54 protein-coding genes are annotated in these 51,204 nt (G+C 69.9%); 31 read left to right on the top strand and 23 right to left on the bottom strand.

The window, feature by feature from the left end; translation table 11 throughout:
- Positions 1-48: 48 nt before the first annotated feature.
- Together QNJ12_RS05020 and QNJ12_RS05015 are read left to right on the top strand one after the other, a co-directional pair.
- Positions 49-891, top strand: a complete 843-nt coding sequence (locus tag QNJ12_RS05020; RefSeq protein ID WP_300619679.1) for a TauD/TfdA family dioxygenase — start codon at positions 49-51, stop codon at positions 889-891.
- Between the two features lie 130 nt (positions 892-1,021).
- Complete coding sequence (locus tag QNJ12_RS05015) at positions 1,022-1,312, top strand: hypothetical protein (RefSeq protein ID WP_300619677.1); 291 nt, start codon at positions 1,022-1,024, stop codon at positions 1,310-1,312.
- 164 nt (positions 1,313-1,476) lie between these two features.
- Here the strand turns inward: QNJ12_RS05015 and QNJ12_RS05010 are convergent, their stop codons facing one another.
- From QNJ12_RS05010 to QNJ12_RS04980, 7 genes are all read right to left on the bottom strand, one after another.
- Entirely contained in the window at positions 1,477-2,166 is a 690-nt protein-coding gene (locus QNJ12_RS05010; RefSeq protein ID WP_300619675.1) for a response regulator transcription factor, read from the bottom strand.
- Positions 2,163-3,335, bottom strand: a complete 1,173-nt coding sequence (locus QNJ12_RS05005) for a histidine kinase (protein ID WP_300619672.1) — start codon at positions 3,333-3,335, stop codon at positions 2,163-2,165. The genes QNJ12_RS05010 and QNJ12_RS05005 overlap by 4 nt, the downstream gene beginning before the upstream one ends.
- Before the next feature lie 94 nt (positions 3,336-3,429).
- A complete protein-coding gene (locus QNJ12_RS05000; RefSeq protein WP_300619670.1) occupies positions 3,430-4,311 on the bottom strand; it encodes a hypothetical protein in 882 nt (293 codons plus the stop codon).
- Positions 4,312-4,397: 86 nt separating this feature from the next.
- Positions 4,398-5,321: an ABC transporter ATP-binding protein gene (locus QNJ12_RS04995; protein ID WP_300619668.1), complete on the bottom strand. Its 924-nt coding sequence runs from the start codon at positions 5,319-5,321 to the stop codon at positions 4,398-4,400.
- 156 nt (positions 5,322-5,477) lie between these two features.
- Positions 5,478-6,473 (bottom strand): hypothetical protein, encoded by a 996-nt coding sequence (locus QNJ12_RS04990; RefSeq protein WP_300619665.1) that lies wholly within the window; start codon positions 6,471-6,473, stop codon positions 5,478-5,480.
- Between the two features lie 67 nt (positions 6,474-6,540).
- On the bottom strand, positions 6,541-6,960 hold the full coding sequence (locus tag QNJ12_RS04985; RefSeq protein ID WP_300619662.1) for a cupredoxin domain-containing protein: 420 nt from the start codon (positions 6,958-6,960) through the stop codon (positions 6,541-6,543).
- 14 nt (positions 6,961-6,974) lie between these two features.
- Positions 6,975-7,574, bottom strand: a complete 600-nt coding sequence (locus tag QNJ12_RS04980; protein ID WP_300619659.1) for a DUF6529 family protein — start codon at positions 7,572-7,574, stop codon at positions 6,975-6,977.
- A gap of 609 nt (positions 7,575-8,183) precedes the next feature.
- Between QNJ12_RS04980 and QNJ12_RS04975 the strand changes: the two genes are divergently transcribed.
- The gene (locus QNJ12_RS04975) at positions 8,184-9,125 is read left to right on the top strand and encodes an alpha/beta fold hydrolase (protein WP_300619657.1); all 942 of its coding nucleotides are present in this window, start codon (positions 8,184-8,186) and stop codon (positions 9,123-9,125) included.
- A 151-nt stretch (positions 9,126-9,276) separates the two neighbouring features.
- Positions 9,277-10,008: a dienelactone hydrolase family protein gene (locus tag QNJ12_RS04970; protein WP_300619654.1), complete on the top strand. Its 732-nt coding sequence runs from the start codon at positions 9,277-9,279 to the stop codon at positions 10,006-10,008.
- An 84-nt stretch (positions 10,009-10,092) separates the two neighbouring features.
- Here the strand turns inward: QNJ12_RS04970 and QNJ12_RS04965 are convergent, their stop codons facing one another.
- Positions 10,093-10,995, bottom strand: a complete 903-nt coding sequence (locus QNJ12_RS04965) for an EamA family transporter (protein WP_300619651.1) — start codon at positions 10,993-10,995, stop codon at positions 10,093-10,095.
- A gap of 436 nt (positions 10,996-11,431) precedes the next feature.
- On the opposite strand from QNJ12_RS04965, the gene QNJ12_RS04960 reads away from it, so the two are divergent.
- A complete protein-coding gene (locus QNJ12_RS04960; RefSeq protein WP_300619648.1) occupies positions 11,432-12,517 on the top strand; it encodes a transposase in 1,086 nt (361 codons plus the stop codon).
- A 5-nt stretch (positions 12,518-12,522) separates the two neighbouring features.
- On the opposite strand, the gene QNJ12_RS04955 is transcribed toward QNJ12_RS04960, so the two are convergent.
- On the bottom strand, positions 12,523-13,350 hold the full coding sequence (locus QNJ12_RS04955; RefSeq protein WP_300619645.1) for a class II aldolase/adducin family protein: 828 nt from the start codon (positions 13,348-13,350) through the stop codon (positions 12,523-12,525).
- Positions 13,351-13,452: 102 nt separating this feature from the next.
- Here QNJ12_RS04955 and QNJ12_RS04950 point away from each other — a divergent pair, with 102 nt between their 5' ends.
- Positions 13,453-13,800 (top strand): hypothetical protein, encoded by a 348-nt coding sequence (locus QNJ12_RS04950; protein ID WP_300619642.1) that lies wholly within the window; start codon positions 13,453-13,455, stop codon positions 13,798-13,800.
- 61 nt (positions 13,801-13,861) lie between these two features.
- Here the strand turns inward: QNJ12_RS04950 and QNJ12_RS04945 are convergent, their stop codons facing one another.
- The gene (locus QNJ12_RS04945; RefSeq protein ID WP_300619640.1) at positions 13,862-14,503 is read right to left on the bottom strand and encodes a nucleoside monophosphate kinase; all 642 of its coding nucleotides are present in this window, start codon (positions 14,501-14,503) and stop codon (positions 13,862-13,864) included.
- A gap of 91 nt (positions 14,504-14,594) precedes the next feature.
- Here QNJ12_RS04945 and QNJ12_RS04940 point away from each other — a divergent pair, with 91 nt between their 5' ends.
- Genes QNJ12_RS04940 through QNJ12_RS04930 form a run of 3 tightly spaced genes read left to right on the top strand, consistent with a single transcriptional unit; the run spans position 14,595 to position 16,954 of the window.
- Entirely contained in the window at positions 14,595-14,981 is a 387-nt protein-coding gene (locus QNJ12_RS04940; protein WP_300619637.1) for a RidA family protein, read from the top strand.
- A gap of 27 nt (positions 14,982-15,008) precedes the next feature.
- Entirely contained in the window at positions 15,009-16,586 is a 1,578-nt protein-coding gene (locus tag QNJ12_RS04935) for a methylmalonyl-CoA mutase (RefSeq protein WP_300619634.1), read from the top strand.
- Positions 16,587-16,591: 5 nt separating this feature from the next.
- Positions 16,592-16,954 (top strand): nitroreductase family deazaflavin-dependent oxidoreductase, encoded by a 363-nt coding sequence (locus QNJ12_RS04930; RefSeq protein ID WP_300619631.1) that lies wholly within the window; start codon positions 16,592-16,594, stop codon positions 16,952-16,954.
- Between the two features lie 196 nt (positions 16,955-17,150).
- On the opposite strand, the gene QNJ12_RS04925 is transcribed toward QNJ12_RS04930, so the two are convergent.
- Positions 17,151-17,801 carry a methyltransferase domain-containing protein gene (locus QNJ12_RS04925; RefSeq protein WP_300619629.1) on the bottom strand — a complete coding sequence of 217 codons (651 nt, stop codon included), beginning with the start codon at positions 17,799-17,801 and terminating at the stop codon, positions 17,151-17,153.
- An 89-nt stretch (positions 17,802-17,890) separates the two neighbouring features.
- On the opposite strand from QNJ12_RS04925, the gene QNJ12_RS04920 reads away from it, so the two are divergent.
- Positions 17,891-18,859 (top strand): diadenylate cyclase, encoded by a 969-nt coding sequence (locus tag QNJ12_RS04920; RefSeq protein WP_300619626.1) that lies wholly within the window; start codon positions 17,891-17,893, stop codon positions 18,857-18,859.
- A gap of 91 nt (positions 18,860-18,950) precedes the next feature.
- Positions 18,951-20,000, top strand: a complete 1,050-nt coding sequence (locus tag QNJ12_RS04915; protein ID WP_300619623.1) for a Vms1/Ankzf1 family peptidyl-tRNA hydrolase — start codon at positions 18,951-18,953, stop codon at positions 19,998-20,000.
- Between the two features lie 48 nt (positions 20,001-20,048).
- Here QNJ12_RS04915 and QNJ12_RS04910 read toward each other — a convergent pair whose 3' ends face one another.
- Both QNJ12_RS04910 and QNJ12_RS04905 read right to left on the bottom strand, forming a co-directional pair.
- A complete protein-coding gene (locus QNJ12_RS04910) occupies positions 20,049-20,609 on the bottom strand; it encodes a nitroreductase (protein WP_300619621.1) in 561 nt (186 codons plus the stop codon).
- A gap of 12 nt (positions 20,610-20,621) precedes the next feature.
- A complete protein-coding gene (locus QNJ12_RS04905; protein WP_300619618.1) occupies positions 20,622-21,332 on the bottom strand; it encodes a pirin family protein in 711 nt (236 codons plus the stop codon).
- Positions 21,333-21,386: 54 nt separating this feature from the next.
- On the opposite strand from QNJ12_RS04905, the gene QNJ12_RS04900 reads away from it, so the two are divergent.
- A complete protein-coding gene (locus tag QNJ12_RS04900; RefSeq protein ID WP_300619615.1) occupies positions 21,387-21,656 on the top strand; it encodes a MoaD/ThiS family protein in 270 nt (89 codons plus the stop codon).
- A 3-nt stretch (positions 21,657-21,659) separates the two neighbouring features.
- The gene (locus QNJ12_RS04895; protein WP_300619613.1) at positions 21,660-22,769 is read left to right on the top strand and encodes a sialidase family protein; all 1,110 of its coding nucleotides are present in this window, start codon (positions 21,660-21,662) and stop codon (positions 22,767-22,769) included.
- 89 nt (positions 22,770-22,858) lie between these two features.
- On the opposite strand, the gene QNJ12_RS04890 is transcribed toward QNJ12_RS04895, so the two are convergent.
- From QNJ12_RS04890 to ligD, 5 genes are all read right to left on the bottom strand, one after another.
- Positions 22,859-24,454 carry a M1 family aminopeptidase gene (locus QNJ12_RS04890; RefSeq protein ID WP_300619611.1) on the bottom strand — a complete coding sequence of 532 codons (1,596 nt, stop codon included), beginning with the start codon at positions 24,452-24,454 and terminating at the stop codon, positions 22,859-22,861.
- Positions 24,451-24,951 (bottom strand): sigma-70 family RNA polymerase sigma factor, encoded by a 501-nt coding sequence (locus tag QNJ12_RS04885; RefSeq protein WP_300619608.1) that lies wholly within the window; start codon positions 24,949-24,951, stop codon positions 24,451-24,453. Before QNJ12_RS04885 ends, QNJ12_RS04890 begins: the two co-directional genes overlap by 4 nt.
- Before the next feature lie 190 nt (positions 24,952-25,141).
- The gene (locus QNJ12_RS04880) at positions 25,142-26,845 is read right to left on the bottom strand and encodes an alkaline phosphatase D family protein (protein ID WP_300619605.1); all 1,704 of its coding nucleotides are present in this window, start codon (positions 26,843-26,845) and stop codon (positions 25,142-25,144) included.
- Positions 26,846-27,073: 228 nt separating this feature from the next.
- Entirely contained in the window at positions 27,074-27,931 is an 858-nt protein-coding gene (locus QNJ12_RS04875) for a hypothetical protein (protein ID WP_300619603.1), read from the bottom strand.
- Positions 27,932-27,937: 6 nt separating this feature from the next.
- Positions 27,938-28,966 carry a non-homologous end-joining DNA ligase gene (ligD, locus tag QNJ12_RS04870; RefSeq protein WP_300619599.1) on the bottom strand — a complete coding sequence of 343 codons (1,029 nt, stop codon included), beginning with the start codon at positions 28,964-28,966 and terminating at the stop codon, positions 27,938-27,940.
- Positions 28,967-29,050: 84 nt separating this feature from the next.
- Here ligD and QNJ12_RS04865 point away from each other — a divergent pair, with 84 nt between their 5' ends.
- The 6 genes from QNJ12_RS04865 to QNJ12_RS04840 all read left to right on the top strand — a co-directional run bounded on the left by QNJ12_RS04865 (position 29,051) and on the right by QNJ12_RS04840 (position 34,246).
- Entirely contained in the window at positions 29,051-31,576 is a 2,526-nt protein-coding gene (locus QNJ12_RS04865; protein ID WP_300619596.1) for an EAL domain-containing protein, read from the top strand.
- A gap of 65 nt (positions 31,577-31,641) precedes the next feature.
- Positions 31,642-31,965, top strand: a complete 324-nt coding sequence (locus tag QNJ12_RS04860) for a helix-turn-helix transcriptional regulator (protein ID WP_300619593.1) — start codon at positions 31,642-31,644, stop codon at positions 31,963-31,965.
- Entirely contained in the window at positions 31,962-32,372 is a 411-nt protein-coding gene (locus tag QNJ12_RS04855; protein WP_300619590.1) for an SRPBCC domain-containing protein, read from the top strand. The genes QNJ12_RS04860 and QNJ12_RS04855 overlap by 4 nt, the downstream gene beginning before the upstream one ends.
- Positions 32,369-33,034, top strand: coding sequence for a DUF2461 family protein (locus QNJ12_RS04850; RefSeq protein ID WP_300619587.1), 666 nt, complete (start codon positions 32,369-32,371; stop codon positions 33,032-33,034). Before QNJ12_RS04855 ends, QNJ12_RS04850 begins: the two co-directional genes overlap by 4 nt.
- A 2-nt stretch (positions 33,035-33,036) precedes the next feature.
- A complete protein-coding gene (locus QNJ12_RS04845) occupies positions 33,037-33,360 on the top strand; it encodes a hypothetical protein (RefSeq protein WP_300619584.1) in 324 nt (107 codons plus the stop codon).
- An 88-nt stretch (positions 33,361-33,448) separates the two neighbouring features.
- A complete protein-coding gene (locus tag QNJ12_RS04840) occupies positions 33,449-34,246 on the top strand; it encodes a VOC family protein (protein ID WP_300619581.1) in 798 nt (265 codons plus the stop codon).
- A 24-nt stretch (positions 34,247-34,270) separates the two neighbouring features.
- Here the strand turns inward: QNJ12_RS04840 and QNJ12_RS04835 are convergent, their stop codons facing one another.
- The 3 genes from QNJ12_RS04835 to lysS form a co-directional block, all read right to left on the bottom strand.
- Positions 34,271-35,158: a DMT family transporter gene (locus tag QNJ12_RS04835; protein ID WP_300619578.1), complete on the bottom strand. Its 888-nt coding sequence runs from the start codon at positions 35,156-35,158 to the stop codon at positions 34,271-34,273.
- A 369-nt stretch (positions 35,159-35,527) separates the two neighbouring features.
- Positions 35,528-36,472, bottom strand: coding sequence for a 2,3,4,5-tetrahydropyridine-2,6-dicarboxylate N-succinyltransferase (gene dapD / locus QNJ12_RS04830; protein WP_300619575.1), 945 nt, complete (start codon positions 36,470-36,472; stop codon positions 35,528-35,530).
- Entirely contained in the window at positions 36,472-37,947 is a 1,476-nt protein-coding gene (gene lysS / locus QNJ12_RS04825) for a lysine--tRNA ligase (protein WP_367281751.1), read from the bottom strand. Before lysS ends, dapD begins: the two co-directional genes overlap by 1 nt.
- A 120-nt stretch (positions 37,948-38,067) precedes the next feature.
- Here lysS and QNJ12_RS04820 point away from each other — a divergent pair, with 120 nt between their 5' ends.
- From QNJ12_RS04820 to QNJ12_RS04805, 4 genes are all read left to right on the top strand, one after another.
- Positions 38,068-39,411 (top strand): M15 family metallopeptidase, encoded by a 1,344-nt coding sequence (locus QNJ12_RS04820; RefSeq protein ID WP_300619571.1) that lies wholly within the window; start codon positions 38,068-38,070, stop codon positions 39,409-39,411.
- A gap of 9 nt (positions 39,412-39,420) precedes the next feature.
- On the top strand, positions 39,421-40,779 hold the full coding sequence (locus tag QNJ12_RS04815) for an FAD-dependent oxidoreductase (RefSeq protein WP_300619568.1): 1,359 nt from the start codon (positions 39,421-39,423) through the stop codon (positions 40,777-40,779).
- 84 nt (positions 40,780-40,863) lie between these two features.
- A complete protein-coding gene (locus QNJ12_RS04810) occupies positions 40,864-41,496 on the top strand; it encodes a redoxin domain-containing protein (protein ID WP_300619565.1) in 633 nt (210 codons plus the stop codon).
- Positions 41,497-41,499: 3 nt separating this feature from the next.
- Positions 41,500-42,117, top strand: coding sequence for a hypothetical protein (locus QNJ12_RS04805; RefSeq protein WP_300619562.1), 618 nt, complete (start codon positions 41,500-41,502; stop codon positions 42,115-42,117).
- Positions 42,118-42,135: 18 nt separating this feature from the next.
- Here the strand turns inward: QNJ12_RS04805 and QNJ12_RS04800 are convergent, their stop codons facing one another.
- Complete coding sequence (locus QNJ12_RS04800) at positions 42,136-43,896, bottom strand: acetyl-CoA carboxylase biotin carboxylase subunit (protein ID WP_300619559.1); 1,761 nt, start codon at positions 43,894-43,896, stop codon at positions 42,136-42,138.
- A 19-nt stretch (positions 43,897-43,915) separates the two neighbouring features.
- Here QNJ12_RS04800 and QNJ12_RS04795 point away from each other — a divergent pair, with 19 nt between their 5' ends.
- From QNJ12_RS04795 to rfbD, 6 genes are all read left to right on the top strand, one after another.
- Positions 43,916-44,656: a biotin--[acetyl-CoA-carboxylase] ligase gene (locus QNJ12_RS04795; RefSeq protein ID WP_300619556.1), complete on the top strand. Its 741-nt coding sequence runs from the start codon at positions 43,916-43,918 to the stop codon at positions 44,654-44,656.
- A gap of 72 nt (positions 44,657-44,728) precedes the next feature.
- Positions 44,729-45,826 (top strand): LCP family protein, encoded by a 1,098-nt coding sequence (locus tag QNJ12_RS04790; RefSeq protein ID WP_300619553.1) that lies wholly within the window; start codon positions 44,729-44,731, stop codon positions 45,824-45,826.
- 62 nt (positions 45,827-45,888) lie between these two features.
- Positions 45,889-46,968 (top strand): glucose-1-phosphate thymidylyltransferase, encoded by a 1,080-nt coding sequence (locus tag QNJ12_RS04785; RefSeq protein WP_300619550.1) that lies wholly within the window; start codon positions 45,889-45,891, stop codon positions 46,966-46,968.
- 5 nt (positions 46,969-46,973) lie between these two features.
- Complete coding sequence (locus QNJ12_RS04780; RefSeq protein ID WP_300619681.1) at positions 46,974-47,543, top strand: dTDP-4-dehydrorhamnose 3,5-epimerase family protein; 570 nt, start codon at positions 46,974-46,976, stop codon at positions 47,541-47,543.
- A complete protein-coding gene (rfbB, locus tag QNJ12_RS04775) occupies positions 47,540-48,505 on the top strand; it encodes a dTDP-glucose 4,6-dehydratase (protein ID WP_300619547.1) in 966 nt (321 codons plus the stop codon). The genes QNJ12_RS04780 and rfbB overlap by 4 nt, the downstream gene beginning before the upstream one ends.
- On the top strand, positions 48,505-49,350 hold the full coding sequence (rfbD, locus tag QNJ12_RS04770; RefSeq protein ID WP_300619545.1) for a dTDP-4-dehydrorhamnose reductase: 846 nt from the start codon (positions 48,505-48,507) through the stop codon (positions 49,348-49,350). The genes rfbB and rfbD overlap by 1 nt, the downstream gene beginning before the upstream one ends.
- 20 nt (positions 49,351-49,370) lie before the next feature.
- Here rfbD and QNJ12_RS04765 read toward each other — a convergent pair whose 3' ends face one another.
- Entirely contained in the window at positions 49,371-50,021 is a 651-nt protein-coding gene (locus QNJ12_RS04765; RefSeq protein ID WP_300619542.1) for a GNAT family protein, read from the bottom strand.
- A 36-nt stretch (positions 50,022-50,057) separates the two neighbouring features.
- Here QNJ12_RS04765 and QNJ12_RS04760 point away from each other — a divergent pair, with 36 nt between their 5' ends.
- Together QNJ12_RS04760 and QNJ12_RS04755 are read left to right on the top strand one after the other, a co-directional pair.
- On the top strand, positions 50,058-50,627 hold the full coding sequence (locus QNJ12_RS04760; protein ID WP_300619539.1) for a mismatch-specific DNA-glycosylase: 570 nt from the start codon (positions 50,058-50,060) through the stop codon (positions 50,625-50,627).
- A 27-nt stretch (positions 50,628-50,654) separates the two neighbouring features.
- Positions 50,655-51,204 (top strand): glycosyltransferase (locus QNJ12_RS04755; protein WP_300619536.1); only part of this gene is annotated, 550 nt, incomplete at its 3' end.

The raw sequence follows: 51,204 nt of genomic DNA, 5'->3' as shown, positions 1-51,204 counted from the left end.
CGCCGTCACCGTGGTCGGTGACGCCGTCACCGATGTGGGAGTCACGCCGTGACCGTCATCGTCACCCCGTCGGGCCAGGTGTGCGGGGCCACGATCACGGGCGTCGACCTGACCGCACCGCTCGACGCCGCCGACGTCGCCGCGATCCGCGCCGCGTGGCTCGAGCACCACGTGCTCGCGTTCCCGCGGCAGGCGATGAGCGACGACGACCTCGAACGCTTCACGCTGGCGTTCGGTCCGTTCGGCGACGATCCGTTCATCGCGCCGATCGCCGGACGCGAGCACGTGATCGAGATCCGCCGCAACGCCGGCGAGACGGCGCCGCTGTTCGCCGAGAACTGGCACTCCGACTGGAGCTTCCAGGCCCGGCCGCCGCAGGGCACGTGCCTCTTCGGCGTCGCGATCCCTCCGCACGGCGGCGACACGCTGTTCGCCGATCAGCACGCCGCGCTCGATGCCATGCCAGCCGACCTGTGTGGGCGCCTCGAGGGGCAGCTCGCGGTGCACTCGGCTCGTGGTGGCTACGCGCCGAGCGGCATGTACGGCGACGTCGATCAGCAGACCGACCGCAGCATGGACATCCGCCCGAGCGAGTCGGCGATGGCGACGCAGCTCCACCCGATCATTCGCGACCATCCCGAGACCGGGCGGGCCGGCGTGTTCGGGTGCATCGGCTACATCATCGGCATCGACGGCATGCCCGACGAGCAGGCGCGTGAGTTGCTGTTCGAGCTGTATCAGTGGCAGACCCGCGACGAGTTCGTCCACCGGCACGAGTGGGAGCCCGACATGCTCGTCATGTGGGACAACCGGTCGGTGCTCCACAAGGCGACCGGCGGCTACGACGGCCACGAGCGCGTGCTGCACCGCACCACGATCGGCGCCGGCTGAACGATCGGGCTGCTCGGCCGGGTGCCCCGGCCCGCTGGGTCGGAGGGTGTCGTCGATCGCACGGCGCCTGGAGGGACCGGAGCGATCGCGGTAGCGTCGCATCTGTCCGTGGAGTTGTGGAGGTGCACTCATGACGAAGAAGCGTTTGATCCTCGTGCTGATCCTGCTCGGAGCAGTCGCGGCGTGCGCGAAGCAGGCCAAATCGAAGCGAGAGTCCGAGTGGCACGGGCTGAGCGAGAGCGAGGCGCGCGCCAAGCTCGACGCCAAGCTGCCGGGCAAGATCCCCGCCGAGAAGCGGAGCGAGATCTCCGACAAGGTGGTTGCCAAGATGCGCCAGCGGGGCGTCCTGAGCGAGGAGCTCGACGTTCCCGACGACGCGAGCAGCATCGCCGACGACGCCGACGAGCTCGCTCAGCACTGACCGATAGCTACGAGTTGTGCCTGGGAGCCCCAGCCGCGAGGCGGGGCGACCCAATCGTTGCGGTGCACGGAGTTGCCTGCGAAGCAAGGCGACGAGCAAGCCGCTCGCCGCGCACGGCGTACCTCTCCGCTGAAACCCCCTGGCACATCTCGTAGCTGTTGCGCTCAGGCGGTGTCGCCCGGGCGGACGAGGCCGGTCTGATACGCAAGCACCACGAGCTGGGCGCGGTCCCGGACGCCGGCCTTCATCATCGCCCGGTTGAGGTGCGTCTTGACGGTGAGCGGCGACAGGAACGCCCGCTCGGCGATCTCGTCGTTGGTGAGGCCGAGCGCTGCCAGGGCCGTCATCTCCCGCTCGCGCTCGGTGAGCGCGTCGAGTGCCGTCGTGTCGAGGTTGCCGGGTCCGGAGGTCGCAAACCGTGCGAGGAGGGCCTTGGTGGCGGCCGGCGAGAGGAGCGCGTCGCCGGCGGCGACGGTGCGGATCGCGTCGAGCAGCTCGGTCGGCCCGACGCCCTTGCCGAGGAAGCCGCTGGCGCCTGCCTGCACCGCCTGGATGACGTACTCGTCGAGCTCGAACGTCGTCAGCACGATGACCTTCACGCCGGCGAGGTCGTCGTCGGCGCAGATCGCACGGGTCGCGGCGAGACCGTCCATGCCCGGCATCCGGATGTCCATGAGCACGATGTCGGCGCGTTCGGAACGCAACACCTCGATTGCTGCCTCGCCGTCGCCCGCTTCGCCCACGACCGTCAGGTCGGGTTCGCCGTCGATCAGCACGCGGAAGCCGGCACGGATCAACGCCTGGTCGTCGGCCAGGACGACGCGGATCGGTTCGGGCCCGTCCGGCGCGGTCACGTCGACCCCTGCGCCGGGATCACGGCCGTCACCGAGAACCTCCGGTGCGTGCGGTCGTCGTCGATGTCGAGCGAGCCGCCGACCGCCTCCAGCCGCTCGCGCATCCCGAGCAGACCCAGGCCACTGCCGTCGCCGGCCCGGGACCCGACGGGGTTGGTCACGACGATCTCGAGTGCGTCGTCGCCGAATCGCTGAGCGACCGTGGCCGAACCGTCGCCGTACTTGTGCGCATTCGTGAGCGCCTCCTGGACGACGCGGTACCCGGCGAGCTGGGCCGTCGGGCTGAGCGGACGCGGTGAACCCGTCGTCTCGAAGCCGACCTCGAGACCGCTGGCCGCGAACGAGGAGACGAGGTCGCCGATCGCGGACAGGTCGGGCGTCGGTTCGGTCGGATCGTCCGCTTCGTCGGACGCTCGCAGGACGCTCAGCAGCTCGCCGAGCTCGGTGACCACGGTCGCGGCGGCGTTCCGCACGATGCCGAGCGCATCGGCCGCGGCGTCGGGGTCGGATCGAACGACGTGGCTCGCCACACCGGCTTGCACGTTGACGACGGCGATGTGGTGGGCGACCAGGTCGTGCACGTCGCGGGCGATCCGCAGCCGCTCCTCGACCACCCGCCTGCGGGCTTCGAGCTCGCGGGTCTCCTCGGCGCGGCGGGCCCGTTCGTGGGCGGCGGCGATGTTCTCGCGAGTCGTCCGCACCGCAGTGCCGGCTGCGACCGCGAACGCGGGCCAGGCGATCGCAGCGAGGCCGGCACCGGCGATCTCGCCGCGATCGATGAGCGCAATGACGAGCACTGCGAACACCAGCGTGGTCGCGGCACCGGCCGCGATCGCCACCTTCCAGTGGAAGCGGGTCGCCACGGTGTAGAGCGCAACCAGCACGACCGGCATGATCAGCGACGGCCGGTCCGACGCGGCGATCGCCACCACGGTGGCGGCAACGGCGACGGTCAGTGTGGCGAGGGGGAACCGCCGGCGCGACAACAGCGCCAGAACGGCGGCGGCGCCTCCGAACCAGTCGACCCAGCCGTAGCTGTCGATGTCGTCGGTGAACGGGCGGACGATGAACGCCACGACGATGACCGCGACGAAGACGGTGTCGATCGCCCACGGGGGCACCCGCCACGGCGACAGCCGCACCCCCTCGGGATGCGGCTGCTCGCTCATGTGGGCGACGGTAGTGGCGCCGCCGCTTCGCTCCGGCGTCACGACGGCGCCACCGGTGTGCTCGGGCATCATGACGGCGCCGGCGCCGGGTCGCTCACGCATCCCTGCGGCGGAGCGAGATCGCAGCTGCTCCGACGATGGCGGCGACCCAGGCGAGCAGGACGGCCAGGCCCCAGCCAGCGGACAACAGCTCGCTATTGGTCGACACTCCTCGCAGCGCTGAACCGGCGTTGCTCGGCAGGATCTTGCCGACCGGGTCGGCGATCGAGTCCGGGAGCAGGTTCACGAGGATCGGGGCGATCATCAGCGTCGTCACGACGGCGCCGGCGCCGGCAGCGGTGCTCCGCAGGAGGAAGCCGAGGCCGATGCCCATCACGCCGATGCAGGCGGCGTAGAATGCGGTGCCGACGAGCGCCTGGAGCACGCCGTCGTCGACGAGCGTGAGAGCTTCGCCGCTGAACACCGCTTGGCCGGCGAGGAACGCCAGCGTCGCGGCCACCAGCGTCACGACGAATGCCGAGGCGCCGTACACGCCGATCTTCGCTGCGAGGACCCGAAGACGACTGGGAGCGGCGGCGAACCACGTCCGGACGAGGCCGGTCTGGTACTCGCCGGCGACCAGTGCGACACCCAGGATGGCGACGACGAGCTGGCTCATCTCGAACCCGCCGAGGCTGAGCGACAGGGCGTCGTTGCCGAGGCGTTGGGGTCCGTCGTCACTGCCCGCGAGCGATGCGAACAGGGCTCCGAGCCCGATCGCGGCGGCGGCCGATCCGAGGAGGGCGACGAGGTTCGAGCGGACCGATCTGAACTTGAGCCACTCGGACGACGTCACCCGCCGCAACGTCACCCGGTGGGACACATCGGTGTCGCTGCGGACGGCGGTGGCGAGCGCGCTTCCCGCCTCCTCGTCGGGCGTCGTGGGGATCGTGGTGCTGGTGCTGGTGCTGGTGCTGGTGGTGGTGATGGTGCTCATGTCGTCTCGCTTGTCGTTCCGGCCCTCGTGGGCTGCAGTCGGGTGGTGGATGGTTCGATGGGGCGTGCTCGTGTCGATGGTGGTCATCACGCCGCCTCCCGGTGGACGGAGTGGGCGCTGTACTCGACGGCGTCGGCGGTCAGATCCATGAACGTCTGCTCCAGCGTGCTGCGACGATTGGTGAGCTCGGAGAGTGCGATCGCGTGGTCGGCGGCGATGCGGCCGATCTCGCCGCTCGACAGGCCGACCACGGTCAACCCGGGCTCGGCGGTGGTCGTGATCGAGACACCGTCCCGGGACATCAGATCTCGGAGCTTGGCGTCGTCGTCGCTGCGCACCGACACGCTCGCCTCCGGCGCCATCGCCTCGAGCTCGGCGGCGGTGACATCGGCGATCATGCGCCCGCGCCCGATGATCACGAAGTGGTCGGCGGTCAGCGCCATCTCGCTCATCAGGTGCGACGACACGAACACGGTCCGTCCCTCGGCGGCGAGGTCCTTCAGGAGGTGGCGGATCCACAGGACGCCCTCGGGGTCGAGGCCGTTCACGGGCTCGTCGAGCATCACCGTCGCCGGATCGCCGAGCAGCGCTGAGGCGATGCCGAGCCGCTGGGCCATCCCGAGCGAGAACCCGCCGGCGAGCCGGTCGGCGACATCGGTGAGGCCCACGATGTCGAGCACCTCGTCGACCCGCCGGTTCGAGATGCCCGTGGTCGCCGCCAGGGCCCGGAGGTGGTTGCGGGCAGTGCGCTTCGGGTGGACGGCTTTCGCCTCGAGCAGCGCACCGAGCTCGGTGAGCGGGGCGGTGTGCTGGTCGAGGCGGCGACCGTTCAGGGTGGCGGTGCCGTGCGTCGGCTGGTCGAGGCCGAGGACCATCCGCATCGTCGTTGACTTGCCGGCGCCGTTCGGGCCGAGGAAGCCGGTGACGATGCCCGGGCGGACGGTGAAGGAGAGGTCGTCGACGGCGGTCGTGGTGCCGTAGCGCTTGGTGAGGTTGGTGACTTCGATCATGCTCCCATGATCCGAAGTCGCGCCGTCGTCGCACATCGTCCCGGCGCAGGTTCCGCGCCTACTGCGCCCGCAGTAGACGTGCCGCTCGTCGTGCCGAGGCGTAGGTCGCGGTTCCCGCTCCTTCACGTTGTGTCTGACACAACGTGAAACTGGGGGTCAGCGGATCGCCTTGCCGTCGGCGGCGACGACGAACCACTTGTCGCCGGAGCCCTGGCCGGTGACGTCGCCGGGCTCACTGTCGCCGGCGAAGTAGTAGAGCGGCCAGATGCCGATCTTGAGCTGCATGCCGCCGTCGGGGTGCTCGACGGTGCTCAGCAGGGCCGGGTCGATGCCCTCGCCGGCGGCGAGCTCGCTGCCAGCCTCGATGAGCAGCGGCGGCCACGTGCCGGCGCAGTCGCCAGTGCAGGTCGGGTTGCCGGCCTCGTCCGGGGTGAACAGGTACAGCGAGATCCCGTTGGCGTCGGTGACGATCGGGCCGAGCTCGCTGTCGCCGAGCTGGATCATCGGCGCAACGACCTCGCCGGCCTGCTCGTCGGAGATCTGCTCGTCGGCGGTCTCGCCCTGCTCGGCGTCGGCCGGCGGTGCGCCGTCCTCGATGATGCGGCCACCCAGGTCGACGGCGAACCAGACGTCGCCCGAGCCGTGGCCGGTGATGTCGCCGGGCTTGGCGTCGGCGGCGAAGAGATAGAGGGGGAACTTGCCGGCCACGAGCTGGTGGTTGCCGTCCTCGCGCACGGTCGTCGCGAAGATGCCGCTGTCGAGGCCGGGGCTGACGATGAAGTCGGGGTCGACGATGATCGGTGGCCACGCCTCGGCGCAGGTGCCGTAGCAGGTGCTCACGGCGTCGACGTCGTTGGTGAACGCGTAGAGGGTCTGGCCGTCTGCGTCGGCGAGGACGTCGCCGAGCTCGGTCTGGCTGATCTTGACGACGGCATCGCGCGGCGCCTCGGCGGCCGGGGCTGCGGGCTCGACCGGAGCGGCGGTCGCCGCAGGCGCCGGCGCAGCGACGGTGGTCGTCGTCTCGGCCGCCTCGACCGGTGCCGAGATCGGTGCCGGATCGTCGCCGCAGGCGCTGAGGGCGACCGCAGCGGCGGTGAGCCCGGCGAGTGTCACGACCCGCTTGGGGGCGCGCGGGGTGAAGGTGGTGTTCATGTGGGTCCTCCTCAGGATGGGTTGTGCGGAACGGCGGCGAGTCGCCTCACCGCCGGATGGGGTGTGGTCAGGTGACGACGAGCGAGCTCGTCATCGAGGGGTGGATCGTGCAGAAGAAGTCGAACGTGCCCGCGGTCGTGGGCACGACGAACGTGGTCTCGGTGCCACCGTCGAGGAACACGTCGAACGAGCCGTCGCGGGCGGTCACCGTGTGCGGTGCCGAGTCGGTGTTGACGATGCGGACCGTCGACCCGGCCGGCACCGACGGCGTGTCGAAGGCGAAGCCGCTGATCGTGATCGTCGGGACCTCTGCGGCATCGGTCGGCGCCGCTTCCGCCGGGCCGCCGGCCGTGCCGGGCCCGGCCGCCGGCGCAGCATGTGCTGCGTGGCCGGCGGGGGCCGGTCGGTCGGGCGCGGCGGTCAGGGCGCCGGCGGTGAACGCAGCTGCGAGCGCGCAGATCGAGAGGGTCGGGGTGAGGATGCGCATGAGAGCTCCGTGGGTCAGACGCCGGGGAACCCGACGTTGGTGAAGAACCAGAGGGATGACGTGAGCCAGAGGCCCGTGAGGATCGCGACGAGGCAACCGCCGACGACGGGCAGCGTCCAGCTCGGGAGGCGATCGACCCGCAGCACGAGCATCTTCGTCGTGAAGGCGCCGTAGAACGCGCAGCCGAGGATGCTGTGCACGAGCACCCGCGGCGTCGTGTCCTGGAACCCGAGGGCCCAGAGGCAGTGGTACGCGACGGGCAGCGTCAGCAAGAAGGCGGCGGTGCCCGACCAGCGATGCAGGCGCCTCGCATCCAACGAGGCGGCCGGGAACCAGGTGGGCATCGTGCCGGGGAACGGCAGCCGCCCCCACATCCGCAGCGCGGTCGCGAGCTGGACGAGCACGAGCGCGAAGGCACCCGTCGTGAACCACGCCTTCATCGGCAGTACGGCCGGGAATCCGAAGGTCGCCATGCCCTGTCCCGTGGGCGTGTGCACCCGGCCGTACGTGCCGATGGCGAGTGCAACGAAGCCGCCGGCGCCCGCCGCGAGGACGAGGGGAGTCACTCGAGTGCGCCCGACCTGCTGGTCGTTCGGGGTGATCGTTGCAGTCACGCCCACCAGTACGGCGCGCCGCGCGGTCCGGTTCGCGATTTCTCGCGATCGGGTACTCAGGTACCCGGTGACGCGATGTCGAGCCACGAGCAGATGCCGGGCCGGCACGCACTGTCCGAGGGCGGATTCGGGTCCATCGGGAGGGCGGTCGACGTGCGGATCCCGGCAGTGTCGGGGGAGCCGGCTGGGCGCGCGGTGGGGGCCTTGGTGTGGATTGGGCTTCTCGGGCCCTATGCAGTCGTGCGAGTGGGCGCGAGAATGGTGACTGGATCGCTGAAGGAGGATCGGCCATGCCCGGCGAGACCGGCCGCCGCGCAGCTCGACCAGTGCGGCACGGGGCTGGATCGCTGGTGGTGCCGTGGTGCTCCGGTCGCAGTACGGGCGCCGCGACGGTGTTCGAGGATGTGTCCCGATCATCGGCTCGACGACCTACGTGCGACGCCGGACCGGGACGGACCATGCCGGCGCCGTCGCATCCATCCGCAGCGAGTGGGGATCGGGCGCAGTCCGTGGCGTCACCGAGACGTCGGGCGCGCCCCTCAGGAGAGGAGGGAGACAGTGAAGACGATCTCATCTGAGCCCCGAGCAAGTTCGGGGTCGGAACGAGACATGGGCGAGGAGTACTGGCGGATCTACTACGACGATGCAACGCTCGCGCGCGGCGATCAGCTGCGCGAGGTGCACTCGGTTCGGTCCGGCGGAGCGTCCATCCACGTGGATGTGTATCCGCAGTCCGATCCTGGCGCTCCGGTGGTCATCTTCAATCACGGCGCAGCCGGCTACTGCCGGATCTTCGTGAGACTGGGGTTGACGTACTTCGACCGGGGCTACACGGTGGTCCTGCCCGACCAGATCGGACAGGGGCTGTCCGGTGGCCGCCCAGGGGACTACACGGTCGTCGAGGCCACACAGAGCATCGTCGACGTGGCGCGCTGGGCCGAGTCCCGTTGGGACGGACCGGTGTTCATGGGCGGCGGAAGCATCGGCGGCGGCCTCACGTACTACGCAGCGGCAGCCGGCGCGCCGGTCAGGGCGATCGCCTGCCTGAACCTGGTCGATTTCTCGACCGTCGACTCGTGGGACTTCTCGAAGCTGGCGCCGCTGGCCAAGGTGCGGGGCACGGCACACATCTCGCGTGCCTTCATGTGGTTGCTGACCCCCCTGCACCGCGTGCGGTTCCCCTTCTCCTGGGTCGGTCGGTTCGACAAGCTCATGGACCGCCGCGATCCCGACTTCCAGGCGCTCTGGGACGCCGATCCAGTGCCTCCCCGGAAGATCGCCATCAGGTACTTCGCGAGCTGCTCGACCACACCGCCGGCGGTTCCCCTCGAGCAGAACCGGATTCCCACGCTGGTCATCAACCAGGCGCGGGACGAGATGGTGGATCCGAGACTGACTCGGCGCAACTACGACCGGCTCGGGGGACCCAAGGAGTATCTCGAGGTCCCCTTCGGGCACTGGTCCAGCGACCCCAAGTTCTGGAACGAGATCGTCGAGGCCTCCGACCGGTGGTTCCGCGAACACCAGGACGAGGAGCGCGCCGTCGCCTGAGTGACCGACGGGTCGGGGTCGAGGGATGGAGGACCTCGAGGGTCCACTGCGTGGCCCGGTCTCGGTCAGGCAGGGCATCGAGCCGCGGCTCGTGGCCGCCGGCGGCTCCCGGGCGGCCCCGGCGATCCGCTGGGGCACGTAGCCTCACCTCGTGGCTCTGGACGAGACCGTTCGAGTACCGCTGGGTGACACGACGATGCGGGCCTCGCTCGCGCTCCCCGAGCACGCCGGAGTCGGCGAAGCTGGTGCGTGGCCCGCAGTGATCGTGGTCCACGAGCTGCTGGGTCTCAACGACGACGTCCGTCGCATCACGCGGCGCTTCGCCGACGCAGGGTATGCGGCCCTGGCCCCCGACCTGTTCGATGGCCTCGGCCCCAAGCCGATCTGCATCATGCGCACCATCCGGGCCTACTCCCACGGTGGAGGACGCGCCCTCGCAGCCCTGGAAGCCGCCCGCTCGTCACTGAGCGAACGCTCCGACGTCGACGGCTCGCGGATCGGCGTCGCCGGCTTCTGCATGGGTGGCGGGTTCGCGCTCCTCCTCGGGAGACACCCAGAGGTCGGCGCTGCCGCGGCCTTCTACGGAGACGTGCCCGACGACGTCGAGGGCATCTGCCCGGTGGTGAGCGGCTACGGCGGTCGGGACCGTGTCTTCGGTGGCAACGGCAGCCGACTGGCGGGTCGCCTCGATGAGCTCGGTGTCGACCACGACATCGTCACCTACCCCGACGCGGGTCACAGCTTCATGAGCCACCACCGAGGCGTGACGGCGGCGCTGGCGTCGCTGAGCCCGCTTCGTGGGGGCCACGACGAGGCTGCCGCCGAAGACAGCTGGACGCGGATGCTCGCCTTCTTCGCCGAGCATCTCGCCGCGAGCAAGTGAGTCGCGATCCGCGATCGGGCGCGGCGTCCTGGACCCAGCGCACCGGGGTGCCACACGGCGCTCGACCACCCGTGGATCGCGTCGTCAGCTGGGTTCGGGGACTGCCTGGATCTCGTCGCGCTCTTGGACTGCGACGCCGACGAGCACGAGGGCGATGCCGGCGAGATCCAAGCCGCTGGGACGCTGGTCGAGCGCGATCCACCCGATGATCACGGCGGTCACGGGGAGCGCGGCGAGGAGCACGCTGAAGCGGCGAATCGGGACTCGTCGGAGCACGTACTGGTCGATGCCGTAGCCGATCGCGTTCGAGAAGACGCCGGTGGCGCAGCACAGCAACAGCAGCGTGGGGGAGAGCCACACCGGCCCGCTCCAGGGTGCGCCGACGGGCGTGAGGAACAGCGTGCCGATCGCCAACCCGACGCCGAGGCCGGCCACCCCGTCGCGGACCTGCGCCACGCGAGAGCCGACGACGATGTACGCCGCCCAGAGCGCGGACGAGATCAGGATGAACACCACACCGAGCGCGTTGTCGCCGAGCTCGACGCCGCCGAGCGTCACGACGCCCGTCACGGCCAGCATCAAGGCGACGGCGTTGCGTGCGTTTCGCGTCGTTGCAGCCGCGACCGCGATCGGTCCGAGGAACTCGATGGCCACGCTCTTGCCGAGGTCGACGCGATCGATCGCGAGGTAGAAGAACAGGTTCATCGACGCGGTGGCGACGCCGAAGATCGCGGCGCCGATCAGGTCGCGGCGCGTCCAGTTCCGATGGAAGCCCGGCGAGATCGCCAGCAGTGCGACCGATGCTCCGATCACGCGGAACCACGCGACGGTCTGCGGTTCGACGTCGTCGAAGACGGTGACCGCGATCGCCGCGCCGATGTACTGCGAGATCGCAGAGAGGACGAACAGCGCCTCTGGCGGCGCCGTCGCCAGGGTGCGTTCGACGCGGCTGCGCGGCATCGCACCAAGTCGGCGTTCGCGGGTCACGGCCCGATTCTTGCCCGCCTGCGTTCGGCGGTCGGTGCTCGCCGGCTCGCGGAGGCAATCGCAGATGCTCATGTGGCCGGTTGATCGCGTCGCGCCGCGGAGGTGGGCGAGCGTCGAAGCGGAGCGGAGATGGCGAGCTCGGGAGGTGGAGCCGATCCGGCTGTGCCGGTCGGCGAACACCCGAAAGAGATCCCAGTGCTGGACTGGTTGATGCCGCGAGCGCCGCGACGGCGGTGCTTACGGTCGGTGACCGTGCCGAGGTCTGACTCGAAAGAGATCCCGACGCCACCAGCACGCTGGCGGCTGTCTTCCGTTTGAAGTGTCGACCCCGGCGCGGTCACCGAGAACCGTGCTGACTTGATGAGAGCGTCGATCACTCGACTGGGATGTGTCGCACGGTTCCTCCCACCAACGTAGAACCTGGAGGCAACCACCCATGACGGCAACGAACATCGTCGGCATCGACCCACACCGCAAGACATTCACCGCCACCCTGCTCGACGCAAGCGGCGGCGAGATCGACCACGCCCACTTCACCAACAACCGCGCCGGCCACGCGGAGGTGTTGGTGTGGGCAACCGAGCACGGCACCGTCGAGCGGTGGGGCATCGAAGGCGCCAGCGGGCTCGGCCGGCCACTCGCGGAGTTCCTCGTCGCCGCCGGCGGTGATGTGCGCGAGGTGCCACCGCACAAGACGTCGCTACGCCGACGCGGCCGCCACGAGGGCAAGACCGACCGGCTCGACTCACATCGCATCGCTGCGGAGACCCAGACCAACCCGCGTCTCGCCCGAGCGTTCAAGCACGCCCAGCCCGCTCAGCCGGACCCGGTTCGTGATCGAATCGCCTTGTGGCACAACGCCCGCACGTCGTTGCGCAAGATCCGCGTTCAACTCCTCGGCGAAGTCGACGCGCTCGTTCACGAGCTCCCCGAAGAGCTCCGGTCACAGCTCCCCGCCAAGAAGACAATCCGCGCTCGCGTCACCTCGCTCGACCGACTCGATGCATCCGAGGTCACCGACAAGACCGTGCTGTTGCGGCTCCGGCTGATCGAGCATCGGGTCGCCATGTTGCGCGATGTCCTCGAGCAAGACCGCATCGCCGCCCGCGAGCTCGCCGAGCTCGTCGCCCAGACCAAGTCGACCCTCACGGACCTGGTCGGCATCGCGCCTCGTGCCGCGGCGGAGATCATCGTTGAAGTCGGTGACATCCGCCGCTTCACCGCGGCCGGCTTCGCCCGCTTCAACGGCACCGCACCGATCCCGGCCAGCTCCGCCGAAGGCGACGGCGAACCCGTCCGGCACCGACTCTGCCGAGGCGGCAACCGGCGCCTCAACGCCGCGATCCATCGCGTCGCCGTCACCCAACTCCGCTACGAACCACGCGCCCGGGAGATCTACGACAACGCCCGCGCCAACGGCCACACCCGCCGAGAAGCGATGCGCGTCCTCAAGCGGAACCTGTCCAACGCGATCTACCGAACCATGGCCAGAGACACCCGACAGCCGTCGCTCTTGACATGAGAGCTTCAGTCGAACAGCTCGGGGTCGGTACGGCAGATCTCCTGCCAGATCGGCTGGTAGGAGAACCAGCCGGCCGCATGGAAGCCGGTCTGCTCGGCGGTGTACTTCGCGTACTCGTGGCGGATCTCGATCGGGTCGCCGGCGGCCATCGCCATCAGCTGCGCCTGGCAGGACCGCTCCATGCTGATGAACCAGAACGCCGCCTCGTCGACCGTCTCGCCGACGGTGAACAGACCGTGGTTCTGGTGGATCGCCGCCTTGCCGGTCGTGAACTTCGAGGCGAACTCCTTGCCGGCGTCGACCTCGAACACCACGGCGCCGCCCTGCTCGGCGATGACCGTGTGGTCCTCGTAGAAGATGCACGAGTCCTGGGTCAGCGGGGCGAGCGGGATGCCGAGCGAGCTGAACGCCTTGCCGTGCACCGAGTGCGAGTGCGCGGCCGCAACGACGTCGGGTCGCGCCTCGTGGATGGCGGAGTGGAGCACGAAGGCGGCCCGGTTCACATGGCTGCTGCCGTACACGACGTTGCCGTCGTGGTCGACGAGGATCAGGTCGGACGACGTGATGTGGCGGAAGCTCATCCCGAACGGGTTCACCCAGAAGTACTCGGGGTACTCGGGGTCGCGGACCGTGATGTGGCCGGCGACGCCTTCGCCGAACCCGAACTTGCCGAAGACGCGCAGCGCGCCGGCCAGCTTGGCCTTGCGATGGGTGCGCTCCTCCTCGACGGTGTCGAACGTCTCGGGCAGCGGCATCGACAGCTCGGTCTTCGGCGTGAGCGGCACGCCGTCGATGCTGCGGGTCGCGGTCGTCTGGTCGTCGGTCATCGCCATGCAACGATCGTATCGACCGGTCCATCAGCGGTGCTCCACGGACCGGCTGCCGACCGGCGGCGTAGTCTCGGACCGACCGACGAGCATCGCGGAGGGGATCCGATGACCGGCAAGCTGTTCGAGTTCCGCGACTACCACTACGACGGAGACCTCGGCGAGTACCGCGCGTGGTGGGAGGAGGCGCTGCCGGTCCTGAGCGAGTGGTTCGACATCGTGGGTGTCTGGACCGACCGCGGTGAACCACCTCGGATCACCGGTGCCTCGCCGATGGAGTTGCCACTCGGTTCGGCCAATGTCACGTGGGTGATCCGTTGGGACGATCTGGAGCAGCGCGAGGAGACGTGGGATCGGTTGCGCGAGGCGGCGGAGTGGACGGCACTGGCCGAACGCCACCCTGGCTGGGACCGCTACCTCCACATGTCGGTCCGGTTCCTCGATGAGGTCGGCTGATGCGGTCGGCCGAGGGGGACGAGTCGTCGCGCCCGTCGGGGCGCAGACCGGGCGCTCGGGGTCAGTCCTTCCGCAGCCCAAGTTGGGCGACGATGTCTTCGTAGATCGCTTCCTTCGAGCGCGTGGCGTCGACGTTGAGGATGAACTCCTTGCGTTCGAAGAGCGCGAGCACCGGCGACGTCTTCTCGTGGTACTCGGCGAGCCGCTGCGCCAGGGCTTCGGGGTTGTCGTCCGCTCGGGCCACCAGCTTGCCGCCGCACACGTCACACGTGTCCTCGATCTCGGGTCGGTGGGCCATCAGGTTGTAGTCGAGGCCGCACTGCGAGCAGAGGCGGCGGGCGAGCACCCGGCGTTCGACCTCCGAGTCGGGCATGTCGAGGTTGATGACGCCGTCGATGTCGTATCGCTCGAGGAAGAACTCCGCCTGCGACGCGTTGCGCGGGAAGCCGTCGATGATGAACCCGTAGTTCCAGTCGTGCTGCTCGAGCCGGTCGCGCACCACTGCATCGACCATGTCGTCCTCGACGAGCTTCCCGGCGTCCATCACGCGCTTCACCTGCGCGCCCATCTTCGTGTGGTGCTGCACGTTCCAGCGGAAGATGTCCCCGACGCTGATGTGCTCGAGCTCGTACTCGGCGGCGAGCCGGGTGGCCTGCGTGCCCTTCCCGCTGCCCTGGACTCCCATGATCACGTACTTGCGCATCGACGCCATCGTCTCACAAGGCGAGGTCGCGCTGATCGGGCCGAAGTGCCCATCTTGGGCGAGTCGTTCGCGCCCGCGCGAGACTCGGATCGTGAACCGCGAGATCAAGCCCGGGGGCATCGCGCCGCCCGCCGCCAACTACGCCCACGCCGTCCTCTCGGAAGGACGGTCACGATGGCTCCACACGTCCGGTGTGGTGCCGATCCGGACGAACGGCGAGGTGCCCGACGCGATCGGCGAGCAGGCCGAGGTGGTCTGGGGCAACATCGAGGCGATGCTCGTGCAGGCCGCCATGGAGCCGACCGACATCGTCAGCGTCACCACCTACGTCGTGGCCGGCGAGGACCTGGCCCCGGTGATGGCGACCCGCGACGCGTTCCTGGGCAACCACCGGGCGGCCTCAACGCTCGTCACGGTGCCAGCGCTCGTCCGCCCGGAGTGGAAGGTCGAGATCGCCGTCGTCGCGTCAGCGGCGTAGACCATCCCACAGGCGTACGCTGGCCGCATGGCTGACGACGTGCGCCGGACCGACTCCGGCATCGAGATCGATCCGCTGTACACCGCCGATTCGCTGGCGGGTTGGGACGCGGCCGAGCGGTTGGGCCTGCCGGGCGAGCCGCCCTTCACGCGCGGCGTGTACCCGTCGATGTACCGCGGCCGCCTCTGGACGATGCGCCAGTACTCGGGCTTCGGCGACGCCGCATCGACCAACGAGCGGTTCCACTTCCTGTTGAACGCGGGCCAGACCGGCCTGTCGTGTGCGTTCGACCTGCCGACCCAGATGGGCTACGACTCCGATCACCCGCGGGCCGAGGGCGAGGTCGGCAAGGTCGGCGTCGCGATCGACTCGCTCGACGACATGCGGACGCTGCTGAAGGGCGTGCCGCTCGAGCAGGTCACGACGTCGATGACGATCAACTCGACGGCGGCGATCCTGCTCCTCATGTACGAACTGGTCGCCGAGGAGCAGGGCGTCGACCCGGCGACGATCTCCGGCACGATCCAGAACGACCTGCTCAAGGAGTACATCGCCCGCGGCACGTACATCTACCCACCGCGGCAATCGATGCGCATCATCACCGACATCTTCGAGTACTGCTCGAAGCAGATCCCGCGGTGGAACACGATCTCGATCTCGGGCTACCACATCCGCGAGGCCGGGTCGACCGCAGCGCAGGAGATCGCGTTCACGCTCGCCAACGCCATCGCGTACGTGCAGGCCGCCGTCGACGCCGGGCTCGACGTCGACGACTTCGGCCCGCGCCTGTCGTTCTTCTTCAACGGCTACAACCACTTCTTCGAGGAGGTCGCCAAGTTCCGGGCCAGCCGCCGCATGTGGCATCGGATCATGACCGAGCGGTTCGGGGCGACGAACCCGAAGTCGGCGATGCTGCGCTTCCACACCCAGACCGGCGGCTCGACGCTGACGGCGCAGCAGCCGGTCAACAACGTGGTCCGCGTCGCCGTGCAGGCGCTGGCGGCGGTGATGGGCGGCACCCAGTCGCTGCACACCAACGGCTACGACGAGGCGTTGTCGCTGCCGACCGAGGAGGCGGCACGGCTCGCGCTGCGCACGCAGCAGGTGATCGGCTACGAGTCGGGCGTCACCGACACGCCGGACCCGCTGGCCGGCTCGTACCTGGTCGAGTCGCTGACCGACGACGTCGAGCGGATGGCGTGGGAGTACATCGAGCGCATCGACGAGCTCGGCGGCGCGGTCGCTGCGATCGAGCAGGGCTACCAGATGGACGAGATCGAGCAGGCGGCCTACGAGTACACCAAGTCGATCGACGACCACGAGCGGGTCATCGTCGGCCTCAACGAGTTCACCGTCGACGACGAGCCCGAACCCGACGTCTTCCCGATCGACCCGACGATCGAGGGCGCGCAACAGGCCCGGCTCGCGGCGTTCAAGGCGAACCGCGACGGGGCCGACGTGGCAGCGAGGCTCGACGACGTGCGTGCCGCGGCTCGCGGCGACGGGAACCTGCTGTACCCGATGAAGGAAGCCCTCCGAGCCAATGCGACGCTCGGCGAGGTGAGCGACGCCCTCCGAGACGTCTTCGGCCTGTACCAACCGTGACCGGGATGAGCTGGCTCGAGCCGTATGCCGATGTCGAGTGCTGCGACATCATCACGACCGGGCGGCGCAGCGGGCAGCCGCACGAGATCGAGATCTGGTTCGGGGTGCTCGACGGCACGATGTACCTGATCTCGGGCAACGGGCCGACCGCCGACTGGTACCGCAACCTGCTCGCCCACCCCGACGTGACGGTCAAGCTGGCCGGGGACGAGCTGGTCGGTCGCGCCCGCGACATCACCGACCCGGCCGAACGCCGGCTGTGCGGCGACCTGATGGGCGCCAAGTACCGCTGGGGCGGCGACCCGGACATCGGGCTCACCTATGACGCGTGGTGCTACGAGGTGCCGGCGATCGCGATCGAGTTCTGACGGGGTCGTCGCTGCGCGGGCGTCAGCCGAGCGGCTTGCGTGCCGTGAAGCAGTAGCCGCTCACCGCGAACGTCCTGGCGTTCGCCTCACCGCTGGCACCGCCGAACGTGTCGACGGGCTCGCCGATCTGCACGTCGACGAAGCCGATGCTCTCGATCAGTTCCTGCCAGCCTGCACACGGCAGGCCACCGGCGATTCAACCGGTCCAGAGGTCGATCTCACGACGGGCCGCCTCGGGCACGTCGTTGCCGTTGGCGATGTCGGCGAACTGGAGCACGCCGCCGGGCTCGAGTACGCGCCAGGCCTCGCGGAACGCCGCGTGCTTGTCGGGGCAGAGGTTGATCACGCCGTTCGAGATCACCACATCGGCCCACTCGTCCTCGACCGGCAAGTCCTCGAGGAAGCCCTTGCGGAACTCGACGTTGTCGACGCCGACCACGGTGGTCGCGGCGCGTGACTTCTCGAGCATCTCGTCGGTCATGTCGACCCCGACGACCCGACCCTCGGGGCCGACGGCGTGGGCAGCGAGGAAGGAGTCGAAGCCGGCCCCCGAGCCGAGGTCGACGACGTGCTCACCGGGCTCCAGCGAACGCAGCTCGAACGGGTTCGCCACACCGGCGAACGACTCGACGGCGACGCCGGGCAGCACGTCGACGGCGTCCATGTCGTAGCGGCAGCGCTCGGCCACGACCCGGCCCGTGTGGAAGTGGAACGTCGCGGTCGGGTCGAGTGCCACCGCCGCGTACTTGGCCTGCACTTCGAGCCGCAGTTCGCCACGGTCGACCGGGCTCTCGTCGCCGGCCGACCCCCCGAAGTGGCGTGGTTCGTTGGTCGTCGTGTCGCTCATTCGACCAGCATGAACGAGCCCCGGCACGAAGTCTTGGAGAAATCGTGGAGATCGGCGGCCTGCCATCAGGCCGCCGTAGGATCCCATCGATGGATGCACCACGCCGGGTGACACCCGGGCGTCTCCGGCGGTTGACCGAGGAGCTGCTCGAAGAGCAGATCGGCGTGATCGAGCGGTCCTCGATGCCCGACGTGCTCGTCGACGAGATCGACTACGCCCTGCGCCCGCCCCGCCACGAGCGCAGGGTGCCGAGCTACGGGTCGTTCGTGTTGCCCGAGCAGCCTGTCGAGTCGTGGAGCGAGCGAACCGGGCTCGACGTCGTCACCAGCGCCACCACCGACGCGGTGGACGACGAGGTCCGCCGCTACGCCGATGGCCTGGTCAGCTGGACGATCCGGACCGCGTCCGGCGTCGATTCGCTCGTCGTGTTCGACCGCCCCGCAGGGTCGGAACGCGACCTCGTCGTGCTGGCCGACGTCAGCCACGCGATGGTCGTGCAGCGCCATCCGAGTGGCGAGATCCGGCTGGCGGGCTCGTTCGGCGTGGCGCGTTGGGACGGGCTCGGCTGGCACGTCGAGCCGCCGGTCGACACGTGGCTGCCGTGGGCGACGTGCGGGCTCGGCGATGTCGGCACGGAGGCGCTCGATCAGCTGATGCGGTTCGCGGTGCACGACCTCGGCTCGCGAGGCGTCGGGGCGCTGCTGGTGTTCGCGCCCTCCGACGATCGCGCCAGCGCTCGCGAGCGGCGCCTTCCACATCCACCGCCCCTGCGGATCGGGCGGCCGACCGACCTCGGGCCGCTTCGTCACGTGCTCACCCAGGTCGACGGGGCGGCGCTGTTCGACTCGGCGGGCGAGCTGTCCGAGCTCGGCGTTCGGCTGGTGCCGTCGGCATCGGCCGAGTCCGCGATCGGAGCCCTCGGCGGCACCCGCCACACGTCCGGTCGCCGCTACAGCTACGACGACCCCGACGCGGTCGTGATCGTGGTGAGCGAGAGCGGCCCGGTGACCGTCTTCCGGCGCGGCGACGTCGTCGGCCACTCTCCCGACGCCGACTGACCCCGGTCGAACCCGGGCCGGCGGCCCGCCGGCCGGCGGTCGTGACCGTCGGCTCTTTGCCTCGGGCGGTCAGTTGAGGCAGAGTCAATGTATGACGACCCTCAGTGATCTCTACCGGCAGCGCGGGCCCTTCGGATCGGTCGTGGTCCGAATGCCCAGCGCAGCGTCCGACGCGGCGCACCGGATGGAGATCCGATGGAAGAACGCACGCCGCGATCTCGAGGCGGGCGGCGCCTCGGAATCGATGCTCGGCCGCTTCGACGGCCTGACCGCGGAGCTCGAGCACGGCCAGGGCGAGGGGCTCGCCGCCATCATCAGCGATGACGCAGAGCCACTCGTCGAGTTCCTGCTCGACGACCCGGCCCGCAACACCAGCTGGTTGGCCGAGATCCCGACGGTGACGCCGATCATCGAGTCACGTCAGCGTGCGATCCCGCACGTGGTCGTCTTCATCGATCGTTCAGGCGCCGACATCGTCGCCGTCGCGGCCGGCTCGATCGAGGACTACGTCGTGATCGAGGGCGAGGTGACCCACATCCATCGCGGTCACCAGGGCGGCTGGTCGCAACGCCGGTTCCAGCAGCGCGCCGAGAACCTCTGGGACGCGAACGCCCACGAGGTCGCGGACGCCGTGACCGAGCTCGCCCGACGGGTCGGGGCGCGGCTCATCAGCGTGTCCGGGGACGTGCGCGCCGTCGGCTTCCTCACCGATCGCCTGCCCGGTGACGTCAAGGACGACGTCGTCGTCGTCGCCGAGGGCGCACCCAGCGCCGTCTGGGAGGCGACCGACCGGGCGGTCGAGGATCTGGTCCAGCGCGAGTCCGACGCGCTCGTCGACGCGGTGGCCGATCGGCGGTCGCACCGATCGGCCACGACGAACGTGCGCGATGTGATGCGGGCGCTCGGCGAGGGTCGCGTCGAGACGCTGCTCGTGCACGACGACCGCTCCGACGGCCTCGACGCGTGGTTCGGGCCCGGCCTCGACCCGATGTGCTCGCTGCACCACAGCCGCGAGGATCTCCGCAAGGGTCGCCTGGTCGACGTCTGCGTCCGGAGCGCGCTCCTCACCGATGCTCGCGTCCGCGTCGTGCCGTCCGAGCCGTCGGGCGAAGGCCCGATCGCTGCCCTCCTCCGCTGGTAGCCGAGCGCGCCCGAAGCGAGTCCTCCGACGGCCGCGACGACCGGCGGATCAGCTGTCGATGTGGCGGACGCTCACGGGCGGGCGTTCGGGCGCCTCGACCGTTGAGCTGGGGTAGCCGAGGTAGATCACGCCGACGATCCGATCGCCGGCGTCGAAGCCGCACAGCTCGATCGCCCGCCGCGAGTCCATCAGCGGGGCCGTCGACCAGAACGACGCAAGCCCGAGCGCGGTCGCGCCGAGCAGCAGGTTCTGGATGCCGGCCGCCACCGCGTCGCGGTTCTCCTCGTGGAACGTGGGGTGCTCGTTCGCTGCGCACCCGACCACCACGACGGCCGGTGTGCGGGCGTACTTGCCGAGCGTCTTCAGGTGCTTGCCCTGATCGCCGACGCCGCGCTCGCACATGTCGTCGACGAACGCCTCGCCGAGCCGGATGCGTCCGTCACCGGTGAACGAGGCGAAGCGCCACGGCCACGTCCTCTTGTGGTTCGGCGCCCACGTCGCCAGTTCGCACAGACGCTCGATCGTCTCGGGCCCGACCTCACGGTCGCGGTCGACGAGCATGTGCGTGCGCCGCGAACGGGCGAGCGTGGAGAAGTCGTCGAACGTCACGACGTCAGCATGTCAGGCGGTCGCCCAGACCAGCACCTCGGCCCCGTCATCGCCCGCGGTGAACGACAGGCCGTTCGTGTCGGTCAGGCGGACGGCATCGCCCGTCGACAGCGGCCCACCGCCGTCGATCGAGCCCGACCCGCGGGCGATGAAGACGTGCGTGTGCCGGTCGTCGGGCACGTCGACCGTCTCGCCGGCCGTCAGGCGCCCGCCCCACAGGACGGCGTCACGCTGGTGGATCGAGATCGCGGCGTCGTGGCCCTTGCCCGAGGCGATCGGGACGAGGCCTCCGGCCCTGAGCTCGGCGCCGATGTCGAGCTGCTCGTAGCCGGGGTCGATGCCGGTGGTATCGGGGTGGACCCACATCTGCATGAAGTGGACGTCGGTCGTGGAGCTCGGGTTGCGCTCGCTGTGGAAGATGCCGGTGCCTGCCGACATGCGCTGCGCGAGGCCCGGGTAGATCACCCCGTGGTTGCCCTCGGAGTCGCGATGCTCGAGCTCGCCCGAGAGCACCCAGGTGACGATCTCCATGTCGCGGTGGGGGTGGGTCCCGAAGCCTGTGCCGGCCCGCACGACGTCGTCGTTGTTGACGATCAGCAGGCCGTGGCCGGTGTTCTCGGGGTCGAAGTGCGGTCCGAAGCTGAAGGAGTGCTTGGAGTCGAGCCAGTCGATCTTGGTGGTGAACCGCTCGTCGGCTCGGCGAACGTCGATCGTGTCGTACATGACTCACTCAACGCTTGTGCGCGCAAGGATATTCCTGCGACCTAGGGTTGTGTCGTGGTCGATGTGGTCTTCGCCAAGGCGTTCCGGCGCCATGTCGAGTGCCCTGACGCCGTGGTCGACGCCGGTACCGTCGGCGATGCGCTCGCCGCATACTTCGAGGCTCATCCGACGGTGCGCTCGTACGTGCTCGACGACGTCGGATCCGTTCGCCGTCACGTCGCCGTCTTCCGCAACGACGATCAGATCGCCGATCGATCTGCATTGACCGACCCGATCGCCGACGGCGATCGCATCCATGTGTTCCAGGCACTCTCGGGAGGCTGATCGATGTCGAACACAGCGCTCATCGGCACGCGCAAGGGGCTCTTCACGCTGACCGCCGGCGGCGGCCGCTTCGAGTTGTCCGAGCCGGCGTTCCTCGGTGCCCGCGTGACCCATGCGGTCGCCGACCCTCGCGACGGCGCGCTCTACGCGTCGCTCGACCACGGCCACTTCGGCACCCACCTCCACCGCAGTGACGACGGTGGTGCGACGTGGCCCGAGATCGCCGCCCCGGAGTATCCGCCCAAGCCGGCAGGTGTCGTGCACCTCAACCCGATGTCACAGCAGGAGATCGAGTGGACGACCCAGCTCGCCTGGGTGATCGAGCCGGGTCACCCCGACGAGCCGGGCGTGCTCTGGTGCGGCACGATTCCCGGTGGTCTGTTCCGATCCGACGACCGGGGCGACTCGTGGCAGCTCGTCGAACCGTTGTGGAACCTGCCGGCCCGCGACAAGTGGTTCGGCGGCGGCTACGACGACCCGGGCATCCATTCGATCGTGATCGACCCGCGTGGACCCGGCCGGCTGATCGTCGGCGTGTCCTGTGGCGGTGCGTGGCGGACCGACGACGGCGGAGCGACGTGGGCCGTCGCCGCGCAGGGCATGCGGGCCAACTTCGTGCCGCCCGAGCTGGCCGACGATCCCGACACGCAGGACCCGCACTGCATCGTCCGCTGCGCCGCGTCGCCGGACGTGCTGTGGACGCAGCACCACTGCGGCATCTGGCGGACGGTCGACGACGGCGACTCGTGGACGGAGATCCCCGAGGCGGATCCCTCGACCTTCGGGTTCGCGGTCGCCGTCCACCCGCAGGACCCCGACACCGCGTGGTTCGTGCCGGCGATCGGCGACGAGGTGCGGGTCCCGGTCGACGGCCGGTTCGTGGTCACCCGGACCCGCGACGGCGGCGAGACGTTCGACGTGCTCTCCGACGGGCTGCCGCAGCAGCACGCGTTCGACCTCGTCTACCGGCACGGGCTCGACATCGACGCGACCGGCGAGCGGCTGCTGATGGGTTCGACCACCGGCTCGCTCTGGTGGACCGGCGACGGCGGCGATCGGTGGGAGTTGGTCACCGCCAACCTCCCGCCGATCCACTCCGTCCGCTTCGTCTGAAGCCCGCCCCTGCACAACGTCGCGAGTTGTGTCTGACACAACTCGCGACGTCGGTCAGGGGGCGGAGACCGACCTCGTGTCGTTCGAGATCATTCCTCGGCTGTGTCGGGGAGTTCGGGGACCTCGGTCGCGCTGATCCAGGCGGTGAAGAACTGGTCGAGGTCCTGTCCGGAGATCTCCTCGGCGACGGCCTGGAGGTCGTCGACCGTCACCGCGCTGTGCAGGTTCCGTTGGATGAACTCGCGCACGGTGGTGAAGAACGCGTCGTCGCCGACCTCCAACCTGAGGGCGTGGTAGAACAGCGCCGCCCGGTCGTAGGCGACCTCGTCGAACAGCTCGTCGATCGACTCGATGCCGTCGAGGGGGCGGGTCGCCGCGGGCACGCGGCCGTCCAGCTTTCGAGTCGTGACGTCGGCATCGACGTCGTCGCTCTGCGACTCGGCCCAGAGATCTGGGGCGTACCGTGCGAGCCCCAGGAACAACCAATCGGATCCCTCGGCGTCGGTGCTGACCGCGTTGCCGGCCCACTGGAACGCCACCAGCTGGAGCATCTGCTGGGCCGAGTTGGAGTCGGGCGTCACGATCCGCATCGGGGCCGAGTACGCAGTCGCCCGGAAATCGCCGTCGAGGCCGGAGACGCCGAGCCGCTCGTACGGGAACGGCCCGAACAGCGACTCCAGGTAGGCGAGTGCGTCGAGGACCTGCCGTTCGAGTCGTTCGGCGTTCGGCGAGCCGGGAATCACCGAGACCTCGACCGGGACCTTCCAGTCGACCAGGTTCGTCTCGAACTCCGCCACCGCGAAGGTCGCGTCGGAGACTTCGATGCCCGTGTCCCATGTCACGGTGCCGGATTCGTTCTCCTCGATCGGAATGCCGCTGGCCGTTGCGGTGAAGCCATCGGGCACGTCGAAGCGCATGATGTAGCGCGCCGGCGGGGCGTCCACGTCCTCGTCGATCGGCGTCCAGGTTGCAGCGGATCCCGGAAGACCGAACTCGTGGACCTGCTTGCCCGGAACGACGTCCCATCCCCTGGAGGAGGTGCCGCCCGGTTGGTACGCGGCCGGCTCGGCGGCATAGGCCACTTCGATCACGAACTCGCTCCCGGCCGGGAGCGGCTCGCTCATGGTGATGACGAGCTCCGGTTCGGTCACGGAGAACTCGGCGGACGCACCGTCGACGGTGACCGACTCGATCTGCAGCTCCCGCGCGTCGAGCGAGAACCGTTGCAGATCCTGCGTCGCGGTGGCCGTGATCGTCGCCACACCTGACAGCGACGTCAGGTCATCGGACAACGCCAGGTCCCAGTCGTAGACCGACACCTCGTAGCCGCCGTTCCCGCTCTCGGGGAAGAATCGGGAAGCGCCGCCCGTGGCACCGACCAACGACGCGTCGATGTCGGGAGTGGTCACTGGTTCGGGGACGTCGGCGGGCTGTTCGACGTCGTCGCGGTTGACGAGGGCGATGGCGCCGACGAGCAGCGCGACGACTGCGGCTGCGGCCGCGACCAGGGGCCAGCGGCGGATGGGTGGGCGGGTGTTCTCGACGAGCATGATGATCTCCGTTTCCGTGTCGGGTTCCCGGGTGGCGATCCGCTGTTGGATCGATGCCCAGGCATCGGGGGATGGAGTTGCTCGATCGGCGATCACGGGGAAGTCGCGGTCGAGGTCTTCGTCGAACCGACTCATGGCGTGAGCTCCTTCCGCATCGCTGCCAGTGCCCGCCGCAGGTGCGAACGCACCGTGGCGGACGGCTGCTCGGTGATCCGTGCGATCTCAGAGGCCCGGTAGCCGCCGTAGTACTTGAGCACCACGGCGATGCGTTGATGTTCGGGAAGCGTGTGGAGTACGTCCCACAGCGACTCGGCCGACGGTGTGAGGTCGTCCGGTGGCGCTGGTGGGCGTTCCCGCATCAGCCGTCGTCGTCGAATCAGTGATCGGCACCGACCCACCACGATGGTGCGGAGGTAGGCGCCGGGCTGACGAACCGGGGTGTCCGGATCGTCGAGTCGGAACGAGATGTCCACGAAGGACTCCTGGACGACCTCTTCGGCTTCGGCGTTGTTCCCGATGAGCGTGAATGCGAGTCGCACCATGCCGGTGTACTCGGCGCGGTACAACGCCTCGAGCGTGGCGGCGGGCCCCTGTCGGACCGCCACGTCCTTGGCGTTGCGCAATCTCTCCATCACCCACTACGTCGCACGAGCACCCGAAAGTGATGCAAGGAATCTCAGGAACCGACGACAACCATGCCGATCCGGTCACGGCAGTGTCGCATGTCCGGTCGTCAGCGGATGCACGAGACGGCGGCGGTCGCCGGGACCTGATCAACGCGAGCCGCCCGCCGATCCACACGCCGCGCCCTCACGCTGAATCTCAGGTCAGCTGTGTCACGCCGGGACTCCCGGCGAGGATCTCCCAGGTGGTGACCGTCTCGACGGGCGAGCCTTCGTCGAACTGGTCGGCGACGGCCCGGAAGGTCGCCAGCCACCGCTCGGGCGTGACCTCGCACACCGTGTAGCCGCGGCGTGTGTCGAACCACTTGATCTGCGGGTTGGCGGTCAACGCCGCGGACACCAGATCCTCGACGACCTGGCTGTCGTCGAAGAACGACGACGAGATGCTGCTCGCCATGATCTCGGCACCGACCACCGGCAGCGAGAGATCGAACGGGTCGGCGCGGAGGTCGGCCACCGCCGCCGAATGGAAGTCGCCCGTCACGACGACCAGGTTGTCGGCCGCGGCACCGACCGTCTCGAGTACGGCCTGCCGTTCGCCGGCGTAGCCGTCCCATGTGTCGACCACGACGACCGGTGGGTCGGAGCCGACGACGGCGTTGCCGCCGAACATGAACACCTGCTGGGCGAGCACGTCCCAGATCGCCTCCGATGAGGCCACTCCCTCGAACAGCCACTCGCGCTGGGCCGCGCCGAGCATCGTCTGGTCGGGCGACGCAGCCAGCTCCTCGTCGCGGAACTGCACGGCGTCGCCGAGCTGGGGAACCAACTCCTGACCCCGCTGCTGGTCGGCGCGGTACTGACGCGTGTCGAGCACGTGGAACCGCAGCAGGTCGCCGTGTGCGAACGAGCGGTAGATGTCGTAGTCGGACGAGGTCGGCGGGTCGAGGCGGACCGGCATGTGCTCGTACCACGCCTGGTAGCCGGCGGCGCGGCGGGCGAGGAACGCGTCGCGGTCGGCGTCCTCCTCGCTGCTGTCGTCGGCGTAGTCGTTGTCGACCTCGTGGTCGTCCCACGTGATGATCCACGGCACCAGCGCATGGGCAGCCTGCAGCAACGGATCGCTCTGGTACAGCGCGTACCGCTGCCGGTACTGGTCGAGCGTCTCGCACTCGAAGTCCTGGCCGGTCGTTCGTCCCCGCTCGTCGGCGTAACCGCCGCTGGCGTACTCGTAGATGTAGTCGCCGAGGAAGACGAAGGCGTCGAGGTCGCCCTGCTCGACGACGTCGCGGTAGGCGGCGTAGTACCCCTGCTCCCAGTTCTGGCAGGAGGAGAAGGCGAACCGGAACCGGTCGGGCGTCGTGCCGGGCGCGGCGAACGTCCGCGTGCGTGCCGGCGCGGTCTCGAACTCACCGACCCGGAACCGGTAGAAGTACTCGGTGTCGGCCTCGAGGCCGGTGACGTCGACGTGCACCGAGTGACCGAGCGCAGCCATGGCGGTCGCCGTTCCGCCCGCGACGATGTCGGTGAGATCGGCATCGGCGCCGACCGCCCACTCGACGTCGACGTCCTTGTCTCCGAGCGGCTCGACCGGCAGCAGCCGGGTCCAGAGGATGACCGAGTCGGCGAGCGGGTCGCCGGAGGCCACACCCAGCGTGAACGGGTCGGACGTGACGGCGGGGGCCTCGATCGTCGTGGTCGTCTCGGCCGCCGTGGTCGGTGGCACCGTCGTCGCCGGTGTGGTGGTCGCCGTCGTCTGCGTCGTCGAGGTCGGGGGACTCGTCGAGCTGGACGTGGTCGACGCCGCATCGTCGCCATCGTTCGTGCACGCAGCGAGCGCCGCTGCGACCGTGCCGGCCAGGAAGCCGCGGCGAGTGAGTCGGACCTGCCTGCCGTCGTCCACCGTCAACCTCCCGCGTGGTGCGTCATCGGCCCGATCGCCCGACCGGGCGTCGACGCCTCACCACGAGCGTACGGTCGACCCTGTGACCGGCCCAAGCCACGGACCGGACGCTGTGCCGCCGGACCCGATCGGCCCGGCGGTCGAGGACCTGGCGTCGATCACCGGAGTGCTCGGCCGGATCGGGAAGCACCCGCTCGAAGGTGTTGGTGGCGTCGACCGTGGCCCGCGTCAGCGCGCGGCTGCGGGCGCGTCGACGTGCTGGGCGCCGACGTCGCGCGGGAGCCCCGCCGGGTAGGCGAGCAGGAACATGGGCTTGGTCCTCTTGGCCGCCCCCGGTGCGTCGACGACGATCTTGACGGCCCACGTGACGGCCCACGAGAGCGGACCGTCGCGGTTCGTGCACGACAGCGGGAGCTCAGCGATCACGTCGCTGAGGTCGATCACGCCGTGCCATCGCAGGTCGTCGCCCCGACCGAGCGTCGTCGGCCGCTGGATCACGATCTCCTCGCGCACCTCGTCGTAGAGGCTGGCGCGCCGTCGCTTGGCGGACTCGACGACCACCAGCTCCGCCGTCACCTCGAGCCCCTCCGGCGGGTGACCGCCCGGCGGGTCGATCGCGACCGTGCAGCGCAGGCGGTGCTGATCGGCGTCGACCCGGTAGCGAACGCGGCCGAGCAGCGTGCGGCGGCGGGTCGGCCCGAACCGGGCGATCACCGCCAGGAGCGTCTGCTGCAGACGGCGCGGAGTTGCGTCGAGGTCGTCGTTGCCGAGGCACTCGATCTCGACCCCGTCCGGCACGAGGTCGAAGTCGGCTCGGGTGTAGTCGTCGCCGTCGGGGCTCACCGCCTCGACCCACCACCGCGAGCGGAGGAATGGGCCGGCCGCCGTCAGCGGCCACTGCGGCGCGGCGAGCTCGAACCGGCCAGCGTGCACATGGGTGGTGCCGATCTCGTGCACCCGCTCGTGGAACGAGTTCGTCGTCAGTACCGCAATCGTGACCTCGGCGCCGCCGCGCGGCGCGTCGTGCAGCGTGCCGGTGACTGTCGTCGCCGGGAGGATCCGGTCGCTGTCGAGCTCGATCCACATTGCTGGTCACTCGGTCTTCTTGGCCCGGCTGGGCTGCACCCTGGGCGCCTCGTTGGGCATCTTCGGGTAGACCGGCGGCCACGGCGCGTCGGGGATGCCGGCGGCGAGGTCCTCGGCGAACTGCTCGACGAGCGGGGCGATGTCCTGCGGCTCGTCGTTCATGTGCTCCCACGGGTCGCCGCGGTCGGCGAGCCGGTCGGGCACGGTGAGCATCGTCAGCTCGTCGGGCTGCACGTCCATCAGCTCGTCCCACTCGATCGGCGTGGACACCTGGGCGCCGACGCGAGCCCGCACGCCCCAGGCCCCGAACACGTTCTTGTGCGGCGCGTTCTGGTTGAAGTCGACGAAGACCTTGCCGTCGCGCAGCTCCTTCCACCACTGGTCGGTGAACAGGTGCGGGTGCTCGCGGGCGAGCTCCCGTGCGACGGTCACCGAGGCGGCGCGCACGGCGAAGCTGTCGTACCCGTCGGCCACCCGCGCGTAGACGTGCATGCCCTTGCTGCCGGTGGTCTTCACGTACGAGGTGATGCCGCGTTCGGCGAAGTAGAGGCGCGTCAGCATCGCTGCCTCGCGGATGGCGTCGAACGTCTGGCCGGGCGAGGGGTCGAGGTCGATACGCAGCTCGTCCGACCACTGCGGCTTGTCGGCGGTGTACTGCCACACGTGCAGGCCGAGCACCCCCATGTTGGCGGCCCACAGCACGTGCGCGAGGTCGTTGATGACCAGCGCTCGCGAGGGCGTGCCGTTGATCGTCATCACCGTCGTCGTGCTCAGCCAGCTGGGCGCCGACTCGGGGATCCGCTTCTGGTAGAAGGACTTCTCGCCGACGCCGTTGGGGTAGCGCTCGAGCAGCACCGGCCGATTGCGGATCCACCGCATGAGCGCCGGGCCGACGGCGAGGTAGTAGTTGGCGAGGTCGAGCTTGGTGAGGCCGAGCTTGGGGAAGAACACCTTGTTCGGGTTGGTGATGCTGACCGGCTGCCCCTCGGCGACCAGCTCCACCGGCTCCCCGTGCTCGGCACCGCGCGCGGCCATGCTGCGACGTTAGCCAGCCCGCCGTTCGTGCGATTCGTCAAGAATCCCTCAAGTACGTCGCCCCAGGTGCCGAAGCAGGACGTGATGAAGTTCGACGTTCGCGCTCGGATGGTGGCATGGCTCGTGCTGGTGCTCGTCCCGATCGCGATCGCGGGTTGGGTGGCGGTCGACCTCGCCGGCGATCGGATCGACGAGCGCGTCGCCGTCGACCTGGCCAACATCCGCCGGCTCGAAGCCGCTCGCGTCGGCGACGTACTCGACGGCTACGGCCGCGAGGCCGAGTCGTTGGCGTCCGGCCCCCACGTGATGGCGTTCACCGCCGGGGTGGTCGCCGCCCGCGCGGAGCCCGGCGAGCCTGCGGACGTGATCGGCGGCGTCGACGGGTTCGCGGTGATCGACGCGTTCGCCGAACGGCCGCTCGACGAGTTGGTCGTCGCGATGCAGCGCAAGGCCGGCTCGAGCGGCTCGGACGCGTTGGCGGTTCGGATCGTCGGTCCCGACGAGGAGATCCTGGGGACCACGTCCAACTTCGGCTGGCAGCCGTACGACGAGACCCTGATCGGGCGGGTGATCGAGTCGGGCCGGACGCAGTTCGGCAACGCCTTCCGGGCTGCGGACGGCGACGAGCGCGTCGGTGTGGCCACGCCGATCTTCGATGCCGCCGGCGACGTCGTCGGCGCCACGGTCATCGAGCTCCGGCTCGCGCCGATCACCGACCTGCTGCTCGAGCACGAGGAAGCAGGCGAGACGACCGAGGCGCACATCGCGCAGCCGGACCGCGACGGCAATGCCGAGTTCATCTCGCTCCTGCGGTTCGAGCGCGACTCGGCGTTCGAGAAGGTCGTCCCGAGGGAGAAGGGCCTGCCGATCAACCAGGCGCTCGAGTCGCCGGGCGGCCGGGTCGTCCGGGCCGGCGACTACCGCCAGGTCGAATCGATCCTCGCGATCGAGACGATCGAGCAGACCGGTTGGGGTCTGGTCGTGAAGATCGATGCCGACGAGGCCGACCAGCCGATCGAGCAGCTGCGCGAGCTGCTCCTCTTCACCGGCGTCGGGCTGGCCGCAGTCGTGATCCTCGGCTGGGCCTTGCTGCTGCGGCCGCTCGGCCACCGCCTGCAACGCACCGCTCGGGCAGCGCGCCGCGTCGCCGACGGCGAGTACGAGTCGCGGATCGACGATCACCGCTCCGACGAGATCGGCGAGATGGCGCGTGGCATCGATCGCCTCGCCGCCGATCTCGCCGAGGACATCGCGATCCGCAGCGCAGCCGAGCAGCAGCTCTGGCGGCAGGCCAGCCACGACGACCTCACCGGGCTGCTGAACCGCAAGCGTCTGGCCGAGATGCTCGACGAGTTCGACGCCGACGGTGGGACCGATCTCAGCATCCTCTTCGTCGACCTCGACGGCTTCAAGACCGTCAACGACACGTTCGGCCACCAGGTGGGTGACGACGTGCTGGTCGCCGTCGCGGGCCTGCTCCGCGACGCGGCCGGCGACGGGCTCGTGGCGCGATGGGGCGGCGACGAGTTCGTGGTCGCCCTGCGGGGCTCCCCCGCCGCCGACGCCGACGCAGTCGCGGTCCGCATCGAACAGCTCCTCGAAGACCCGATCGAGACCAGCGTCGGGCGGCACATCGTGCGAGCGAGCATCGGTCGATCGGACGCCCGCCCCGGCAGCCGGTCGCTCGACGTGCTCTACGAGGCCGATGCTGCGATGTTCCGTGAGAAGCAGGCCGGTCGTGGTATGCGGGTGGTCTCGTCGCGCACGCTCAGGGCGGTCGAGGTCGCGCTGGCCGAGGACCGGATCGAGGTCTGGTACCAGCCGATCGTGACGACGGCCGGCGGGGCCGACCCGATCGTGTGCGGAGCCGAGGCGCTGGTGCGGATGCGATCGCTCGACGGTTCGCTCGCGTCGCCGGCCGAGTACCTGCCGGCGATCCAGGACATGTACCTCGGCTCGATGCTCGACCGGCGGGTGATCGCGCTCTCGTTCGCGCATCTCGCCACATGGATCGCTGAGCGCTCGGTACCCGACGAGTTCAGGCTGTCCGTCAACCTGTCGGGCGCGTCTACGCGCGACGCCGGGCTGGTCGACTTCATGGTCGCCGAGGCCACCGACGTCGGCATCGATCTGCGCCGCATCGTCGTCGAGATCTCGGAGGAGACGCGATCGATCGACCCGGGCCTGATCCAGGAGTTGGGTGCCGTGGGCGTGTCGATCGCCGTCGACGACGTCGGCCTCACGCATTCGAACGTCGACCGGTTGGTCGACGTGAACGCCCAGATCGCCAAGATCGACCGCCGGTGGCTCCGCGACGCAGGTGCCTCGAACGGTGATCGGACCGTCACGGCGATGACCGCCATCGTCGGGCTCTGTCGCGACCTGGGGATGTTGGTCGTCGGCGAGGGCGTCGAGCTCGCCGCCCAGGTCGAGTTGCTCGGCGATGCGGGCGTCGAGCACTTCCAGGGCTTCTACTTCGCCGAGCCGGCGCCGCCGGGATCGTTCGCAGCCGACTGGCTGGGTCGAGGCACGTCGGCCGACGACGACCCGGCGCATGGCGCCTCGGTCCCCGTCGACACGGCCCAGGTCGCTGTCGTGCTCGACAAGTAGGCAGCTGACGCGCCGGCCCGATCCGACGTTGCGGTCAAGTATGCGCGTCTGCTTATATGTCGTGCGTGTCCGAGGACGAGCGATTCCGAGCCCTGGCGAACCCCACCCGGCGGCGGCTGCTGCGGATCGTCCGTGACGACGCTCGCACGGTCGGCGACCTCGCCTCGAGCGTCGGCGCGTCGCAGCCCGCCACGAGCCAGCATCTCGGCGTGCTGCGGGAGGCCGGGCTGGTGTCGGTCGAGCAGCGCGGTCGCTGCCGGCTGTACCGGGCCGATCATGCTGCCTTGCGAGAGGCGCAACGGTTCTTCGAGGACTACTGGTCGAAGAACCTCGACGTGCTGGCCGACGTCGCCGAGCGTCGTGCCGCGCGGCGGAGCGCAGCGTCGTGAACCTCGCCACCTGCGACCGAGTGATCGAGGCTCCCGTCGACGTCGTGTGGCCGCTGCTGAGCTCGGCCGAGGGCCTCAACCAGTGGATGTCGATCGAGGCCGAGGTCGATCTCCGGCCCGGTGGCGCCATCCGCTGGACGCACGACAGCGGCTGGGTGGTCGCCGGTGAGATCCGTGAGGTCACACCGATGCGGCGCCTGGTGTTCACCTTCGGATGGGAGCGGGGTGGCTTCCCGGTGCCGCGCGGCAGCAGCGTCGTCACGATCGAGCTCGACGCCCTCGACGCAGCGACGAGGGTACGAGTCCGCCACGAGGGTCTGACCGCCGAGATGGCCGCGCAGCACACCGAGGGCTGGACGATGTTCATCGAGCGTCTCGCCGCGCGGGCGTCGGCGGTGTCGACGTGACCTTCACCGGCTTCGACCCCGACGCGGTCGCGCTGCTCGACCAGCTCTCGACCTGGGACGCAGAGACCTACGGCGCACACAAGGCCCAGCTCGGTGCCGGCCTGACCAAGCCGGCGGCGGCCTTGATCGCCCAGGTCGCCGACCGTCTCGACGCCGAGCTGACCGTCGCTGCCCGCGGGTCGGTCTCGCCGCTCCACAACGACTTGCGGTTCGCGGGCCCGGGCGCGCCCCGCTACAAGGACTACGCGATGATGACCACCTGGGAGGGCGACGACAAGAAGACGTCGCCGATCCTGTGGATCCGCATCGACGCCCACCGGGCCGGGTTCGCCAGCGGCATCGGATTCACGCCCGAGGTGCGCGACCGGTGGCGCGAAGCGGTCGGCGGTGACGCCGGCGAAGCGCTCGCCGAGGCGATCGGTGCGCTCGTCGACCGACGCGGCGCCGAGGTCGCCGGCGACCAGGTCAAGAAGGTCCCGTCGCCCTGGAACGCCGACCACCCGCGGGCCGACCTGCTCCGCCGCACCGGTTTCCAGATCCGGTTCGTCGACGACCTGCCCGACTCGGTCGGAGCGCCCGAGTTCGCCGACTGGTGCGTCGACCACCTCGACGCCCTGCTCCCCGTCCACCGTTGGCTGGTCGCCAACGTCACGAGAGGTTGATCATGCCGCAGACCGACGAGAGCGTGTTCTGGGAGCTCATCGACGAGCTCCAGTTGGAGGACAGCCGCATCGAGGAGGGCACGATCATGGGTGGCCGGTGCGCACGAGTGTCGGGCGAGTTCCTCGGGCTGGTCGACTTCAAGGGTTCGGGCATGGTCGTGAAGCTGCCGAGAGCGCGCGTCGACGAGCTCATCGAGCAGGGCGTCGGCCAGCCGTTCGCACCTGCCGGCAAGGTCTTCAAGGAGTGGCTGTCGGTTCCCGAGCGGGATCGCCGCCGGTGGCGCTCGCTGCTCCGCGAAGGTGTCGAGTTCGTGGCGCCGAGGTGAACGGCCGGTGTCGTGCGACCGGCCCCTTGCCCCGATTCCTGGCCCTCAGTAGCGTCGAACTCCCACCCCATCTCTGAGAGGAACCGTCATGCCTCAGGTCACCAGCTATGTCCACGGGACGCCGTCGTGGGTCGACCTCGCCACGCCCGACCCGGCCGCGTCGCGGGAGTTCTACGGCGCGCTGTTCGGTTGGTCCTACGACGAGCAGTCCGCAGGCGAACGGGGCACGTACATCATGTGCTCCAAGGGTGATGACGCCGCGGCCGGGATGATGCAGCTGAGCGAGGAGATGTCCGAGGCGGGGATGCCGCCGTGCTGGTCGAGCTACGTCACCGTCGAGGACCTCGACGCGGCCCTTGTGAAGGTCGAGCCGGCCGGCGGCCAGGTGGCGCAGCCGGCGATGGACGCAATGGACGCCGGCCGGATGGCGGTGATCGTCGATCCCGCCGGCGCCGGGATCTGCATGTGGGAGGCGAGGGACCACATCGGCGCAGGGGTCGTCAACGAGCACGGCGCCCTGATCTGGAACGAGCTCATCACACCGGATCCGGCTGCCGTGGCGCCGTTCTACGAGGCGGTGTTCGGATGGACGGCGACCACGATGCCGATGCCGAATGGCGAGTACGTCGTCTACTCGACCGAGGGCAAGGGCCCCGAGGAGTCGATCGCCGGTGCGATGAAGCCGCCGATGGACGGCATGCCCGCCTTCTGGGGCGTCTACTTCGCCGTCGACGACTGCGATGCGACGGTGGCGCTCGCCAAGGAGCACGGTGCGGCGCTGCTCGCCGAGCCGATCTCGGTCCCCGGCGTCGGACGCTTCGCCGCGATGATGGACCCGCAGGGCGCTGCGGTCTCGGTGATGCAGCCCGAGTCCGGCGAGGGCTGACCCGCACGCCGACCGGCGACCCGGTCAGGTCGTGGCCGGGTCACTCGTCGCAGCGGCCTCCCTCGTCGCGCCGCGGCCGACGGTGCCGTAGAGCACGGCGCCGATCACGATGACGCCACCGATCACGGTCCGAGCCGACGGACGCTCCGAGAAGAAGATCCACGCCCAGGTGGTCGCGGCGACCGTCTCGACCGGCCCGAAGAGCGCCACCTCGGCAGCCGGTGCGAACCTCGTGGCGGTCGTGTAGGCGACCCGGCCGATCGGGTTGAACACGAGTCCCATCAGTCCGGCCGCGACGAAGACGCGCGCCGGGGCATCACCGATCGACGCGAGCGGTGCGGTGATCAGCGCCATGGTTGCGGAGCTCGCCGCCAATGCGAGCGGCCGGCTCAGCTCGGGGTGCCGGCGCCACACGACGACGCTCGTCGCGAACGAGATGATCGCCAGCAGTGCGAGGAGGTCGCCGTCGAGCGTCGGGGCACCGAACGATCCGCTGACGACGACCAGGATGCCGACGACCGTCACGCCGATCGCCACCGCGACGCGCCGGTCGGTCCGTTCGCGCAGCAGGAGCCACGCGAGGACGGCTGCGAAGATCGGCGTCGAGGCCACGATCACCACGACGTTCGCGACGCTCGTGTTGTTGACCGCCGCGGTGAAGCAGATCTGGCTGACGCTGGCCAGCGCGGCCACGGTGAGCAACGGGCGCGGCGCCCTCCGGAACGCCGAGACGGCTGACTCGGGCGCCGTGAACGCGTAGACGAGCGAGAGAACGACCGTCGACGCCACGCCGAACACGAACGCGATGGTCCACGAGTCGAAGTCGGCCTGGCGGATGAAGAACGAGTCGGTCGAGACCATCAACATCCCGAACGCAGCCAGCGCCCACCCGCGCCGTCGCCCCTCGACCATCGCCCCAGTATCGCCGCCGGCACCGCGCCCAGCCTGGTACGCCCGCCACCTGTGACGAGATGTGCCCGGCGCTCTCGTCACGGCTCGATGCGCCCAGTATCGCCATCGAGCCCGCAGCCGTCCCGATGCTGGTGCCGACAGGGAACTCTGTGCTCGAGCGGTCATCTCGCGGACCGACCGCGTCGCGCCAACGAGGTGGGTGAGCGTCGGAGCAGAGCGGAGATGCGAGCTCGGTCAGGCGGAGCTGGACATGTCGCGCCGGTCGACCGCGCTTCCCCCAGGCGGGGAGGCGAGGAGCGCAGCGCAGCGAGCCCGTCAGCTCCGGCCAGGCGAGGGCTACCAGCCCGAGCGCGTGCGAAGCCCGAACACTCAGTGCCCGGTGTGGAGCGCCTCGTTCAGCTCGCCCCAGCTCTTGGTGCGGGGGCGGGCGATGACCTTGCCGGTCTGGCCGTCGCGGATGAACAGCGTGCCGCTGATGCCGGAGATCTCGCGGGCCTTCACGACGCCGTCGGGGGTCGTGACGGGCGTCGACGCGGTGATGTACAGGCCGGCTTCGACCGCGCAGTCGTCGCCGAGGCTGATGCCGATGCCGGCGTTGGCGCCGAGCAGGCAGCGCTCACCGATCGAGATCACCTCCTTGCCGCCGCCCGACAACGTCCCCTGGATCGACGCTCCGCCACCGACGTCGCTGCCGTCGCCGACGACCACTCCGGCCGAGATGCGGCCCTCGACCATCGAGGTGCCCAGCGTGCCGGCGTTGAAGTTGCAGAACCCCTCGTGCATGACGACGGTGCCGTCGGCGAGGTGGGCCCCGAGCCGGACGCGGGAGGCGTCGGCGATGCGCACGCCGCTCGGCACGACGTAGTCGAGCATGCGCGGGAACTTGTCGACGCCGTGGACGTGCAGCACGTCCCCGGCCTGCTTGACGCGCAGTCGAACGTCGTCGAGCTCGTTCACTGCGATCGGCCCGAGGTTCGTCCACACCGCGTTGTTGAGCGCTCCGAACATGCCGTCGACGTTGATCGTCCGCGGCGCTGCCAGGCGGCCGGAGAGCAAGTGCAGGCGCAGGTAGCCGTCGGCTGGCGAGGCGGGTGGCTCGTCGACGTCGATCGTGATGCGGACCGGGCGCACCGTCACGTTGCGGACCTCGTCGCGCTGTTCACGCAACCCGAGCTGCTCGTCGAGGTCCGGGTACTTGGCGACCATGTCGTCGTCTCCGAACTCGCCCCAGTCGAACCAGCGGTACCAGCAGTCGAGCGTGGTGCCGTCGGCGGCTTCGGTGGCGAGCCCGGCTCCCCATGCCATCCGTGTCATCAGTGCGGCTCCTGTTCTGGGCGGAGGGTGGGGAAGAGGATCACTTCCTTGATGCTGTCGACGCCGGCGAGCAGCATCGCCACACGGTCCATGCCGATGCCGAGCCCACCGGTCGGCGGCATGCCGTACTCGAGCGCCCGCAGGTAGTCCTCGTCGACGGTGCCACGCTCGGAATCGCCGGCCTCCTTGGCCGCCTGCTCGTCCTCGAACCGTTGGCGCTGCTCGACCGGGTCGTTGAGCTCGCTGTAGCCGTTGCCGATCTCACGGGAGTCGATGAACAGCTCGAAGCGCTCGGTGAGCCAGGGATCGTCGCGGTCGGCGCGTGCGAGCGGCGAGATCTCGGTCGGGTGACCGGTCACGAACGTCGGCCGGACGATGTCGTGCTCGCAGCGCTTCTCGAACAGCGCCTCGACGAGCTTGCCGCCGCCCCAGTGCTCCTCCCAGGGCACCTCCTGCTCGTCGGCCAGCCTGCGGAGGTCCTCGACCGGCTGCGACGGGTGCACCTCGCGGCCCAGTGTCTCGCACACGTGGTCGACCATGGCCATGCGGGGCCAGGGGTCGGCCAGGTCGACCGTCTCGCCGCGGATCTCGACGACGGTCGTGCCGATCGCATCGCGTGCGCCCTGCACGATCAGACGCTCGGTGATGTCCATCATCTCGTTCCAGTCGGCGAACGCCTGGTAGAGCTCCATCATCGTGAACTCGGGGTTGTGGCGGGTCGAGATCCCCTCGTTCCGGAAGATCCGGCCGATCTCGTAGACGCGTTCGAGTCCGCCGACGATCAGCCGCTTGAGGTGCAGCTCGAGTGCGATCCGCAGGTGGAGCTCGAGGTCGAGGGTGTGGTGGTGCGTGACGAACGGGCGCGCATGGGCACCGCCCGGCTCGTGGTGCAGCACTGGCGTCTCGACCTCGATGAAGCCCTCGGCGTGCAGGGTGCGCCGGAAGCTCGAGATCACCTCGTGGCGGACCTCGAACACGCGCCGCGCCTCGTCGTTCATCATGAGGTCGGCGTAGCGCTGCCGGAACCGGGTGTCGACATCGGTGAGGCCGTGCCACTTGTCGGGCAACGGTCGGATCGCCTTGGCGAGCAGCTCGACCGTCGATGCCTTGACCGACAGCTCGCCCTTGCGTGTGGTCATGACCGTGCCCTGCACACCGACCCAGTCGCCGAGGTCGAGCGCCTTGACGTCCTCGAACGCGTCGTCGCCGATGACCGCCTTCGAGATGAACAGCTGCAGATCGCCCGAACGATCGCGAACGGTCGCGAAGACGAGCTTGCCCGAGTCTCGCTTCAACATCACCCGGCCGGCGATGGCGACCTCGTGCTCGGTCTCGGTCCCGGCCTCGAGCTCGCCCCACTTGCCGCGGACCTCCCCGAGCGTGTGCGACCGGTCGAACCGGTACGGGTACGGCTCGTCACCGCGCTCGCGCAGTTCGGCGATGCGGTGGAGCCGCCTGGCCTTCTCCGCGACCAGGCCACTGCCGGTGTGCTGGTCGTCAGGGGTGTCGGTCGGCTCGTCCACGAGCACCAGACGGTAGTCCTTGACCCTCCGGCCGCCACCCTGACTTGCCGATCTGTCCGTACGATGTCCCGGATGTCCGCCCGACTGTCGACCACTCGCGCCGCCGCGCTCGCTGCCGTCGCGGCGTTCGCCGGCGCTGCATCGGTCTACGCCCTCGCGAACGGCGTCGACCGGGCGGCCGAGGTCGATGTGCCGGCAGTACGTGCCGTGCAGCCGATCGGCGACCTTGCCGTCGTGTTCGACGTCGGTGACGTCGATCGGGAGGTCATCGACCTCACCGACGCCGCGGCGCGACGTGTCGGCGCCACCGCCTCGACCAGCCGCAGCGGTTCGCTCGGGATGCAGCGCATGACCCGCAACGGTGCCACCGTCCATGCGCCGCCGGCCGGCTACCTGATCCCGATGGTGTACATCTCGCTGCCCGACGGCGCGGTGGGCGGCGTGATGGGTGCCGACGTGTCCCAGGTGCTGACGCCCGACTCGGTCGTCATGAACGAGGTCACGGCGTCGATCACCGGGGCCCAGGTCGGCGACGTGGTCGTCATGCAGTCGAGGACCGGCTCGGTCGTCCCCTTGACCGTCGCCGGCATCCGTTCGTACGACCAGATCGGCTGGGCCGAGCTCGTCTTCACGTTCGACGTCGCCGAACGACTCGGTGCGACCGCCGACACGCGCGTCGTCGTCTGGGACATCGACGATCGCCAGGCGTTCGACGACGCCGTCGCCGATGTCGGCCTCCTGACCCGGCGCGACACGAAGGTCAACCGCAGCTGGGACCCACCAGACCCGGACGACACCCTCAGCACCGCGCGCACGAAGGTCGCCTTGGGAGAGCCCTGGTACACGCTCACGGCCGACGGGAGCATCTCGATGCACCCGACGTGGCAAGCGGCGAACCTCGCTCCCGGGCGCGTGCTGCTCAACGAGACGATCCGCATCCGGGCGCGCTGCCACGTCCAGGTCGAGCCCGCACTGCGCGCGGCGCTCGCCGAGGTCGCCGCGGCGGGTCTGGCCGGTGCGATCGACGTCGCCAACGCCAACTCCGCGGGCGGCTGCTACGTGCCGCGGTACAGCCGCACGAGCGGGTTCCTGTCGCGCCACACCTACGGCATGGCGCTCGACACGAACACCCAGTCGAACTGCAACGGGTGCGTGCCGCAGATGGACTGCCGCGTCGTCCGGATCTTCCGCAAGCACGGATTCGCGTGGGGCGGCAACTTCCGCCGGCCCGACGGCATGCACTTCGAGTGGGTCGGCGAGCCCCGCGACCAGATCTCGTTCCCGTCCACGTACTGCCCGAACATCGTCAACCCGCTCACCGAGGACGCGCAGCCCGGCCCCGTCGGCGCCGGCGTGCTGACGGCCGGCGGCGAGGGGATGGTGCATTCGCACCACGACCACCCGCACGGGTCGTAGCCTGTCGACATGCGTTTCGTCATCCTCGGCGGCGGTCCCGCCGGACACCAGGCCGCCACCTACGCCGCGCGGCTCGGCGCCGAGGTCACCGTCGTCGAGCGGGATGTCCTCGGCGGTGCGGCCCACCTGTGGGACTGCATCCCGTCGAAGGCGATGATCGCGACCGGCGGCGCGATGAGCTTCACGCGTCGCGTCAGCGGCATGGGCCTCGAGCACGCCGAGGCAGGCGTCGACATCGAGGCGCTGACGACGCGCATCGAGGACATCAAGGCCCACCTGCAGCGCGACATCATCCAGCTGCTCGACAGCCAGGGCGTCCGGATCGTCAACGGCGTCGGCCGGTTCACCAGCCCCCACACGGTGCTCGTCGACGGGCCCGAGGGTACCGAGGAGATCGAGTTCGACACCGCGCTCGTATCCACCGGCTCGCGGCCGCGCGTGCCCGACTGGTGTACGCCCGACGGCGATCGCATCCTGACCACCCGTGACTGCTACCCGCCCAAGTCGTTCCCGGAGAGCGTCACCGTGGTCGGATCGGGCGTCACCGGCGTCGAGTTCGTGCACATGTTCTCGTCGTTCGGCGCCGAGGTCACGTTGGTCGTCAGCCGGCAGCACGTCTTGCCCGGCAAGGACCCCGAGGTCGCCGGTGTCCTCGAGGACGACTTCGTCGCTCGGGGCGTGAAGCTGCTGAAGGGCGCACGCGCCGAGCGCATCGATCGCGATCCCGACGGCGACGGTGTGATCGTCCGGTGCGATGACGGACGCAGCGTCCGGTCGAGTCACGCGGTGCTCGCGATCGGCTCGGTGCCGAACACCGAGTCGCTCGGTCTCGACGCCGCCGGGGTCGTCACCGACGGCGGCTACATCCCGATCAACCACCACTGCGTGACCAACCAGAAGCACATCTACGCCGCGGGCGACGTCAGCGGCAAGCTCCCCTTGTCGTCGGTCGCGTCCATGCAGGGCCGCAAGGTCGCCGAGCACGTCATGGGCCTGCACACCATCGAGCACCGCCACCTGGACTACGACAAGGCCGCATCGGCGATCTTCACCGAACCCGAGATCGCCGACGTCGGTCTGGCCGAGGCCGAGGCGTTCGCCGAGGGACGCAAGATCCGCGTCACGAAGGTCCCCTTCGCCACCACTGCGAAGGCGCAGATCAACAACGATCCGCGCGGATTCGTGAAGATCATCTCCGACCCGGCCACCGGCGTCGTGCTGGGCGGTTCCATCGTCGGTCGCCACGCTGCCGAGCTGATCTCGGTGATCGCGCTCGCAGTCACCGCGAACCTGCGGGTCAACGACATCGTCGAGAGCCTCCTCGTGCACCCGGCGCTGAGCGAGGCGCTCGCCGAAGCGGCCGAGTAGGCGGCCTGCGCTCGCACGGAGTGTTTCGGATTTCGTAAGCGCAGTCCGGTGGCGCCCGCGGCGAGTGGCCGCGACACTGGCGTCATGCCTGCAGGCCCTCGCACGCTCGCCGCGATCGGCCTGGTCGCGCTGGCGGCGATCGTGGGTGCGGTCGTGTTGAGCGGAGGTTCGACCGACGAGGCGGCCCCACCCGCTCCGGTCGCGGGCGAGGCGCTGCCCGAACCCGATCTCATCGTCCCTGCCGTCGCTCCACCCGAACTGCCGGACCGCGGTCTCCACCCGGAGCTGCTCGAGATCGACGGCTGGCTGCAGAGCGACGTCACGTCGCTCGAGGAGCTGCGAGGCGACGTCGTCGCCGTGCAGTTCTGGACGTTCGGTTGCCGGAACTGCAAGAACACCCTCGATGCCATGTCCGACATGTACGCGAAGTACGCCGATCAGGGTTTCGAGATCGTCGGCATCCACTCGCCCGAGTTCTCCTACGAGGCCGAGGTCGACAACATCGTCGAGGCCGCCGGCGAGCTCGGCGTCACCTGGCCGATCGTGCTCGACACCACCAAGCGGACGTTCCACTTCTGGCAGGAGGGACGTCGCGGCCACTGGCCCCGGATCTACCTCCTCGATCGAGACGGCCACATCCGCTACGACCACATCGGCGAGGGGCGGTACGCCGAGATCGACGCCGCCGTGCAGGCCCTGCTCGCCGAACCGGCCTGAGCGGTGGTCGGCGTCGCGGTCGTCGGCCCGTTCGCGGAGGCGGTTCGCGCCACGACGCAACCGTGCACGTTCCTGCTGATCGCCCCGGCGACGATCGCGGTCGTGACGGCGCGATCGCGCTGGCAGGCGCTCGCTGCCGTCGTCGTCGCCGGCGTGGTCGGCGGCTGGCTGCTCGCCGGGAACTGGTACGTCCTGGACGGCTGGGCGCTCCGCGTGTCGGGCATCGCCGTCATCGCGCTCCTCGCGGTGCTGGTGTGGGGGCCACGGTCGCGAGTCGAGCGGCTGCACGACCAGCGGACGCAGACGGCGCTGGCAGGGGTCGTGACGTTCGTGGCCACGCTGTGGTGGCGGCCGTGTGTCGGCGTCGAGCTCGGCGACATCCTCAACGGCGCACAGGACGGGATCGGCGGCCAGCTGATCCCGATGTCCGCGTACATGCTGGGCGCGATGGTGCCCGTCGCGGGGGTCGCGTTGATCCACCGTGTGGTCGAACCGTCGGATCGTGTGGTGTTCGGCGCCGCCGTCGTGGCGTTCGCGGTCGGCGCGGTGGTGGCCGGCTCGATCGCGCTCGGTCAGCACGACGACGTGGTCGTCACGCTGACGCGCTGGACGCTCGAGTGATCAGGCGATCACGGACGGTCAGCCGATCACGACGACGACGTCGCCGCCGCCGACCGTGTCGCCCGGTGCGACCTTGATCTCGGCGATGGTGCCGGCCGTGTCGGCGTTGATCTGGTTCTCCATCTTCATCGCCTCGAGCACGACGACCCCCTCGCCGGCCTCGACCGCCTGACCGACCTCGACCAGCACCTTGACGATCGTGCCCTGCATCGGCACGGTGACCTCACCCGAGCCGGCGCCACCGCCCGAGCCCGCGCCCGCGGCGCGCTTCTTCTTCGCCTTCGCGGGCGCCGCCGCCACCCCGACGGTCTCGGGCACCCAGAGCTTGACCGAGAAGCGCTTGCCGTTGACCTCGACCATCGTCGAACGTTCGACCAGCGGTTCGTCGTCCGCGTCCTCGTCGCCTGCGTGCGCGATCGGTGCCAGGCCGGACAGGTCGAGCGTCTGCTCGACCCACTTGGTCGAGTGCTCGACCGCTGCGAAGTCGGGGTGCCGCAGGATCGCGAGATCGGCCGGGACCGTGGTGGCGACGCCTTCGACAACGATGTCCTCGAGGGCGCGGATCGTGCGGGCGATGCAGATGTCGCGGTCGCGGGCCCACACGATGACCTTGCCGACGAGGTTGTCGTAGTACTGGCTGATCTCGTCGCCGGCCTCGTAGCCCGAGTCGAACCGCACACCGAAGCCGTCGGGCGCGATCAGCTTCGTGATCGGACCGGGGGCGGGCAGGAACTTGCCCCCGGCGGGGTCCTCGGCGTTGATGCGGACCTCGATGCCGTGGCCGTAGCGGCGGGCCGCGACCTCGTCCTGCGTCATCGGGAGCTGCTCGCCCGCCGCGACGCGGATCTGCCACTCGACCAGGTCGATCCCCGTGATCACCTCGGTCACGGGGTGCTCGACCTGCAACCGCGTGTTCATCTCGAGGAAGAAGAACTCGCCGTCCTGATAGATGAACTCGACCGTGCCGGCGTTGTGGTAGCCGACCGCCTCGGCTGCCTTGACGGCGGCCTCGCCCATGGCGTCTTCGACGCCGTCGGGCAGGCCGGGTGCCGGTGCTTCCTCGATCAGCTTCTGGTGACGCCGCTGCGCGGAGCAGTCGCGGGTGCTGACCCAGACGACGTTGCCGTGCTGATCGCCGACGATCTGCACCTCGACGTGGCGCGGCCAGGTCAGGTAGCGCTCGACGTAGACCTCGTCACGACCGAAGAACGACTTGGCCTCCCGCTGGGCGGAGGCCATGGCCTCGGCGACGTCGTCGGCGGATTCGACGACCTTCATACCCCGACCGCCGCCGCCGAACGCGGCCTTGATGCAGATGGGCCACCCGTGCTCGTTGCCGAAGTCGCGGATCTCGTCGGGACCCTGGGCGAACTCGGTCGTGCCCGGCACGATCGGTGCGCCGCCGCGCTGCGCCGCGAGCCGCGACGACACCTTGTCGCCCATCTCGTCGATCGCCTCGGGGGGCGGCCCGATCCAGGTCACGCCGAGCTCGATGATGGCGCGGGCGAAGTCGGCGTTCTCCGAGAAGAAGCCGTACCCGGGGTGGACGGCGTCGGCGCCGCTCTGGCGGATCGCCCCCAGGATCGCCTCGGTGTTGAGGTAGCTCTCGGCCGCGGTCTGACCCCCGAGCGCGTAGGCCTCGTCGGCCATCCGCACGTGGTGGGCGTTGCGATCGAGCTCGGAGTAGATGGCGACCGTCTGAATGCCGAGCTCTCGGGCGGCTCGGATCACGCGCACGGCGATCTCGCCACGGTTGGCGATCAGGATCTTCTTCAGCACGGCTGCCAATGTAGGTGGCGTGGACCCGACGAACCATCCCCGACCCGACGGCCCGGCACCGAACGGGCCCGGACGTACGTGGCCGCCCGGCTGGACGGTCCGTCACGTCGCCGAGACCGGCAGCACGAACGCCGACCTCGTCGCGGCGTCGGCGGCTGGTGAGGCCGGCGACCGGACGGTGCTGGTCACCGACCACCAGACGGCCGGCCGCGGGCGCTTCGACCGCCGGTGGGACGCGCCTCCGGGCACCAACCTGCTCGTGTCGCTGCTGTTCAGCGACGTCGCCGGTGACGCCCACGACCTCACCCGGCGGGTCGGTGTGGCGGCGGTCGCGGCCAGTGAGCGATGTGCGGGTGTCGCGGCCGACCTGAAGTGGCCCAACGACGTGTTGGTGGGGGATCGGAAGCTCGCCGGCATCCTGGCGCAGCGGTGCCCGGACGGTGGGGTCGTGGTCGGTCTCGGGCTCAACGTCGGCTGGGCGCCCGACGACGCTGCGAAGCTCGGGTCGGGCATCGGCCCCCTCGACGTGCTCGCCGCCCTGCTGGTCGCGTTCGACGACCTGCCCGACGACGTGTACCCGCGGTACCGCGAGCTGCTCGGCACGATCGGCCGTCGCGTCCGTGTCGTTCGGCCCGACGGCGAGCTCGTCGGGCGTGCCCTCGACGTCGATCGGGACGGCCGATTGCGGGTGCTCGACGAGTGTGCCGTCACCCACAGCATCGACGTCGGCGACGTCGTGCATCTCCGGAGCGCCGGCTGACCGCGTCCGACGAGCACCTCGACGGCGCGCCCTGACGCCAACATCGCCGCTGCGGCCGGTACCGTTTCGCCGGTGTCCCCCCAGGAACCGCCGATCCGCGCGCCGCGCCGCCGTCGACGCGGCTCGCCGTTGCCGTGGATGATCGTCATCGCCTCGGTCATCGGCGTGGTGGGGGCGCGCGGCGTCCTGCGTGCAGCCGACGAACGAACCGACGACGTCGAGCGCATCGAGGGCCTCCAGTCGGTCCTCGCCGAGGTACCCGACGAGGACGACGAGACGATCGAGTACCCGGCCGAGAACTACCTGCTCGTGGGCTCGGACTCGCGGGAGAACGCCGACCCGACGTCGGACGACTCAGCCGTGATCGGCGACACGTCCGACGTGGGTGGTCAGCGCGCCGACACGATCATGATCCTCCGCCAAGAGCGCAACGGTGGCGCGGCGCTGATGAGCCTGCCGCGCGACCTGTGGGTCGAGGTCGCAGGGACGGGCCGCTCCAACCGCATCAACTCGGCGTTCAACGACGGCCCCGAGCAGCTCGCCGCCACCGTGACGCAGTCGCTCGGCATCCCGGTCCACCACTACGTCGAGGTCGACTTCCAGGGGTTCAAGAACATCATCGACGACCTCGGCGGCGTCGAGGTCTGCGTCGGGTTCGCCGCCCGCGACGTCAACAGCGGTCTGTCCCTCAATCCGGGGTGCCAGGATCTCGACGGGCTGCAGGCCCTGGCCTTCGCGCGGAGCCGATACTACGAGGAATGGGACGGCACCGACTGGCGGCTCGATCCCCGTGCCGACCTCGGTCGGATCGAGCGGCAGCAGCTCTTCATGCGGGCGGCGGTCGACGGCGCGCTGCGCCGGCTGCGCTCGTCTCCGTTCGGTTCGGGCGACGTGATCGAGGCGGTCGTCGACTCGGTCAGGATCGACGATCGCCTCGACCCGATCAAGGCAGGCGAGGCGCTCCGCCAGGCCGCCGAAGAAGGGCTCCGCACCTACTCGCTACCGGTCGTCAACGACACCGTGGGCGATGCCTCGGTGCTCCGGCTCGGCGACGGTTCCGAGATCCTGCTGGCCTACTTCCGCGGCGACGGCCCGGCACCCGCCGAGTTCGAGACCGGCTCGACGGTGCCCGACGAGGCGGCGGCCCCGGCTTCCGGGGCCGGGCTCTAGCACCGACAGCCGGCGACGGTGTTCCCGCCGTCCGTCGCCCCAGCTCGTAGGCTCGGGCCCGCATGAAAGCCCTGATTCTCGCCGGGGGCGCCGGCACGCGGCTGCGCCCGATCACGCACACGCGGGCCAAGCAACTCGTTCCCGTCGCCAACAAGCCGATCCTCCACTACGGCATCGACGCGATGGTCGCGGCCGGGATCGAGGAGATCGGCGTCATCGTGGGTGACACCCGCGCCGAGGTCACGAGCAATCTCGGCGACGGTACGCAGTTCGGCGCGTCGATCACCTACATCCCGCAGGACGCGCCGCTGGGGCTCGCTCACTGCGTCCTGATCGCGCGCGAGTTCCTCGGCGACGACGACTTCGTGATGTACCTCGGCGACAACCTGCTCGAACAGGACCTGGCCGCGTTCGTGAGGGCGTTCGAGGCTGCCCGGGCTGGCGAGGAGCCCCCGGCTGCGCAGATCCTGCTCAAGCAGGTCCCCGATCCGCACCGGTTCGGCATCGCCACGCTCGACGAGTCGGGCGGCGTCGTCGCACTCGTCGAGAAGCCCGAGGACCCACCATCCGACCTGGCCCTCGTGGGTGTGTACCTGTTCACGTCGCGGGTGCACGATGCGGTCGCCGCCATCGAGCCCTCGCCCCGCGGCGAGCTCGAGATCACCGACGCGATCCAGTGGCTGCTCGATCGCGGCGAACGCGTCCGGTGCGAGTTGCTGAGCGGCTGGTGGATCGACACCGGCAAGCTCACGCCGCTGCTCGAGGCGAACCGCCTCCTGCTCGAGAAGATCGAGACGCACATCGAGGGCTCGATCGACGACGCCTCCTCGATCGAGGGCCGCGTCGTCATCGGTGCGGGGACCGAGATCGTCAACTCGACGATCCGGGGCCCGGTCGCGATCGGGGCGGGCAGCCGGATCGTCGACTCGTTCGTCGGACCGTTCTCGGCCATCGGAAACGACTGCGAGGTGCGCCACTCCGAGATCGAGCACTCCGTGGTGATGGACGACTCGTCGATCACCGACATCCCGCGCCTCGAGGACAGCCTCATCGGCTCCGACGCCAGGGTGGCGCGCTCGCGCCAGAAGCCCCGCGCCCTCCGGTTGATGGTCGGCGATCACTGCCAGATCGACGTCGAGTGAGCGACATGGCCGTCCACGTCACCGAGTTCGACGCCCACGCCGGTGCCATCGAGGGGTTGGTGATCGCGACCCCGAAGCAGGTGACCGACGAACGAGGCACCATCCGCGAGCTGTTCCGCCGCTCGGCGTTCGAGTCGGCGGGCATCTCCCTCGCCGCGTTCCAACAGATCAACGTCACCGAGTCGCGCCGCGGCGCGGCGCGCGGGATGCACGCCGAGTCGATGACGAAGCTCGTGACCGTCGCCGCGGGCGAGGTGTATGCCGCGTTCGTCGACCTCCGCTCCGCGTCGCCGACGTTCGCCACGGTCGAGTCGGTGACGCTCGTGCCCGGCGTGCAGGTGCTGGTTCCACCGGGCGTCGCCAACGGCTTCCAGTCGCTCAGCGAGGTCGCCCAGTACGTCTACTGCTTCGATCACGAGTGGTCGCCCGGGATGCCCGGGCGATCGGTGACACCGCTCGATGGCGAGCTCGGCATCGCCTGGCCGCTGTCGATCGACCCCGACGACCCCGCACAGATCTCGCGCAAGGACCGTGACGCCGCCACGCTCGCCGACCTGCGGGAGGCCGGGGCGTGAGGCTCTTCGTCACCGGCGCGGCGGGCTTCATCGGGTCGAACTACGTCCGCTGGGTGCTCGCCAACTCCGACCACGAGATCACGGTCTTCGACAAGCTGACGTACGCCGGCAACCTCGCCAGCATCGAGGACGTGCTCGACGACCGCCGGTGCCGGTTCGTGCACGCCGACATCTGCGATCAGGACGCGGTCAGCGAGCACCTGCCGGGCCACGACGCCGTCGTGCACTTCGCCGCCGAGTCACACGTCGACCGGTCGATCGCCGACCCGTACGCGTTCGTGCACACGAACGTGTTCGGCACGAACGTGCTGTGCGACATCGCCCTGCGCGCCGAGGTCCAGCGGTTCCTGCACATCTCGACCGACGAGGTGTACGGGTCGATCGAGCACGGGTCGTTCGCCGAGACCGACCTGCTCACACCACGCTCGCCGTACTCGGCCGCCAAGGCCGGATCCGACCTGATCGCACTCAGCTACCACACGACCTACGGACTGCCGGTGGTCGTGACCCGCTGCTCGAACAACTACGGGCCCTACCAGTTCCCCGAGAAGCTGATCCCGCTGTTCACCACCAACCTGCTCGACGGCAGGACCGTCCCGTTGATGGGCGACGGCGGCAACGTTCGGGACTGGATCCACGTCGAGGACCACAACCGCGCCGCCCACCTCGTGTTCGAACGCGGCGAGATCGGCGAGATCTACAACATCGGTGCGCACAACGAGGTCACGAACCGCGACATCACGATGCGCCTGCTGGCGCTGACAGGTCGCGACGAGTCGGCGATCGAGTGGGTACCCGACCGCCTCGGTCACGACCGGAGGTACTCGGTCGAGATCGACAAGATCACGGCGCTCGGCTGGCGCCTCGAGCGCGACTTCGATGCCGGTCTCGAGCACACGGTCGAGTGGTATCGCACCCACCGCGACTGGTGGGAGCCGCTCAAGCAGCGCGCCGGTCTCTGATGCGCGTGCTGGTCACCGGTGCCGCGGGTCAGCTCGGCCACGATCTGGTGAGCTCCGGCCGCGCGCTCGACCACGACGTCGTTCCGTTCGATCGAGGGGCCCTCGACATCACGGATGCTGCCGCGGTCAGCGACGTCGTCGAGTCGGCGCGTCCCGACGTGGTGGTCAACGCGGCCGCCTGGACCGCCGTCGACGCGTGCGAGTCCGACCCCGACCGTGCCATGCGCATCAACGGCGAGGGCGTGCGGCATCTGGCCGAGGCCTGTCATCGGAGTCGGGCGCACCTCGTGCAGATCAGCACCGACTACGTGTTCGACGGCACGCTCGCGCGCCCGTACGTCGAGCACGATGTGCCCAACCCGCAGTCCGCGTACGGCGTGTCCAAGCTCGCCGGCGAACGGGCGGCAGGTCCGCGGGCCACGATCGTCCGGACATCGTGGGTGTGTGGCGAGCACGGCAGCAACATGGTCAAGACGGTGCTGCGGCTGCTCGGCGACCACCGCGAGCTGTCGTTCGTCGACGATCAACGCGGGTGCCCGACGTTCACTGCTGATCTCGCGCCGATGGTGCTGCGGCTCGGGGACGAACGCCGGGCAGGCGTGTTCCACGTCACCAACCAGGGGGCCGTGAGCTGGTTCGAGTTCGTTCGCGACATCGTGGCTGCCGCCGGCGAGGACCCGGCCCGCGTCCGTCCCGTCGCCACCGCCGACCTCGACCCGCCCCGCCCCGCACCACGGCCCGCCAACAGCGTGCTCGACAACGCCGCCCTGCGGGAGGCCGGGATCCCGCTGCTGCGGCACTACTCGGCGCCGCTCGGCGAGCTCGTCGCCCGCCTCGTGGGCTGACGACGGCCCGATCGGCTCGGTCAGCGGGCGATGCCGAGGAAGGCCCGTGCCGCCTCGTCGCCGCTGATCTCGACGTCCTCGCGCCGGACGCGATCGAGGAAGTGGTTGCGGCTCATCCGGAACCGATGGATGTCGGCCCGCTCGCCTCGCCGCTCGTGCGGCTCGACGCCGTTCGGTTCGTAGCCCAGCTTGGCCGTCACCGCCAACGACGGCGCGTTGTCGGCGTACGCCCCCGTGCCGGCCGTGAGCGCGTCGAACCCGAGGAACCCGAGGTGCAACGTCGCGAGCCGCAGCTCGGTCCCGAGCCCTCTGCCCTGGTGCTCGATGCCGAGCCACGAACCGGTCTCGAACCACCGTGTCGTGGGGAACTGCTCGGCGCCGAGGCCGCTGGCACCCACCACGGTGTCGTTCTCGATGACCGCCAGGTTGATGCTCCACCGCTCGACCGAGGTCCCGGCGCGGCACGACCACCAGTGGCGGAACGAGTTGGGGCCGAGCTCGTCGTCGGGGACGTCGGTCCACGGCATGGCGAACGGCATCACGTCAGGGTCGTGGATGCCGCCGAGCGCGAGCTGCGTGAGCTCGACGCCGAGGTCGTCGTCGACGTAGCGCAAGGTCAGGCGCGGCGTGCGCACCTCCACGTCGAACAGCGGCCAGAACGGGTGTGGCATGTCTCCATGCTGCCCCCCGGCCGTACCCTGCCGGTGATGGGTTTCACCCGCGAGCAGCTCGAGTCGTATCGCGACGCGACCGTCCCCGACCTGATCGCGCCGGGCCTGCGCCTGCTCTTCGTCGGCATCAACCCGGGGCTCTGGACCGCGGCGACCCAGACCCACTTCGCCCACCCCGGCAACCGGTTCTATCCGGCGCTGCGACGCGCCGGCATCGTCGACGTCGACGTCGACCGTGGCGCCGGCATGACCGAGGCCGACCGGACGCACCTGACGAGCCGCGGGATCGGCATCACGAACGTCGTCCATCGGACGACCGCGAAGGCATCCGAGCTGTCGACGACCGAGCTCCGGAGCGGCGGCGAACGCCTGCGAGCGTTCGTCGCCGAACACCGGCCGAGCGTCGTCGCAATCGCCGGGGTCACGGCGTACCGGAGTGCGTTCCGCCAGCCCCGGGCATCGATGGGCAAGCAGCCTGCGGACCTCGAAGGGGCCGTGCTGTGGGTGGTGCCCAACCCGAGCGGCCTCAACGCGCACGAGACCATCGACTCCCTCGCCGAGGCGTACCGCGAACCGGCCGTGGCTGCCGGCGTCATCCCGGGCTGATCGGCGGCGGCGATGCATGATGGGGCCGTGCCGCTCCGCGTCGCCTACACCCTCGAGCAGTGCTGGCACGACGTCCCCGGCGGGACCGCCCGCGCGGCGCTCGAGGTCGGTCGGCGACTCGACGAGTCGACCGAGGTCGAGCTGGTCGGCGTCGCCGGCCGGCACCGCCGTCCACCCGCCCGGGACTATCGACCCACGGTGCCGATCACGGCCCTTCCCGTCGCCCGGCCGTGGCTCTACGAGACGTGGAACCGCTTCGGCTGGCCGCGGGTCGAGGCCGCCACGGGCCCGATCGACGTCTGCCACTCGACCCTGGCGATCCCGGCGGCGACCGGCGCCGCCCACGTCGTCACGGTCCACGACGTGGCGTTCGTGGCTTCGCCCGAGCGCTTCACCCGGCACGGCGCACGTGTCATGAGGTCCGGCCTCGACCGCTGCCGCGACGCCGATCTCGTGCTGTGCCCGAGCACAGCGACGATCGACCGGCTCGTCGACCTCGCGTTCGACCCCGGCCGTCTCCGGCACGTGCCGTGGGGTGTCACGCCGGTCGAGGTCAGCGATCGCGATCGGGCCCGGG

Source organism: Ilumatobacter sp. (genome assembly GCF_030065885.1).
Taxonomy (GTDB): domain Bacteria; phylum Actinomycetota; class Acidimicrobiia; order Acidimicrobiales; family Ilumatobacteraceae; genus Ilumatobacter.
Note: the sequence above shows the minus strand (reverse complement) of the source record. Positions and strands in the feature narration are given on the sequence as shown.

Coding starts and splice junctions, on each gene's coding strand:
- QNJ12_RS05015 (WP_300619677.1), top strand. CDS start 1,022: ATGACGAAGAAGCGTTTGATCCTCGTGCTGATCCTGCTCGGAGCAGTC.
- QNJ12_RS05005 (WP_300619672.1), bottom strand. CDS start 3,335: ATGAGCGAGCAGCCGCATCCCGAGGGGGTGCGGCTGTCGCCGTGGCGG.
- QNJ12_RS05000 (WP_300619670.1), bottom strand. CDS start 4,311: ATGAGCACCATCACCACCACCAGCACCAGCACCAGCACCAGCACCACG.
- QNJ12_RS04995 (WP_300619668.1), bottom strand. CDS start 5,321: ATGATCGAAGTCACCAACCTCACCAAGCGCTACGGCACCACGACCGCC.
- QNJ12_RS04990 (WP_300619665.1), bottom strand. CDS start 6,473: ATGAACACCACCTTCACCCCGCGCGCCCCCAAGCGGGTCGTGACACTC.
- QNJ12_RS04985 (WP_300619662.1), bottom strand. CDS start 6,960: ATGCGCATCCTCACCCCGACCCTCTCGATCTGCGCGCTCGCAGCTGCG.
- QNJ12_RS04975 (WP_300619657.1), top strand. CDS start 8,184: ATGGGCGAGGAGTACTGGCGGATCTACTACGACGATGCAACGCTCGCG.
- QNJ12_RS04960 (WP_300619648.1), top strand. CDS start 11,432: ATGACGGCAACGAACATCGTCGGCATCGACCCACACCGCAAGACATTC.
- QNJ12_RS04955 (WP_300619645.1), bottom strand. CDS start 13,350: ATGGCGATGACCGACGACCAGACGACCGCGACCCGCAGCATCGACGGC.
- QNJ12_RS04950 (WP_300619642.1), top strand. CDS start 13,453: ATGACCGGCAAGCTGTTCGAGTTCCGCGACTACCACTACGACGGAGAC.
- QNJ12_RS04945 (WP_300619640.1), bottom strand. CDS start 14,503: ATGCGCAAGTACGTGATCATGGGAGTCCAGGGCAGCGGGAAGGGCACG.
- QNJ12_RS04935 (WP_300619634.1), top strand. CDS start 15,009: ATGGCTGACGACGTGCGCCGGACCGACTCCGGCATCGAGATCGATCCG.
- QNJ12_RS04930 (WP_300619631.1), top strand. CDS start 16,592: ATGAGCTGGCTCGAGCCGTATGCCGATGTCGAGTGCTGCGACATCATC.
- QNJ12_RS04925 (WP_300619629.1), bottom strand. CDS start 17,801: ATGAGCGACACGACGACCAACGAACCACGCCACTTCGGGGGGTCGGCC.
- QNJ12_RS04920 (WP_300619626.1), top strand. CDS start 17,891: ATGGATGCACCACGCCGGGTGACACCCGGGCGTCTCCGGCGGTTGACC.
- QNJ12_RS04915 (WP_300619623.1), top strand. CDS start 18,951: ATGACGACCCTCAGTGATCTCTACCGGCAGCGCGGGCCCTTCGGATCG.
- QNJ12_RS04905 (WP_300619618.1), bottom strand. CDS start 21,332: ATGTACGACACGATCGACGTTCGCCGAGCCGACGAGCGGTTCACCACC.
- QNJ12_RS04895 (WP_300619613.1), top strand. CDS start 21,660: ATGTCGAACACAGCGCTCATCGGCACGCGCAAGGGGCTCTTCACGCTG.
- QNJ12_RS04890 (WP_300619611.1), bottom strand. CDS start 24,454: ATGAGTCGGTTCGACGAAGACCTCGACCGCGACTTCCCCGTGATCGCC.
- QNJ12_RS04885 (WP_300619608.1), bottom strand. CDS start 24,951: ATGGAGAGATTGCGCAACGCCAAGGACGTGGCGGTCCGACAGGGGCCC.
- QNJ12_RS04875 (WP_300619603.1), bottom strand. CDS start 27,931: ATGTGGATCGAGCTCGACAGCGACCGGATCCTCCCGGCGACGACAGTC.
- ligD (WP_300619599.1), bottom strand. CDS start 28,966: ATGGCCGCGCGCGGTGCCGAGCACGGGGAGCCGGTGGAGCTGGTCGCC.
- QNJ12_RS04865 (WP_300619596.1), top strand. CDS start 29,051: ATGAAGTTCGACGTTCGCGCTCGGATGGTGGCATGGCTCGTGCTGGTG.
- QNJ12_RS04845 (WP_300619584.1), top strand. CDS start 33,037: ATGCCGCAGACCGACGAGAGCGTGTTCTGGGAGCTCATCGACGAGCTC.
- QNJ12_RS04840 (WP_300619581.1), top strand. CDS start 33,449: ATGCCTCAGGTCACCAGCTATGTCCACGGGACGCCGTCGTGGGTCGAC.
- QNJ12_RS04835 (WP_300619578.1), bottom strand. CDS start 35,158: ATGGTCGAGGGGCGACGGCGCGGGTGGGCGCTGGCTGCGTTCGGGATG.
- dapD (WP_300619575.1), bottom strand. CDS start 36,472: ATGACACGGATGGCATGGGGAGCCGGGCTCGCCACCGAAGCCGCCGAC.
- QNJ12_RS04820 (WP_300619571.1), top strand. CDS start 38,068: ATGTCCGCCCGACTGTCGACCACTCGCGCCGCCGCGCTCGCTGCCGTC.
- QNJ12_RS04815 (WP_300619568.1), top strand. CDS start 39,421: ATGCGTTTCGTCATCCTCGGCGGCGGTCCCGCCGGACACCAGGCCGCC.
- QNJ12_RS04810 (WP_300619565.1), top strand. CDS start 40,864: ATGCCTGCAGGCCCTCGCACGCTCGCCGCGATCGGCCTGGTCGCGCTG.
- QNJ12_RS04785 (WP_300619550.1), top strand. CDS start 45,889: ATGAAAGCCCTGATTCTCGCCGGGGGCGCCGGCACGCGGCTGCGCCCG.
- QNJ12_RS04780 (WP_300619681.1), top strand. CDS start 46,974: ATGGCCGTCCACGTCACCGAGTTCGACGCCCACGCCGGTGCCATCGAG.
- rfbD (WP_300619545.1), top strand. CDS start 48,505: ATGCGCGTGCTGGTCACCGGTGCCGCGGGTCAGCTCGGCCACGATCTG.
- QNJ12_RS04765 (WP_300619542.1), bottom strand. CDS start 50,021: ATGCCACACCCGTTCTGGCCGCTGTTCGACGTGGAGGTGCGCACGCCG.
- QNJ12_RS04760 (WP_300619539.1), top strand. CDS start 50,058: ATGGGTTTCACCCGCGAGCAGCTCGAGTCGTATCGCGACGCGACCGTC.